The sequence below is a fragment of the Azospirillum largimobile genome, from assembly GCF_977007025.2.
This window is the reverse complement of sequence record NZ_CDRMUA020000003.1, coordinates 630,587-686,683: the sequence shown is the minus strand read 5'-3', so window position 1 is coordinate 686,683 and position 56,097 is coordinate 630,587. Positions and strand designations below refer to the sequence as shown.

Genomic DNA, 56,097 nt, shown 5'->3' with positions numbered 1-56,097 from the left:
CACAGCCCGCTCACGCCGGAGACGCGCGGCATGATCGCCATGCCCGAGTTCCGCCAAATGAAGCGCAAGCCCCTGATCATCAACACCGCGCGCGGCGGTCTGGTGGTCGAGGAGGATCTGGTGACGGCCCTGGACGAAGGGCTGGTCGGCGGCGCCGGCTTCGACGTGACGATGCCCGAGCCGCCTCCGGCCGACAGCCCGCTGATGCGGATCGCCGGGCGGCCCAACGTGATCGTCACGCCGCATCTGGGCTGGGCGTCGGACGAGGCGCAGCAGGCATTGGCCGACCAATTGATCGACAACATCGAAAATTTCGTCGCCGGCTCGCCCAGCAACCTCGTGATGGGTGCCTACTGACGAACGCCGATGCCGGCGGGGTGGTCGGAAACCGACCGGCCATCCTTCCCGGAAACCGTACCTGCCTCATTGCCCTGCCGCAAGGTGCGCAGGACCGCATCGGCGGTGCGGCGGCTATGGTCGGCCAGCAGGGCTGCGGTGGCGGTGGCATCGCGGCGTTTCAGGGCTTCCATGACCGCCTCATGCTCCGCCAGCGATTCTTGCCAACGGTCGGCATCGTAATTCGCCAGCGAGCGCGCCCGGTTCAGCTGGGCGGCGAAACCCTTGTAGGTCGCCTCCAGCACCGGATTGCCGGCCATGGCGACGATCCAGCCATGGATGCGGCGGTTGGTGGTAGAATAGGCCGCACGCTCCCCCGCCTGGAACTGGGCGACGAGCTCGCCGTGCAGCCGGTCCAACTCCGCGAACTCCTCGGCCGAACCGTTGTCGCAGGCGAGTCGGCCGGCGAGGCTTTCCAGCGCCTCCATCACCTGGAAGATCGCGGCGATCTCCTTGGGATCGACGGGGGTCACCACGGCACCACGGTGTGGGCGCAGTTCCACCAGCCCTTCGGCCGCCAGCACGCGCAGCGCCTCGCGCAACGGCGTGCGGGAGACGCCCAGCTGTTCGCACAACTCCATTTCCGGCACGCGGCGGCCGGGCGGCAGCTCCCCCTCAAGGATCATCGCCCGCAATTCCGCCACCGCGGAGTGATGCAGCGTTTCGCGGCGCAGGGGGCCGGTGGCGGTCTTTGCGGGGCTGTCCATGGTCGATCCGGCGGGCCTGTTCTGCTGCATACTTGGGCATTCTTGCTCAAACGATGCCATGCGCTTAAAAATAAGGCAAGCAACCTCGTTGATGATCCTCCGCTCAATAATATATCTAAGATACTGATATGTAATTATAATTACAGAATAGAGATTTTGTATACAATCTGGCACGGTGCTTGCGACAGAGGTGGAAACGCAACCGCATCTGGAGCCGAAGCCTCATGTCGATCCGGTCCCTCACCCTGAACGCCGTCACCGCCACCGCGCTGGCCCTTTCCGCACTGGCGGCGGCCGCACCGACGGCGCAGGCCGCCGATGTGGAAGCGGTGAAGCTCGGCTTCGCCAAATGCGCCCACTGCCTGCCGATGGCGCTGACGCCCGATCTGGCGAAGGGCGTTGCGATCGAGGCGATCAACTTCAATTCCGGCAACGACGTGCTGACCGCGCTGGTGTCCAAGAGCATCGACGTGGCGCAGGTCACCTACCTCCACTACGTCACCGCGCTGGACAAGGGCTTCGACGTCGTCGCCATCTCCGGCCAAGTCAATGGCGGGTCGGAGATCGTCACCGCCAAGGGCATCGACCTGAAGGCCGGCGACTGGGCCGGGCTGAAGGCGCTGGCGGCTGCCCGCAAGGCGAAGGGCGAGCCGCTGCGCGTCGCGGCGTCGCGCGGGAACGCGCAGGACATCCACATGCGCGGCGCCCTGCAGAAGCACGGCATCGACGCCAACAAGGACGTCCAGTTCATCAACATCCCCAATCCGTCCGACCATGCCGCCGCCCTGCAGCGCGGCGAGGTCGACGTGATCTGCACGGTGGAGCCCTTCGCCTCGCAAATCCGCAGCACCGGCGTCGGCGCGCATTTCGCGCTGCCCTATGACCAGGCGGCCGGCAACCTGACCAACCTGATCGTCACGCGGTCCGACGTGATCAAGGAGCATCCGAAGGCGGTCGAGGCCACCGTCGCCTCCGTCGTGGCGCTGGTCGACAAGCTGAAGACCGACCGTACGGTGTGGGTCGACACCATCAACAAATACACCGGGCTCAACAAGGACATCGCGGCGGCGTCGCTGGAAAACGCCTTCCCCGACTACGCCATCCACAAGGACAGCACCGTCGCCATCGCCACGATGATGCGGGAACTGAAATACATCAGCAAAGACGTGTCGGACGTGGCGGTGAAGAACATCGACTACCGGTTTCTGGAAGCGGTGACGAAGAAGCCGAAGAGCGAGCTGGGGGGCTGAGGGGGCGTCAGCCTCCGGCCCCCACCCTAACCCTCCCCCGCTGGGCGGGGGAGGGAACTGCCGCCGCTTCCGCGACAAACTCCCTCCCCCGCCCAGCGGGGGAGGGTCGGGGTGGGGGCAATTGCGCCTCTCCCATCTCAGATACCCCACCGACGACCATCGAAAGGCCGGTCCATGACCGCATTGTCGAAATCCTGGGAGCGCGCGGTCGTTCCCGTCCTGATCCTCGCGGCCTGGGAGATCGTGTCGCGGTCCGGCCTGTTGCCGGCGGCGCTGCTGCCGGCGCCCTCGATCGTGCTGCACAGTTGGGCCGACTGGGTGTTCGGCTTCGACGAGACGGCGCAGGCCAACAGCGGGCGCTGGCTGGCCGACGCGCTGTCCAGCGCAGTGCGCGTCGCCGCCGGCTATGGCATCGCGGTGGCGAGCGGCGTGCTGCTGGGCATCGCCATCGGCTGGTGGAGTTGGGTGGAGCGCGCCATCGAGCCGACCATCCAGATGCTGCGCCCGGTGCCGCCGGTGTCCTGGATCCCGGTGGCGATCATCTGGTTCGGCATCGCCAACAAGCCGGCGATCTTCCTGGTCTTCCTCGGCGCCTTCTTCCCGATCCTGATGAACACCATCCACGGCGTGAAGACCGCCGACCGCAACCTGATCCGCGCCGCCTCGATGATGGGCGCCACCGAACAGCAGCTGTTGCGCCATGTGGTGTTCCCGGCGGCGCTGCCCAGCATCTTCGCCGGCCTGCGCATCGGCATCGGCGCCGCCTGGATGCTGACCGTCACCGCCGAGATGGTCGCGGTCAAGAGCGGGCTGGGGTACGTGCTGTGGGACAGCTATTACTTCCTGCGCTACGACCTCGTCCTTGCCGCGATGGCCAGCATCGGGCTGCTGGGCTATGCCACCGACGCGCTGATCAAGCTGCTGATGTCCGCGGCGCTGCACTGGCAGCACGCCTCCACGCTCCAGAGCCGGGAGGGCTGACCCCATGGCTTCCATCGAACTTCGGAACATCACCAAGATCTACGGCGACGCCAAGCGCAAGCGCGACCTGCTGGCCATCGACGACGTCAGCCTGACGGTGGAGCGCAACGAGTTCCTCTGCCTGCTCGGCTCGTCCGGCTGCGGCAAGTCCACCCTGCTGAACATGATCGCCGGCTTCGAAAAGCCGACTAAGGGCACCGTCACCGTTGGCGGCAAGCCGGTGGAGGGGCCCGGCGCCGACCGCGGCATGGTGTTCCAGCAGGCCAACCTGATGCCCTGGCTGCCGGTGTGGGAGAACATCGCCTTCCACCTGCGCCTGAAGGGCTGGCGCAAGGCCGACCGCCGCGCCGCGGCACAGGAATACATCGACCTCGTCGGGCTGCAGGGCTTCGAGAACCATTACCCGGCCGAACTGTCGGGCGGCATGAGCCAGCGCGTCGGCATCGCCCGCGCCCTGCTGCTGAACCCGCAGGTCATCCTGATGGACGAGCCCTTCGCCGCGCTCGACGCCCAGACCAAGATGGACATGCAGGAGGAACTGGTCGCCATCTGGCAGAAGCAGCGCTGCACCATCGTCTTCGTCACCCACAGCGTCGACGAGGCGCTGGTGCTGGGCACCCAGGTGGCGGTGCTGACCAGCCGGCCGGGCCGCCTGCGCGAACGCATCGAACTGGACCTGCCGCGGCCGCGCGACATCACCAGCCCGCGCTTCAACGACCACAAGCGCCACATCCTGAACCTGATCCGGGAGGAGGGCCTGCAGAAGCGGCAGGTCGCCGCGGCATGACCGGCGCCACTGAACCGCAACCACTCGACCTGCTGCTGACCGGCGTGACCGTCATCACCGGCGATGAGGCCGGGGTGATGGAGGATGCGGCGCTCGGCATCCGCGATGGGCGGATCGTCCATCTGGCGCCTGCTGCGCAGCCGGTCCCGCCGGCCCGGCGGACGCTGGCGCTGCCGGGGCGGCTGGTGACGCCGGGCTTCGTCAACGCCCATCTGCATGCGGTGCTGGTGATGGTGCGCGGTGTCGCCGCCGACCTGGGCTTCGCGCCGTCCTACACGCCGGGCGTGCCCAAGGGCACCGACGCGACGCCGGAGGAAGCCCGCGCGCTGGCCCGGCTGGGTGCGGTGGAGGCGCTGCTCGCCGGCTCCACCCTGGTCTGCGACCATTTCGTCCATGCCGACGCGACGTTGGAGGCGATGGCGGAGCTGGGCTTGCGCATCCATGCCGGCTGGCGGGTGCATGACGTCGATTTCGCCCGCGTGCCCAAGGGCGAATGGAGTTTCGATGCCGCACTCGGCGAGGATCTGCTGCGGCGGACTCTCGACCTGCACGACCGCTGGGATGGTGCGCGTGGCGGGCGCATCCGGGTGCAGATGGCGGCCCATGCGCCCGACACCTGCTCCCCCGCCTTCCTGCGTACGCTGGGCGAGGTGGCGGCGGAGCGGGGCATGCGCGTCAACACCCATCTGGCGCAAAGCCGGGTGGAGGTGGAGCGGGTGAAGGCCGCCACCGGCATGACTCCGGCCGCGCTGCTGGAGGAGACCGGGCTGCTGAACGACCGGCTGCTCGCCACCCATTGCCTCTATGTGGATGAGAACGACATCGCCCGGCTGGCGCGGGCAGGCGCCCATGCCGTCCATGTGCCGAAATGCAACGCGGCGTCGGGCCGGCTGGCGCCGACCCCGGCGCTGAAGGCGGCAGGCGTCAATCTGGCGCTCTGCACCGACACCCAGCATGGCGACATGGTGGAGGCGATGCGCTGGGCGCTCGCCACCGGACGCATCGGCCAGGGCGGCGTCACCGCCGACTGGCAGCCCGCCGACGTCTTCCGCATGGCGACGCTGGGCGGAGCCCGCGCCGTCGGGATGGCCGACGAGATCGGCACGCTGGCGGTCGGCAAGGTGGCCGACCTCGTGGTGTTCGACGCCCGCCGGCCGCACCTGCGCCCACTGATCAACCCGCTGGGAACGCTGGTTCACACCGGCCGCGGCGGCGATGTGGAGATGGTGCTGGTGGACGGCGAAACGCTGGTCGACGGCGGCCGCCCCGTCCACGCCGACCTGGAAGAGATTTGTACCGAGGCCGACAAGGCCGCCCGCGCCCTGTGGGCGCGTGCCTGACCCAACTCCTGAAGAAAGACCGACCCCGAGATGACCAAGCGCGTTCTTCTGGGCATGCTGACCCCGTCCTCCAACACGGTGCTCGAACCGGTGACCGCCGCCATGCTGAGCGGCTTGGCGGAGGTGAGCGCCCATTTCGGCCGCTTCACCGTCAAGGAGATCTCGTTGCGCGCCGCGGCGCTCGACCAGTTCACCGATGCGCCCTTCCTCGATGCAGCCCGGCTGCTGGCCGATGCGCAGCTGAACGTGATCGGCTGGAACGGCACCTCGGCCGGCTGGCTTGGCTTCGATGCCGACGTGAAGCTGTGCAAGGCGATCGAGGATGAGACGGGGATTCCCGCCTGCACCTCGATGCTGGCGCTGAACGAAATCCTGGAGACGACGGGGCGCAAGCGCTTGGCCATCGTCAGCCCCTATCTGGACGAGATCCAGCAGACGATGGTCGCCAATTACAACGCTGCCGGGTTCGAGGTGGTGGCGGAGCGGCACCTGAACGACCGCGGCAACTTCTCCTTCTCCGAGATCAGCGAGGAGCGGATCGAGCGCATGTGCATGGAGGTGGCGGAGGCCAAGCCGGAGGCCATCGCCATCATCTGCACCAACATGCGTGGCGCCCCGGTGGCGGAGCGGGTGGAAAAGGCGCTGGGCATCCCCGTCTACGACACGGTGTCCACCGTCCTGTGGAAGGCGCTGCGCATGACCGGCGTCGACACCCGCCGGGTCCAGGGCTGGGGCAGCCTGTTCCGGGAATTGCACGGCTGAGGCGACAACAAGGGGAGGGGAGCATGGACTTCGATCTGGTCATCCGCAACGGCACGGTCGCCACCGCGTCGGACGTGTTCAAGGCCGATGTCGGCGTGCGGGACGGCAAGGTGGCGGCGCTCGGCAGCGGGCTCGCCGCCGGGCGGGAGGAGATCGATGCCGACGGACTGCTGGTCCTGCCGGGCGGGGTCGACGGCCATGTCCATTTCGACCAGCCGACCGGTGACGAGTCGGTGATGGCCGACGATTTCCTGTCGGGCACCCGCTCGGCGGCGTTCGGCGGCACCACCACGGTGCTGCCCTTCGCCTGCCAGCAGAAGGGCCAGTCCCTGCGCGCCGCGGTGGAGGATTATCACCGCCGGGCCGCGGGCAAGCCGGTGATCGACTATGCCTTCCACCTGATCGTCACCGACCCGACGGAGCAGGTCCTGGGGCAGGAGTTGCCGGCGCTGATCCGCGACGGCTACACCTCCTTCAAGATCTACATGACCTACGACGCGCTGAAGCTGAACGACCGCCAGATTCTGGAGGTGCTGGACATCGCGCGGTCCGAGGGCGCCATGGTGATGATGCATGCGGAGAATGCCGACTGCATCGCCTGGCTGACCGAGAAGCTGGAGCGCGCCGGCCAGACCGCGCCCTTCTTCCATGGCGTCTCCCGCCCCCGTGTGGCGGAGCGCGAGGCGACCCACCGCGCCATCTCGTTGGCCGAGCTGGTGGACGTGCCGATCCTGATCGTCCATGTCTCCGGCGCCGACGCGGTGGAGCAGATCCGCTGGGCCCAGGGCCGGGGCTTGCGCATCTATGCGGAAACCTGCCCGCAATACCTGTTCCTGACCGCCGACGATCTGGGCGGGGAGGGATTCGAGGGCGCGAAATGCATCTGTTCGCCGCCGCCGCGCGACGCCGCCAACCAGCAGGTGATCTGGGACGGGCTGACCGGCGGCACCTTCCAGATCTTCTCCTCCGACCATGCGCCGTTCCGCTTCGACGGGCCGGGCGGCAAGAAGGTGAACGGCGAGAAGGCCCCCTTCCGCTGCGTACCCAACGGCATTCCGGGGGTGGAGACGCGACTGCCTCTGCTGTTCTCCGAGGGCGTGATGAAAGGCCGCATGGAGCTGACGAAGTTCGTCGAGCTGACCGCCGCCAACCCTGCCCGCATGTATGGCCTGCACCCGCGCAAGGGCACCATCGCCGTCGGGTCGGACGCCGACATCGCGATCTGGGATCCGGCACGCAAGGTGACGATCACCAACGACATCCTGCATCACGAGGTCGACTACACCCCCTACGAGGGAATCGAGGTCACCGGCTGGCCGGTGGTCACGCTGTCGCGCGGAGACGTCGTGTGCCGCGACGGCGAACTGCTGGCGTCGCCCGGCCGCGGCGCCTTCTTGCCCTGCGGCCTGCCGGCCCCGGCCCGGCCGAAGGGATCGCCGGCGCCGGCATTGTCCTTCTAAGGGTTACACCGGATTGCGAAGCCCAAATCTATGACGAAAGGCAAGGTATCGCGCAACAGGAGGCCGGCTGCGCGGTAAGATTGATCTGCGTCCCCTGCGAACTGTTCTCATAAGCGGAAAATTAACTGGAAGGAGGGCACAATAATTGTGACATTCGAAACTCGGTAACTTTCGCGATGATCTCTCCCCGCACTCCAGAAATCTTCGATCGGGCCACGGGCGATGCCCGCCGGCTCAACGTGATCGGGCTGATTTTTATCGCCATGGTTGTGCTGACCATCGCGTTCGTGATGTTCATGGCGCTGGAGACGGCGCGGCGAATCGACACGGCGATGGCTGAGCGGACGAAGGCGGAGATCGTCGATGCGGTGGCCGATCTGGGCGCCGCGATGGGGAAGAAAGCCGAGGAATACAGCTTGTGGAACGACGCCGTCGACCATCTGGTGGTTCGATTCGACGGCGTCTGGGCCAATGCCAATGTCGGTCCCTATGCGGAACGCCTGTGGGGGCTGGACCGCTCCTATGCCTGGAACGGCCGTGACGGGCTGATCTATGCGTCGAAGGACGGCGCCCTGCGCGGCGACCTGGATGCGGCCGCCCGGGAGGCCGCGGATTTGCGGCCGGTTCTGACGGCGGCGCGGACCGCCGGCCGGGCGATCAGCGGCATCGTCCATATCGGGCAGACTCCCTTCGTCTTCGGCGCCCGCGTGATCGAGTATGAGGAGGGGCGCGCCGCCCTGCCGCCCGACCCGCAACAGCCCGTCCAGGTCTTCCTGACCACGCTGGAAGGCGAGTTGGCGAAGCTCGCCGAGTCGCGGCGGATCGCCGAATTGCGCGTGGTCCCGATCGACACGCCGGCTCTTCCGGCCCTGGCCAGCCTGTCCCTGGAGGCCATCGCGGATCAGCCGGTCGGCATCCTGACCTGGAAGCCGGAACAACCCGGCGGCACTCTGGTCCGCCGGATCGCGCCCTATGCCGCCGGCTTCGCATTGGCCCTGCTGGCGTTGCTTTTCCTGTTCCAGCGCCTGTTGCACCGGCTGAAGCGGCAGGAGCCGCTGCGCCTCAGCGAGGCGCGGCTGGCCCAGGCGCAACGGGTCGCCCGGCTGGCCTACACCGTCCATCTGCCGGAGGAACGGCTGGAGGTCTCCGCCAATTTCCGCGAGCTGATCGGTCTGCCGGGCGATTCCAGCCTGCTCACCATCGGCCTTTACCTTGACCGGGTGATGCCGGAGCACCGCCTGGACGTGCAGGAGGCCTACCGCCGGGCCTGGGCGGAGAACAGCCGCTTCGACATCGAATACCGCATCACCCGCTCCGACGACGGCCATCTCGACCTTCAGGAGGTGGGGGAGCCGTTCCACGATTCCGATGGCCTCGTGCTGGGCCTGATCACCGCCATCCAGGACGTCACCGCCCGCCGCCGCGCGGAGGAGACCATCCGGCACCAGGCCAATTACGATGCGCTGACCGGTCTTCCCAACCGGCCGCTGTTCTACGACCGGCTGCGGCAGGCACTGCGGCGGGCGTCGCGGCTGCGCAACCGGATGGCCCTGCTGTTCATCGACCTGAACCGCTTCAAATGGGTCAACGATACGCTGGGCCACCAGACCGGCGACGTGCTGCTGCGCGAGGCGGCGCAGCGGATGGCCGGCTGCCTGCGCGATTCCGAAACCATCGCCCGGATCGGCGGCGACGAGTTCACGGTGATCCTGTCCGACATCGGCGACCGCGAGGACGCCGAGCGGGTGGCCCGCCGCCTGCTCGACTGCCTGTCGGAGCCGTTCCGCATCGCCGGCCAGACCCTGCACATCTCCGCCAGCATCGGCGTCACCGTCGCCCCCGACCAGGGGACCGATCCCGAGCTTCTGGTGAAGAACGCCGATGTCGCGATGTACCATGCCAAGCGCATGGGCACGGCCAACTCGACCTTCTACGATCCGGCGATGGATGCCGACGCCCTGGCGCATCTGCAGCTTGAGAACGAACTGCACGAGGCGGTGGCGAAGGGCCAGCTCGCGCTGTTCCTCCAGCCGGTGGTGGATGTCGCCAGCGGCCTGCTGGCGGGTGCCGAGGCGGAAGTGCGCTGGAATCATCCCGACCGCGGCCTGCTTTCCGCCGGTGAATTCCTGCATCTCGCCGAGGCGAACGGACTGATCTTGGCGCTCGGCGGCTGGCTGCTGGATGCCGCCTGCCGGCAACTGGCGGACTGGCGCGACCGTGGCGCCACCGCCCTGCGTCTGACCGTCCCGGTGTCCTCCCTGCAGCTCCGCCATTTCGGCTTCGAGGAGCAGGTCGCCGGCAGCCTCGCCCGCCATGGCGTCCCGCCCGACCGGCTGATCCTGGAGCTTCCGGAAGCCGCCATGCTGTCGCCGTCGGATGAGACGACACGGACGATGCAGACGTTGCGGACGTTGGGGATCGCCTTCTCCATCAGCGGCTTCGGCACCGGCTATGCGTCGCTGGGCCATCTGCGGCGGCTGCCGGTGGAGTTCCTGAAGATCGATCAGGTCATCCTGCAGGACATGGCGCGGAACCCCGGCAACCAGGAGATGGTGCGCGCCATCGTGGCGCTGGCCCGCAGCATGAACCTGACGGTGATCGCGGAAGGAATCGAGACGGGGGAACAGCAGGCACTGGCCGGCGAGGTGCGCTGCGTCTATGCCCAGGGTCGCTATCTCGGCCATCCGGTTCCTGCCGAGTCCTTCGACCTGACACTGACCGCCGCGGGGAGCGGGCCGCTTTGTCCGGCAGACGTCTGCCCGGCGGACGGCGAAGTTCGTCTCTGACGCGCGCTCGGCGGCGGGGCCCCTCCCCCCGCACTGGAGAGGGCCCCCGCCGCTGTCACGCCCGTCGTCACGCCACCCGCTTCTCGCGGAAGGCCTCGATGGTCCGCATCACGCCCCGCAGCTCGGCGAGGCCCTTCAGCCGGCCGACGAAGGAGTAGCCGGGGTTCATCGTCTGGCCGATGTCGTCACCCAGCAGATGGCCATGGTCGGGACGCATCGGGATCTGGGCGTCGGCGCGGCCTGCCTGCCGGCGGCGGGCCTCCTCGTCGATCAGCGCCGCGGCCACGCCGATCAGGTCGGTGTCGCCGCCGAGATGGTCGGCCTCGTAGAAGGACCCGTCCGGCTCGTGCGTGGTGTTGCGCAGATGGACGAAGTGGATGCGCGGAGCGAACTCCTTCGCCATCGCCACCAGATCGTTCTTCGGGTTGGAACCGAAGGATCCCGTGCACAGGGTCAACCCGCAGGCCTCCTGCGGCACCGCATCGAACATCGCCCGCACGTCGTCGGCGGTGGACATCACGCGCGGCAGGCCGAAGATGGGGAAGGACGGATCGTCGGGGTGGATGCACAGCCGCACCCCTTCCTCTTCCGCGACCGGCGTGATCTCGCGCAGGAACTCGACCAGATTGGCGCGCAGATCCTCGACGCCGATTTCCTGGTACAGCTCCAGCATGCCGCGGAAGCTGTCGCGGTCATAGGCGAAGTCGCGCGCCGGCAGCCAGTCGATCAGGTTGCGTTCAAGCTCGGCCACCTGCTCTACGGTCATCGCATCGAACCGCGCCTTGGCGGCGGCGATGTGGGCGGGATCGTAGCTGGCCTCCGCGTTGCGGCGCTTCAGCACGAACAGGTCGTAGGCGGCGAAATCGACGCTGTCGTAGCGCAGGGCATAGCCGCCGTTCGGCAGCCGGTGCATCAGGTTGGTCCGGCTCCAGTCGGTGATGACCATGAAGTTGTAGCAGATCACCGGGATGCCGGCGCGGGCCACATTGCGGATCGACTGCTTGTAATTGTCGATCTTGGTGCGGAAATCGCCGGTGCGGGTCTTGATCTCCTCGCCGACGCCGATGCTTTCCACCACCGACCAGGTCAGGCCGGCGGCCTCGACCATGGCGCGGCGCTTCATGATCTCTTCGGTGGTCCAGACGCTGCCCTGATTCATGTGGTGCAGCGCCGTGACGATGCCGGTGGCACCGGCCTGACGGGCCTTCTCCAGGGTGACGGGATCGTCCGGGCCGAACCAGCGCCAGGTTTCCTGCATGATATGGTCCTTTCAAGAAGCGGGTTTGCTTGCGGCGGTCGTGACCGCTGCGATTTCACGAATTGGCGAGGAAGGCGGCCAGCGTCTTGGCGACGCCGACGGTCATCAGGCTGTCGAGATGGCGGACCACCGCGTCGCGGAAGCCGGCTTCGGCGACCAGTTCCGGCGCGAAGATGTCCTCGATGGCGAACAGGGCCGCCGCCAGCGCGCCGGGATCGCCGGCATGGACGCGGGCGATGCGGGTCAGCGCCGCCGCCATCGGGTCGGCCACCGCATAGGCGTTGCCGGCCTCGTCCTTTTCCAGCAGGAAGCGCATCCAGGCGGCGACGGCCAGTGGGATCACCCTAGGTGCCTTGCCGGCGGCGAACAGTTCGCGTGCCGGTTCCAACAGGCGCGGCGGCAGCTTCTGCGATCCGTCCGACGAGATCTGGATGGTGCGGTGGCGGATGCCGGGGTTGCGGAAGCGCGCCTCCAGCGCCGCGGTATAGGCGGGGATGTCGGTTCCGGGCACCGGCGGCAGGGTCGGGATCAGGTCGGATGCCCACATGCGGCGCATGACGGCGGGCAGCTGCGGATCGGCCATGGCGTCGGCGATGGTCTCGATCCCGGAGATCACCGACAGGTAGGCCAGCAGCGAATGGGCGCCGTTCAGGCAGCGCAGCTTCATCAGCTCGAACGGGTGGACGTCGTCGACCAGGATGGCGCCGGCCTTTTCCCAGGCCGGCCGGCCGAGCGGGAAGCGGTCCTCGATCACCCATTGCTTGAATGGCTCCGTCACCACCGGCCAGGCGTCGGCGCAGCCCAGCGCCGTTTCCACCGTCGTGCGGTCGGCGTCCTGGGTGGCCGGCGTGATGCGGTCGACCATGGTGCAGGGGAAGCTGACCTGTTCCGCGATGTAGGCGGCAAGCTCGGGATCGCGCAGTTCGGCGTAGCGGACGACGATGCCCTTAACCTTGATGCCGTTCTGGGCGAGGTTGTCGCAGACCAGCACCGTGAAGGGCGCCACTCCGGCGGCGCGGCGGCGGCTGATGGCTTCGCACAGCAGTCCGGGAACGCTGCGCGGTGCCGTGGGATCGGCAAGGTCGGCACGGATCAGCGGGTGCGCCTCGTCCAGGGAGCCGGTGGCGGCGTCCTGGCAATAGCCCTTCTCCGTGACCGTCAGGGTGACGATACGGATCTCCGGCTTCGCCGTCAGGGCCAGCACCGCTTCCAGCTGGTCGGCGGTCGCCATGGCGTCGAGGAAGGACCCGACCACGCGCAGGCTATCGCGGTTCTCCTCGCGCACCAGCAGCGTGTAGAGGCAGTCCTGCGGCTTCAGCGCGTCGCGGATGGCCGGCGACAGCGGATCGACGCCGACGATGCCCCAATCCTTCGCTCCGGTCGCCAGCACGTCGTCGGTGTAGGTGGCGAGATGGGCGCGGCAGAAGGCACCGAGGCCGACATGGACGATACCGGGCGTCACCGCGGCGCGGTCGTAGGCGGGGCGTTCGACGGCCTGGGGAAGGCGGCGGAGGGTGTCGGGGGAAAGGCGGGTTTGGGAAGGACGGGCCGCCAGCAGGGCGGTGTTCGCGTCGGGCATGATGGGCTCCGGTTCGCGGCGGTCGCTGCGGTCACCCAGTTTTTCCGCTGTCGCGGAGTGTCGCGGGGGGCCGGTGCACCGTCATTCGGTAAGGCTTGAATGGTTCGGAAGGTCTCCGGGGCAGGGCGCCCCGGAGCGTGGGGTGGCGTGTCAGACCTCGATGCCGGCGGGCGTCCGGCCCGAACCGGTCTTCGGCAGCACGAAGTGCATGATCGCCAGACCGACGAGGTAGAGGACGGAGGCGATGCCGAACAGCACCTGATAGTTGCCGTTGGTGGCGTCCAGCAGGCGGCCGACGCCCATCGACACGAACATGCCGACGAAGTAAGCGCAGAAGCCGCCGATGCCGACCACCGAGCCAACCGCGTTGCGCGGCATGGTGTCGGACACGATGGTGTAGACGTTGGCCGAATAGCCCTGGTGGGCGGAGGCGGCGATGCCGATCAGCAGCACGGCCAGCCACATGTTGGACACGGTGGAGGCGAAGAAGACCGGCAGCACGCACAGGCCGCAGATCAGGAAGGTCAGCTTGCGGGCGCGCAGCGGCTTCATGCCGCGCTTGATCAGGTGGGAGGAGAACCAGCCGCCGCCGACGCTGCCGAAATCGGCCATGGTGTAGATGATGATCAGCGGCAGCATCGCCCCGAACAGGTTGACGCCATACTGCTTGTTCAGGAAGCCCGGGACCCAGTTCAGGTAGAACCACCACACCGGAGCCGAGAAGCAGGTGCCGACGATGTTCGCCCAGGTGCCGCGATAGCTCAGCAGCTTGATCCAGGGGATGTTTTCCTGCGGCATCACGGGATCGCTGCGGATATAGGCCAGTTCCTCGGCCGTCAGCTTCGGATGCTCTTCCGGCTTGCGGTAGATCAGCAGCCAGGCGATGACCCAGAAGAAGCCGATGCCGCCGGTGACCAGGAACGCCGCCTGCCAGCCGAAGGCGACCAGCAGGATCGGCACCAGGATCGGCGCCACGACCGCGCCGACGTTGGAGCCGGCGTTGAAGATGCCGGTGGCGAGCGCCCGTTCCTTGGCCGGGAACCACTCCGACACCGCCTTGATCGAGGCCGGGAAGTTGCCGCCCTCGGTCAGGCCGAGGCCGGCACGCGCCACCTTGAAGCCGAAGACGCTGCCCATGAAGGCGTGGATGCAGGCGAAGAAGCTCCAGCCGGCGACGGCGGCCGGCAGGCCGATGCGGATGCCGATCTTGTCCATCAGACGGCCGCAGCCGATGTAGCCGAAGGCGTAGGCCAGCGAGAAGGCGGCGACGATGTCGCCATAGTCGGACTCGGTCCAGCCCATGTCGCCCATCAACGTGGACTTCAGCAGGCCCAGAACCTGACGGTCCATGTAGTTGATGGTGGTCGAGAAGAAGAGCAGGGCGCAGATGGTCCAGCGGTAGCGGCCGATGGCCTTGCTTACCGTGATCGCGGCCTTGCCGATGCCGCCGGCCCTGCCGGCCGGCTCCGCCGACTGCGCGGGGGCGGCGTCGGCAATGATCTGTTCGCTCATGATTTGGCGTCTCCAGCCAGGACGCGGTTCACCGCCGCCGGTCTTCGATCCCGCACCCATGGCCGATCCTGCATCGGACATGGGCACGCCGAAGAGCATGCGCGGAAGCCGGCATTCCGGGCTCCCACGCTGCTTCGGGCGGTGGTTTCTCGCGTTTCAGCACTGTCTCCTGGAGCAGTCCGGCCATCGTCGGGAGCGGTGCCGCTTCGGTACCGTTCGTGGCGTTGCATACTACCATTCCAGTTGCTGGTATGGTAGTTGCGCTCGGGGCCGGTGGTCAATCGAACCATCTGCGGCATTTCGTCAGGCTTCCGTCCGCCCCTCTTTCTGACGGGTGTCCAGCGGTGGCGCCTTTCCTGATCGGGGTAGGCGGATGGCAGATGGGGCAGTGGCTGACCGCGCTCTTCGGGAAAACAACCAAAGAATGTAGATTCCGTCCGCCTTGCTGATGCGATTGAAGGGGGCGGTCATGGAACGGAATCACGCGCAGGATCACGGCGCGTCCGGGCGGACGATCACCGGTGGCAGGCGTCGCGACCTTCTGTTCGGCGGGGATGGAAATGACACCATCATCGGAAATCGAGGCAACGACTACATGGAGGGTGGTGGCGGCAGCGACCGCTTTGTCCTCAAGCCCGGCGACGGATGGGACTGCATCGGCGATTTCCAGGGCGGGACCGGCGGCGACCTGCTGGACCTGCGGAGTTGGAGCGGGATCGGCAGCCTGGAGGATGTGCTGTCCCGCTCCCACCAGGACAGTGATGGGCTGGTTCTGGATTTTGGGCCGCGCGACGGCGTGAAGCTGATGGGCCTGTCGCAGGCGGATCTCACCGCCGACAATCTGCGGCTGAAAAGCGAGCGGGTGAAGGCCAGCGCCGTCTTCGCGGCGACGGACGGCACGCATGGCAACGAGTTGTGGGGGACGGACGGGCGCCGGGCCTTCCTTCTGCGCGACCTCGCGCCGGGAGCGGCCTCTTCCGAACCGGGAGACTTTGTGGAACTGGGTGGGCGCGTGCTTTTCAGCGCCGACGATGGTATCCATGGCCGCGAATTGTGGTCCACCGACGGGACCCCGGCAGGAACCCGCATGGTGACGGACATCAATCCGGGCGAGGTGGGCTCGTCGCCCACGTCACTGACCGAAGTGGACGGTCAGGTGTTCTTCCAGGCGAATGACGGCCAGCATGGCGCGGAACTGTGGGTCAGCGACGGGACCGCCGCCGGCACGCACATGGTGAAGGACATCGGCGGCGCCATGGCCGGAGTCTATCCATACAATCTGACGGCGGTGGAAGACGAGCTGTTCTTCTCGGCCAGCGACAGCGAGCATGGCAGGGCGCTGTGGCGGTCGGACGGTACCGAGGCCGGAACGATGCTGGTCAAGGACTTCTATCCCGGACCGTTCGATCCGCCGGTCCCGCTCCCCATCTTTCCGGCGCATTTCACGGCGGTCGACGATCGGTTGTTCCTGACGGCGTGGGATGGCACCGGCTTTTATAGCCAGCTGTGGGTCACGGATGGAACCGAAGAGGGCACGACCAAGCTGTACGACGGGCTTGGCGACAACCCGAGGGTCGGGCGTCCGGTGGTCCTGACCGCGGTGGAGGACACGCTGTTCTTCAACCTCGGAGAGGATCTGTGGAAGAGCGACGGCACTCCGGAAGGCACTGTCCAGGTGAAGGATTTTCCATCGATCGGCCTCTCCCTGCCCAGCCGGTTCAGCGCCTTCGACGACCGGCTCGCCTTCGTCGCCGGCGACGCGGAGCATGGCGAGGAACTGTGGATATCGGACGGAACGGAGCAGGGAACGCGCATGGTGAAGGACATCGCGCCGGGCAGTGCCGGCTCCGGCATCGGTGACTTCGCCGTGGTGGACGATACGCTGTTCTTCACCGCCGATGACGGCATCCACGGACGGGGGCTTTGGATGAGCGACGGGACCGAAGCCGGCACGCACATGGTGACGGACAGGTCGCATGACACGACTTGGACGCAGCCCACGACTCTGCGCGCTGTCGGCGACAGCCTCTATTTCAGTGCGACGGATGCCAACCAGGCCGGTGCGCTGTTCCACCTCGACCCCGACAGGAGCGAGGTGACGCAGCTCGCCTCCACGCAGCCGATCAGCCTGCTGTACGGCACGCTGCAGATCGCAGGTGTCTGAGCCCGCGCGTCACCCCGCCTGCCGGGCGCGGGGGGAGGCGCAGGCGGCGGCGACCACCTCGCCGGTGCGGCCGACATGGTGGACGAACAGATGCTCCGCCGTCTTGCCGTCGCGGGCCTCCAGCGCCGCCAGGATCTCGCGGTGTTCCAGCACCGACTCCTTCCACCGTCCTTGGGCGCCCAACGCGAAGTAGCGCGCCCGCGCCAACCGGCCGAGCAGCCGGTCATGCGCCTCCACCAGCGCGGGGTTCTTGGCGCTCGACACGATCAGCCGGTGGACCTTCTGGTTGATCGCGAAATATTCCTCCAGCGCGCCCGCCCCCTGCAAAGCCTCGATCTTTTCCTGGAAGCCGCGCAGGCGGCGCAGGTCGGCGGCGGTCATCCGTTCGGCGGCGAGCCGGGCGGCGAAGCTCTCGATGCAGCCTTCCGCCTCGAACAGGTGGGTCAGTTCGGCGGCGTCGAGCGGGGCGACGATGGCGTTGCGGTTGGGACGCAGCATCACCAGCCCGTCCGCCGCCAGCAGCTTCAGCGCCTCGCGCAACGGCGTGCGGGAGATGCCGAGCTTCTCGCTCAACTCCGGTTCGATCAGGCGGGCGGACGGCGCCAGTTCGCCATAGATGATCATGTCGCGCAGCCGGTCCACCGCCATGTCCGCCAAGGGCGGCGGCGGCACCGCGCGGCGTCGGCGCGGCGGTGCGGTGCCTGGGGCGGCGTCCGGCGTATCGTCCGGCCGGTCATCGTCGAAGGTCATGGTCGGGCTCATGGCTGGGAATCCGGCACGCCTGCGGCGAGCGTTTCCTCTGCGAAAGCGGCGAAGCGCAGCACCCGGCGGTCCATGCCGCGCGGTGCCACGATCTGCAAGCCCACCGGCAGCCCGCCGCGCCCGGTCCCGCAGGGCAGGCTGAGCGCCGGGACCTTGGCGTGGTTGAACAGCGGGGTGAAAACCGCGTGTGCTCGTGGCGGCACCGGCTGTCCGCCGATGGTTTCCGGTCCCAGCCGGTCCAGCGGCCAGGCGACGCAGGGGGTGGTCGGCCCGACGATCAGGTCCGCCCCTGCGAACTGCGCGGCCAGCGCGCGGCCGACCTCGACGCCGAGCAGTTGCGCCGCCGCGACCTCCGCCCCGCTCAAGGACAGGCCGCGTTCGATCTGCACCGCGATGTCGGGATCGAACAGGCCTGGATCACGGCGGAACGCCTCGCCATAAAGTGCCGCAAGCCCGGCATGCTGCAGCGGCATCAGCGCGGTTTCGGTGACGCCGGCCGGCCAGCGCGGGAACCGGCCTTCGGGACGGACGATGCGGGCACCGGCGCGGGCCAGAGCCTTCACCGCCCGCTCCACCGCGTCGCGCACGTCGTCGTCAACCGGGGCGTCCATGCCGAATGTCGGGCTGTAGGCGATGGTGAGGGACGAAACCGGCCGCTCCTCCGCCGGGGCGATCGCGGCGCTGTCGGGGTCGCGCGGGTCGGGGCCGGCCAGCGCCTCGAACATCAGGGCGGTGTCGGCGACATCGGCGGCGATGGGCGCCAACACGGCGATGCCGACGAAGGGCTCGGCGAAGCCGGGGCCGTAGGGGATGGCGCCGAAGCTGGGCTTGAAGCCGACCACGCCGACATGGGCCGGCGGGCGGCGGCTCGACCCGCCGGCATCGGTGCCGAGCGCCAGCGGAACCAGCCCGGCGGCAACGGCAGCCGCCGGCCCGCCGCTGGAGCCGCCGGGGGTCAGATTCGGGTCCATCGGGTGGCGCGTCTGGCCGAACAGCGGGTTGGTGGTGACGCCCTTGCAGGCGAATTCGGAGCTGTTGGCCATGCCGACGACGACCGCACCGGCGCGGCGCAGCCGTTCCACCGCCATGGCGTCGGCGGGGGCGTGGAAATCGGCGAACAGGCGCGACCCCTGGGTGACGCGGCGGCCGGCGACCCAGATGGTGTCCTTGACCGCCACCGGCACGCCGGCCAGCGGCAAATCCTCCAACTGCACATTCTCTCTGGCGGCAAGGCGGCGATCCACCGCGTCGGCGTCCAGCAGCGCCTGTTCGGCATGAATGGCGACCAGGGCGTTCAGGGTGGGATTGCCGGCGGCGATGCGGGCGAGCGCCGCTTCGGTCACGGCGCGGGCGCTGCTGCGTCCGCCGCGCACGGCATCGGCCTGGGCCACGGCGCGAAGGGGAAGGGTCATCGCTTGTCTCCGAGAAGGCTCAGTCCCGCCAGCGCGGCCAGCAGGCTGACCACGAGATAGCCGGTGGCCAGCGTGCTGACCGCGGCGGCGGCCACCAGCACGACCGGGCCGGCGATCAGCCCGGCGAAGCCGCCGACCATCACCGCCCCCGTCGCCTCGCCGATGCGCCCCGCCGGAGCCAGCCGCGCCACCTCCGCCAGGAAGACCCCGTTCCAGCCGCTGGCGGTCAGCCCGAACAGGAAGGTCGCCGCCGCCAGCGCCGGGAAGGGCAGGGCGGCGCCGGCCAGCGCGACCAGCGCCGATGCCGCCGCCATGCCCAGCCCCAGCAGCCCGACCAGACGGCGCGGCGCCACCCAGCGCGAGGCGACCACCCCCCAGCCGAGCCGCCCGGCGAGCCCGCCCGCCTGCCCGGCAGCCAGCGCCACCCCGGCGGAGACATGCTCCAGCCCCAGCTCCGCCACGGCGAAGACGACGAAGAATCCGTTCAGCGTCAGTTGGCTCGCCGAATAGGGAAAGGAGGCCAATGCCAGCCGTCGCAGCGCCGGGTCGCTGCGCAGCAACCGGATGGCCGCGCCCAGCCCGAAAGCGGTCGTGGCGGATCGGGTCAGCGGATCATAGGCCGTCCGCAGCCGTTCGAAGGGCAGGACGCAAACCAGCGCCAGCGCGGCGATGGCCGCATAGCCGGCGCGCGGATCGGTGACGGCGGCCAGCAGCGGCAGGGCCAGCGATCCGGCCATCGCGCCGATCTGGTTGCCGGTCTGCCGGACAGAGAACACCATCGGCCGGTCGGCCTCCCGCACCAGCCGGCCGAGGATGGCGGCGCTGGCCGGCGTCTCCGGCCCGCAGGCCAGCCCGATGGCAACCCCGGCCGCCAGCAGCGCCAAGGCGCCGCTCCCCGTCATCGCGCACAGCATGGCGGCGGCCACCGCCACCGCGCAGAAGCTGGCCACCCGGAAGGAGCCCAGCCGCCCGGCCAGCACCCCGCCGCAGAGCGACGCCGCCATCCCCACGGCAAAGCCGGTGGTGGTGAACAGGCCGAGCCCCGCCGGGTCGATCCCCATGCGCGGTGCTAGAACTCCCGGGGCGAACAGGGCGAGAGCCACCAGGGCCTGCAGGCCGGTCATTCCGATCAGCGCCGGCAGAAGCGGCGGCATCGCCGGAGGCTTGGTCGGCGCTGGCGCGACCGTCGCCGTCTCGGCTACCATCGCGGAAACCCGGAACTGGAGGCGGCATGGCTGGCGGTATTTCGATTCACGGTGTGGACGTGGCGCGCGGCGTCGCCGCCGAAGGGCTGCGGGTGGAGCTTTACGCCCTGACGCCCGACCGCCGCCTGCTGGCGGACGGCCGGCTGGGCGCCAACGGGCAGCTCGACCACCCCACGGTTCGCGGCGAGGGCATCGCCCCCGGCCCGCACGAGGTGCTGTTCCATGTCGGCGACTGGCTGCGCGCGGCGGGCTATCCGGAGGAGCAGACCCGCTTCCTCGACATCATGCCGTTCCGCTTCAAAGTGACCGACCTGGAGCGCCATCTGCATCTGCCCTTCAAATTCACCCCCTTCGGGGTTTCTCTCTTTCTGGGTGTGTAGGCCGGGTCAGGTCAACCGCTTCGAAAGGCCGGCCACGCGCTCCATCACCATCATCAGCGCGATGGTCGCGACGATCAGCACGCCGGACAACGCCGCGACCGTCACGTCGAGCTTGCCTTCAAGATCCTGCCACATGCGGATCGGCAGCATGTCGGTCGCGGCGTCCCGCAGGAACAGCGACACCGGCACATTGTCGAAGGAGGCCATGAAGGCGATGAATCCGCCGGCCATGATGCCCGGCCGGATCAGCGGCAGGGTGATGCGGCGAAAGGTGAACCAGCGGGTGGCGCCCAGGCTGGCCGACGCCTCCAGCAGGGTCGGGTTCATCTGCGCCAGCGAGGCCACGGTGTTGCGCACGACGAAGGGCACCGACACCACGGTGTGGCCGATGATCAGCGTCAGCGGCGATACCGGCACGCCGACCAGCGAGAAGAACATCAGCGACGACAACCCGAAGGCCAGCGCCGGCAGCACCAGCGGCGACAGGAACAGGCTGTCCAGCACCCGCGCCTTCAGGCTGGCCGAGCGCGCGATGCCCAGCGAGGCGGCGACGCCCAGCAGGATCGACAACGCGGTCGCCCAGGCCGCCACCTTCAGGCTGTTCATCAGCGCGAACTGAAGCTGCCATGCGTTCCACAGCTCGACATACCAGCGCAGCGAATAGCCGGGCGGCGGGAATTTCAGCGAATAGCCGCTGGTGAAGGACACCCAGATCACCACGACCGTCGGTGCCGCCAGCAGCAGCAGGGCCAGCAGCGCCACCCCCGTCATGACGATGCGGAAGCTGAGCGCGTCGAAATCGAAACGGCGGTTGCTCATGTCCGGTTCCCTGCGGGTCAGGCGTTGGTGTAGCCGCGCGACAGGCGGCCCAGCACGTTGAAGATCGACACCACCACCAGCACCGCGACCAGGAAAATGACGGAGATCGCGGCGGCGAAGGGCCAGTTCTGCAGGGTGGAGGCCTGCTGGTAGATGTACATCGGCATGAACAGCATCTGCCCGCCGCCGATCAGGCTTTGCGTGATGAAGGCGGTGATGGCTGCGGCATAGGTCAGCAGGCAGCCGGCGATGATCCCCGGCAGCGACAGCGGCAGGATCACCTTGCGGAAGGTCCGCCAATGCCCGGCCCCCAGCACCGATGAGGCGTCGGCGAGGTTCGGGTCGATGCGGCTCAGCGCGGTGATCAGCGGCAGCACCATCAGCGGCATCTGCACCTGGGCCAGGGCCATCACCACGCCGCCTTCGGTGTAGAGCAGCTTCAGCGGCGTGTCGATCAGCCCCAGCCCGAGCAGCGAGGCGTTGACGATCCCCTGCCGCCCCAGGATGACCACCCAGGCGAAGGTGCGCACCACCACGCTGGTCAGCAGCGGCAGCAGCACCAGCAGCATGATGATACCCCTGGCCCAGCCGGGGGAGCGCTGGTGCAGCCATGCCACCGGATAGCCCAGCAGCAGCGTCAGCGCCGTGACCTTCACCCCCAGCCACAGCGTCGATCCCAGCACGCCGAGGCTGAAGCTGTCGCCGAGGAAATTGACGTACTGGGTCAGCCCGAACCGGCCGCCCTGCGGATCGGTCTGGAAGCTCAGCGCCAGCAGGATGACCAGCGGCGTGACGAAGAAGACGACGAACCCCGCCGCGAGCGGCGCCGCCAGTTTCAGGTCGTATGTGGTGACGTTGCGCAGCGTCGCGGCCATGGTTTCGGTTCCTCTTAAGTAACCTCTCCCCGACGACCATCCCCTCTCCCCCCCGGGGAGAGGGTTAGGGTGAGGGGGACGCGGAGCGATAAGCTGATCAGGAGCGGGGGCGTGGCGGTTTTTCTGACAGATCACGCAACGCATCCCCCTCACCCCGACCCTCTCCCCAGGGGGGAGAGGGGGGAGCTCTACAGCCTCACACCCTGATCTCGCGGTTGAAGCGTTCGATCCAGGCGCTGCGCTGCTCGTTGATCTTGGCCCAGTCCTGGAACACGAACTTCTTCGCGATCTCGGCATGGTCCTTCGCCAGCGTCTTGGCGAGTTCGCCCTTGATCGCGACCTTGGTGTTGGTCGGCACGATCAGGAACGGCTCTTCCATCAGTTGGGCCTGCACCTCCGGCGACAGGGCGGCTTCGATCAGCTTGAAGGCCAGCTCCTTGTTGGGGGAGTTCTTGACGATGTGGATGGTCGTCTTGAAGGCTATGGCGCCTTCCTTGGGGATGACGAACTCAACCGGCACGCCGCGCGCCTTCAGGATCTGGATGGCGTTGAAATTGCCGGGGGAGATGTCGATCTGGCCCTGCTGGAACAGGGTGGCGAGCTGGCCGGGGTTGGCGGCGACGGCGGCGAGGCTGGGGCGCAGCGAGTCCAGCGCCTTGAAGGCAGGGTCGATGTTGGATTCCGACCCGCCATGCATCTTGGCCAGTTCCACCATGAAGCCGGTGCCGAGCGTGGAGTTCAGGTTGGTGATGCCGACGCGGCCCTTGAATTCCGGCTTCCACAGATCGGCCCAGGAGGTCGGCGGCGTCTTCACCGTTTCCGGGTTGTAGGTGATGCCCACCACCTGGAAGAAGGGCGACGGCCCCATCGGCACCTGGGCCTCCGGGATCAGATCCTTGTAATAGGCGCTCTTTTCCACCGGATAGGGTTCGACCAGATCCTGGGCGATGGCCTGCAGCGCGGGTCCCGGATCATGCAGCATGACGTCGATCGGCGGGTTGTTCTTCGCCGCGTTCACCTTGGCGATCTGGTCGACGGACAGCATGGGGTCGAGCACCATGTCGGCGTTGCCGGTCGCCTTGCGGAAGGCGGGGACGAGCACGGCCTTGTGCGCCTCCTCCCAGCTGCCGGTGAAGGTCGCGAAGACCAGCGGGCGCGCCTGCGCCCAGGTCAGGCCGGGGAAGGCGTGCATGGCACCCAGCGTCAGGGCCGTCTGCATCAGGGAGCGGCGGGTCAGCAGCATGGATCACTCCTGTCGGGTGGGGAAGGCGATAGGGGGAAGGAAAGGCGGATCAGGCCGCGGCAAAGACCGAGGCGAGGCGAGGCGCGACCGGCGCGAGGCGAACCGGGGTGCCGGGGGCGAACAGCGCGGCGCGGTCGATGCGCGGTTCGGAGACCTTCACGGCCGACCCGTCGGCGACGCGCACCTCGTGGACGATTGTAGCGCCCAGCGGCAGCCCCATCTCCACGACGCCGTTCAGCGTGTCGGCGCCGTTTGCGGCGGGATCGACGCGCAGATGCTCCGGCCGCAGGCAGACGGTGACGCGGCCGCCGGGGCGGACGTCGCCCTTGGGTGGGCGCGTCTCGATGGTGCCGCCGGCATCCAGCCGCACCGTGCCGCCGCTGCGGTCGGAACCGAGCAGAACGCCGCCCAGCAGGTTGGCGGAGCCGACGAAGGTGTTGACGAACAGGCTGTCCGGCGCGTCGTAGATGTCGGTCGGCGGGGAGAATTGCTCCAGCCGGCCCTGGCTCAGCACCGCGACGCGGTCGGCCATCGACAGCGCCTCCTCCTGGTCGTGGGTGACGAGGATGGTGGTGATGCCGGACAGGCGCTGGATGCGCTTCACCTCGATCTGCATGTCCAGGCGCAGGTTCTTGTCCAGCGCCGCGAAAGGTTCGTCGAGCAGAAGGATCGACGGATTCACCGCCAGCGCGCGGGCCAGGGCGACGCGCTGCTGCTGCCCGCCGGACAGCTGGCGCGGCATGCGGTCGCCGAGATGGCCCAGCTTCACCAGATCCAGCATGCGCTGGGCCTCGCTGCGCTGGGTGGCACGGTCGACGCCGCGGGCGTCCAGCCCATAGGCGACGTTCTCCGCCACCGTCATGTGCGGAAACAGCGCGTAATTCTGGAAGACGATGCCGACGGAGCGGCGGTTGGGCGGCAGCCCGTCGATGGCCTCGCCGCCGACGATGACGTGGCCCTTGGTCTGGGCCATGAAGCCGGCGATGATCCGCAGCAGGGTCGTCTTGCCGCAGCCCGACGGCCCGAGCAGGGCCACCAGTTCGCCGCCCTTGATGTCGAGCGTCACGTCGTTGACGGCCAGCGTGTTGCCGTAGCGCTGGGTGATCCCGTCGAGAAGAAGCGTCTGTCCACGCTGGGCCGACTGGCTGCTTTGCGAGGCTCCGACCATGGCTGTACCGTCCGTTTCGCGTTGCGCTTTGCAGATCGTTAGATAGCAAAGCGCATGCCGTTTCCGGACTTATTGCTTTTTGTCAGTGGCTTACGCGTATTATTGGTCGCTTGATGAACGGGTAGCGGCGCCCTGATGATGCTGAAATAAGCGGCAGACGCAGGCAAATGCCGCATTTGGCGCCAACGATGCTAAGCATTTGCCCCTGCCCTAACCCTCCCCCGCTGGGCGGGGGAGGGAACTGCCGCCACTCTCCTGAACACTCACTTGCTCCCTCCCCTGCGAGAGCGGGGGAGGGTTGGGGTGGGGGCAATGAAGTGGGGAGCCCCTCACACCAGCGGCAGATCGCTGCCGCCATTCACGATGTCCACCGTGCCGGAGATCAGGTTTTCTGCATACAGCGCCTCCAGATCGATGCCCCCGGCCGGTCGCACCGGGCGGATGGCGCGGATCCAGCCAGATATCGCCTGTTCCTGCCGGCGGCGGATCGCTTCGGCCTCGTCCACCGTTACCGCCTGGAAGGACAGGCGGTCGCCGGGGCGCAGGCGGCCGGCGCGGGGCAGGTCGGCGGAGATCACCGTGGCGATCTTGGCATAGCCCCCGGCGGTCTGGTGGTCGTTCAGCAGCAGGATCGGCTGTCCGTTGCCCGGCACCTGGATGGAGCCGGTGACGAGCCCGTCCGACGGGATGTCGGCCGACCCGCGATGTTTCAGCGCCGGCCCTTCCAGACGCAGGCCCATGCGGTCGGCCTGCTTGCCGACATGGTAGGCCGCCGACAGGAAGGTTGCCAAAGCCTGCTCGGTGAAGCGGTCGTCCTGCGGCCCGAGCACGACACGCAACGGTCCTCCACCGTAATCCGGCGGCTGCGGCAGTTCCACGTCCGGCCCATCGGGCGCGCTGTCGCGGACAAGCGGCAACCGGTCATCCTGGCCCAGAGGGCGCCCGCCGAGCGGACCGATGCCGGCCCGGACATAGGTGGACAGGCTGCCCATCACCGGTGCCAGCGCGAAGCCGCCGGCCACCGCCAGATAGGCCACCGACGCTCCATCCACCGCCCCCAGCCGGAGCAGGTCGCCCTGGCGCAGGGTGTGGCTGCGGTGGGGCTCCAGCGGCCGGGCGACCTCCCCCTCGCGCTCCAGCGTCATCGCCAGCGGACCGACTGCGGCGAGGCGGATGGCGGGAGACTCCACCCGCAGGACGGGGCCGAGCAGCGCGATCTCCAGCCCCGCCATGCCCGGCGGATTGCCGACCAGCGCATTGGCGAGCCGCAGCGCCACCGGGTCGAGCGCGCCGGCCACCGGCATGCCCAACTCCTGGAAGCCGAAGCGGCCCAGATCCTGGATCGTCGCGAACAGGCCCGGCCGCACCACCGTCAGAAAGGCGCTCATGATGCGGCCCTCAGGCTGGCGGGATCGAAGCGGCCGGCGGCCACCGCCTGCGCAATGCCGTCGAAGGCAGCGCGGTCCACCGCCTCGAATCGCACCCGGTCGCCGGCCGCCAGCAGGACGGGATCGGCCCGTCCGGCGTCATAGAGCGGAACCGGACAGCGGCCGATCAGGTGCCAGCCGCCGGGACTCTCCCACGGATAGACGGTGGTCAGCCGCCCGGCGACGGCAACGGAGCCGGCAGGCACCCGCACCCGCGGCTCCGTCCGGCGCGGCCGCTCCAGCTCCGCCGGCAGGTCGCCCATGTAGCCGAAGCCCGGCATGAAGCCCAGCATGTAGACGAAATACTCGGCCGAGCCGTGCAACTCCGCCACGCGCTCCGTGGTCAGCCCCAGTCCATTGGCCAGTTCGGCCAAATCGGGGCCGAGGTCGGGAGCGTAGCAGACCGGCAGGCGCCACAGCCGCCCCTCCGCCGTGGCGGCGTCGCTGCCGGCTAGCGCCGCCTCCACCGCCGCCTGCATCTCCCACCGTCCGGTGGCGACGGGATCGTAGACCACCAGCAGCGAGCGGAAGGTCGGCACCGTTTCCACCAGTCCCGGCGGCGGTTCGGCTTTCAGCCGGGCGTGCAGGGCCATGACGCGGGCGTTGGTCGCCCGGTCGATGGCCTCGCCGAACTCGACGTTGAAGGCGGTGTCGCCTGCGGTGGTGAAGCGGATCTCCACGCCCACGCTCCTTACCCGATCATCATCGACGGCAGCCACGTCACCATGCCGGGGAACAGCCACAACAGGGCCACCATCAGCACCATCAGCAGGAAGAAGGGCAGGCTGGCCTTGCCGATGGTGAAGATGTTCCTGCCGGTCATCGCCTGCAGCACGAACAGGTTGAAGCCGACCGGCGGCGTGATCTGCGCCATCTCCACCACGATGATGATGTAGATGCCGAACCACAGCAGGTCGATGCCCGCCTGCTGCACCATCGGCAGGATCACCGAGGTGGTCAGCACCACCATGGAGATACCGTCGAGGAAGCAGCCCATCACGATGAAGAAGGCGGTCAGCGCCACCAGCAGCGCCGCCGGCGACAGCTGCATCGTGGTGATCCACTCCGCCAGCAGGCGCGGGATGCCGGTATAGCCCATCGCCACCGTCAGGAAGGCCGCACCCGCCAGGATGAAGCCGATCATGCAGGAGGTGTGGGCGGCGCCGAACAGGCTGTCGCGGAAGGTCGTCCAGTTCAGCGTCCCGGTCGCCAGCGCCAGCACCAGCGACCCCAGCACGCCGATGCCGGCGGCCTCGGTCGGGGTGGCGATGCCGACATAGATGGAGCCCAGAACCGCGGCGATCAGCAGCATCACCGGGATCAGCGCGCCGGTGTCGCGGATCTTCTCAGGCAGACTCTGCGACGGTTCGGGCGGCGGCACCCGGCCGGGGTTCAGCAGCGACCAGCCGCCGACATAGGCCATGAACAGCCCGGTCAGCACGATGCCGGGAATGACGCCGGCGATGAACAGCCGGGCGATGGACACGTCCGCCGCCACGCCATAGACGATCATGATGATCGAAGGTGGGATCAGCAGCCCCAGCGTGCCGGCCCCGGCCAGCGATCCCAGAGTCATCATCTGGTCGTAGCCGCGCCGATTCAGCTCCGGGATGGTCATGCGGCCGATGGTGGCGGCGGTGGCGGCCGAGGACCCGGACACGGCGGCGAAGATCGAGCAGCCGATGACGTTCACATGCATCAGGCGGCCGGGCAGCCAGCCGGTCCAGGGTGCCAGCCCCTTGAACATGTCGGACGAGATGCGGGTGCGGAACAGGATCTCGCCCATCCAGATGAACAGCGGCAAGGCCGTCAGCGTCCATGAGGTGCTGGCGCCCCAGATGTTGGTCGCCATCACCATTCCCACCGGCCGCGCGGTGAACAGCGCCATGGCGACGAAGCCGACGCCGGCCAGCGCCAGCGCCACCCACACGCCGGCCCCCAGCATCAGGAACATCGTCACCACGACGACGATGGATGCGGTCGTCTGATCCATCGTTCAGCCCTCGCTCTGCATGCCGGCATGCTGGTAGGACGCGTCCCCGCCCCGCAGCACGGCCACAAGGTCGTCGATCAGGGCGATCACCAGCACGACCAGCCCGGCCGCCATCAGCGCCTGCGGTATCCACAAGGGGATCGGCAGCACGCCCTGGCTGAGGTCGCCGAAATCATAGGAATCGTAGGTCATGCGCAGCCAGTACCAGGCGAAATAGGCGCTGAGCGCCGTGCCGAAGGTGAGGCAGGCCAGTTCGAAGGCGCGGCGGGGCGCGCCGTGCAGCCGCTCCACCAACACGTTAACGCGGATGTGGGAGCCGCGGCGCAGCGCCGGCCCCAGCATCAGGAAGAAGGACGCGGCCATGCAATAGCCGGCAAGCTCGTCGGCCCCCGGCACCATGCGGCCGACGAGGCGGCTTCCCACCTGCGTGATGATCAGCACGGCGATGGCGGCGAGCGCGACCGCGCCCAGGATCTCGGCGGTTCGATAAAGAATGGACAGTGCGGTGCGCATGGCGCAACCACCTCCTGCGGTCGGTCGAAGCGAAGGGGCGTCATGGACCGGTGGTGATCCGGCCGGCCGCCATGCTGCGGCGCGCCGGCCGGATCACCCCAAGGTCCCTGCGGACGGTTACTTGCGGAAGGCGGAGATGATCGCCTCGCCGTCGGCACCGGCGGCCTTGGTCCATTCCTCGGTCATGGTCTTGCCGATGGCGGACAGGCCTTCCTTCAGCTTGTCGGACGGCGGCAGGACCTTCATGCCGTTGCCGGCCATGGTCTTGTTCAGCTCGGCCGTCTTCTTTTCCCACTCGGCCCAGCCGGCGGCCTCGGCCTTGGCGGCGGCGTCCTGGACCGCCTTCTGCGTGTTGGCGTCCAGACCCTTCCACACCTCGGCGTTGACGAAGACCATGTTGCGCGGCAGCCAGGCTTGGACGTCGTAATAGACCTTCACGAAGTCCCAGGCCTTGGTGTCGACGCCGGTGGCGGCCGAGGTGATCATCGCGGTGACGATGCCGGTGCCGAAGGCCTGCGCGACTTCCGCCGCCTCGATCTTCACCGGGACCGCGCCGCTCAGCTCGGCGATGCGGGTGGTGGCCGGGTTGTAGGCGCGGAACTTCTGCCCCTTCAGCGCTTCGACCGATTGGATCTCGTCCTTCACGTAGAGGCCCTGCGGCGGCCACGGAATCGAGTAGAGCAGCTTCAGGCGCTGGCGCTCCAGCTTCTTCTCGAGATACGGCTTGGAGACGTCGTAGAGCTTGCGCGACGCCTGGAAGTCGGTGGCGAGGAAGGGCACCGAATCGAGGCCGAACAACGGGTCCTCGTTCGCCCAGGAGCTGATCAGCACCTCGCCCAGCTGCGCCTGTCCGGACTGGACCGCGCGCTTGATCTCCGGATGGCGGATCAGCGAGCCGTTGGAATGGACGGTGATCTGGATCTTGCCGCCGGTGGCCGCCTTCACGTCCTCCGCGAACTGCTTCACCACGACGGTGTGCAGGTTCGTGTCGGGATAGGGGGTCGGCATGTCCCAGGTCTCGGCGAGTGCTGCCAGCGGCCCGGCGGCGACGCCCAGCCCCAGCAGGCCGGCGACGATCGGGCCGGCCATCCGGGCGACGAGACGGGATTGCAGCATGTCAGCGGTCATGATGTTCGGAAGCTCCCTGATTGTTGGCCGAAGCGCCGCCCGCTGGCCTTATGGCCGGTCGGACGGTGGGCAGAAGCCGGATGTCCGGCCCGGCCGGAGCCTGCGCGAGCAGCCCGTAGCCAAGGCATCGTGACAGCGGCCTCCCTGATCCTGCCCATTCGGTCCCCAAGGGTTCACCGTTCCGAGCGTTCCGTCAAACCTCCAATGTTACAGCCGGGGAAAAAATCAGCGGTGCCCGTCCCTTATGGCCCCGCGGCCAGGGGGTGGGGCCAGTGGACGCGCTCAGTAGATCAACTCGTTCTCGCCGCTGCCCTCGGCCAGGACCAGTTCGCCGCGGGCGGCGAGGTCCTTGGCCAGCTGGACCATGTACATCTGCGCCTCGTCCACGTCGCGGACGCGGACCGGACCCATGGCGGCCATGTCCTCGCGCAGGATCTTGGCGGCGCGCTCGGACATGTTGGAGAAGAACAGATCCTTCAGCGACTCCGACGCGCCCTTCAGCGCGGTGCCCAGCTTCTGCTTGTCCACCGTCCGCAGGACGGTCTGGACGCCGCCGGGGTCGAGCTTCGACAGATCCTCGAAGGTGAACATCAGCGACTTGATGCGCTCGGCACTGTCGCGGTTGCGCTCCTCCAGCGCCGCCATGAAGCGGTGCTCGGTGGTGCGGTCCAGACCGTTGAAGATCTCCGCCAGCATCTCGTGGCTGTCGCGGCGGCTGGTGCGGGCGAGGTTGGTCATGAACTCGGTGCGCAGCGTGCGCTCCACGTCATCCAGAACCTCCTTCTGCACCGCCTCCATGCGCAGCATGCGCATGATGACCTCCATCGCGAAGCTTTCCGGAAGCTGGGCAAGGACGCGGCCGGCATGGTCGGAGCGGATCTTGGAAAGCACCACCGCGACGGTCTGCGGGTACTCGTTCTTCAGGTAGTTGGAGAGCACCGATTCGTTGACGTTGGTCAGCTTGTCCCACATGGTGCGGCCGGCCGGACCACGGATGTCCTCCATGATCTGGTCGACCTTGTCCTTCGGCAGGGTCTTCAGCAGCAGCCGCTCGGTCGAATCGAAGGAGCCGACGACGGTGCCGCTCGACGACATCTGCTCGGCGAATTCGACGAACAGGCGCTCGATCAGGTTGGCCGACACCGTGCCCAGGTTCGCCATCACCTGGGACAGCTCCTTGATCTCCTCGTCGTCCATCAGCGAGAACAGCTTGGACGAATGCTCCTCGCCCAGCGCGAGCATCATGATGGCGGCCTTTTCCGGGCCGGTGAGGGTCCGGTAGTCCTCACGAACCTTCTGAGCCATTGCTACCCTTCATGATTGCGCGTGTTCACAGAGCCCGATCATTGCGGCAAACATCGTTAACAAACGATAAGGAAACCGGTCAGGAATAGCGAAACCGGTGGTCGCACTTGCCTTCCGCCGGTGTTCCGGAACCGAATCCGGCCACGGCGGTTGGGGGTTGCATCATTCCCCTGCACAAGAATGGGAGGCGTTCATGCCTGCCCCGTCGGGCCTTCCCCGCCGCCCTGCCGCCCCCACCATCCGGGCGTTGATGATCCGTGCCGGACTTCGCGGCGCAGCGACCGCCCTGTCCCTTCCCGGCTTGATGGTCGCCCTGCCGGGGTCGGCCCTGGCGGAGCAGGCGGTGACGCTGGAAGGCTCCGACTGCCGCTATCGCGACCAGTATCCCGACCGGCGCAAGACCATCCGCTGGTCCGGTGCCTGTGTGGACGGCTGGGCGAGCGGACCCGGCGTGCTGACCTGGTTCCATGACGGACGCTATGAGGGACGGGCGGACGCGACCCTCGTCGATGGACGGATCGAGGGCCGGGCCCGCATCGCATGGCGGGACGGCCGCCGCCTCGACGGCAATTTCAAGGACGGGCTGGTTTCGGGAGAGGCGACCCATGTCTGGGCGGACGGGCGCACCTATGAGGGTGAATGGCGGGACGACCGCCGCACCGGATTCGGCACGCTCATTTTCCCAAGTGGAAACAAGTATGTCGGCGAGTTCCACCGCAATCGCCCCACCGGTCCCGGCGAGTTCGTCACCGCCGACGGCCGCCGCTTCCAGGCGCAGATCGACGGCCGCGGCACGATTAGGGCCGGTACGCCGCTCGACCGCACGCCCCAGTCCGCAGCGGTTCCGACGCCGTCTCCGCCCTCGCCCGCATCGCGGCCTGCCGATGCCGCCGGGCCGCAGCGGCTGGAAGAATGGTTGACGGAACCCGATCAGGTACTGCGCGCCCCGCCGCAGTAGCCGACGCTTCTCCACTGTCCGGCCCGGGCTTCTCATGGGCGGCTTCTCATGGGCGGCTTCTCATGGACGGCTCCTCCTGGGCGGCGCCCGCGGCGCGTCGCCATTTGGCATACGCCATTATGTGAAAATGAATTTACAGGAATGTGGAAAACCTGTAACTCTGTGCTCACGCAAGCCACGCTTGGGCTTTCCGGAGGAGCATCGAGGGAATGGAGCCACCCATTCAGACGGGATCGCTGCTGATCCGGATGCAGAACTGCCAGGCGCAGCTGCCGGCGGCGCTCGCCAAGGTGGGGGAATGGGCCCTGGCCTATCCGTTCCGCACCGCGACGCTGAAGATCGGCGAGCTGGCGGCGGCGGCCGAGGTGTCGGTGGCGTCCGTCAACCGCTATGCCCGCTTCCTCGGCTATGAGGGCTATCCGGAGTTCCGCGAGGATCTGCTGCGCGCCTTCGAATCCACCTTCGCGCCGGTGGAAAAGCTGCGCGTGGCCGTGCAGCGCGACACCTCGAATGCCGAGATCATGCGGGAATCGCTGGCCAGCGACGCCGGCAACATCACCCGCACCATGGATCTGCTGCAGCCCGAACAGTGCGAGGCGGCGATCCGCCTGATCCGCGACTCCAAACGCGTCGTGGCGCTGGGGTTGGGCGACAGCGCCTATCTCGCCCTGTTCCTGGCCGACGTGCTGGAGCCCTATGTCGACCATGTCCGCGAAGCCATCGAGTTCGCGGGCACCGAGCGCACCATCCGCCGGCTGATGACGGTCAAGCCCGGCGATCTGGTCATCGCCATCACCTCGCCGCGCTATTCGCGCCGGACCATTGAGCATCTGCAGCTGTGCCGGGAACGCGGGGCGAAGGCCATCGCGCTGACCGACGCGCCGGACAGCCCGATCGTCCCGCTTGCCGATGTCACCCTGCTGGCCGGGGCCGACCATGGCGTGCGCCACAGCTCCCCCACCGGGCTGATGGCGCTGATCGTGGCGCTGGGCACCGCGCTGTCCCGCTCCGGTCCGGACAGCGTCGGACAGGCCGCCGACGTCGCCGAACGCATCCTGCCCTACCTCCACGTCGTGCCGAAGAGCAAGCGGCCGACGGAGTGAGCGGGGCTTTCCTTTCCACGCGCCAAAGAAGCTGAAAAGCGATGACGATCTCCTATTGGAACGGGCGTTACCTGCCGCTGGACGAGGTCCATGTGTCGCCGCTGGACCGCGGTTTCCTGTTCGCCGACGGCCTCTATGAGGTGACCGCCGCCTACAACGGCCGCCTGTTCGAGCCGGAGGCGCACATCGCCCGCCTGCAGCGCGGGATGTCCGAACTGCGCATCGACTGCGCCCTGTCGGCCGGCGACTGGATGGGCATCATGGAACGGCTGGCCGCCGGATCCGGCATCGACGGCGACCTGACCGTCTATCTCCAGGTCACCCGCGGCGCCGCCGCCAGCCGCGGCCACGCCTTCCCGGCCGGCGTCACCCCGTCGGTGTTCGGCATGGCCAGCCCGCTGAAGCGCCCGCCCGCGGCATGGCGCGACCAGGGCGTCGCCGCCATCACCATCCCCGACATCCGCTGGGGCCGCTGCGACCTGAAGACGGTTGCGCTGCTCGGCAGCGTGCTGGCGCAGCAGGCGGCGACCGACGCCGGCGTGGTCGATGCGCTTCAGCTGCGCGACGGTCTGGTGACGGAGGGCGCGGCGACCAACATCTTCGTGGTCAAGGACGGCGTCATCGCCACCCCGCTCAACGACAACCGCATTCTCGAGGGCATCACCCGCACCGTCATCCTGCGGCTGGCCGTCGAGGCCGGCCTGCGGCTGGAGGAACGCGACATTCCGGCGGCGGAACTGGACTCCGCCGACGAGATCTGGATCGCCAGCACCACCAAGGAAATCACTCCCGTCACCAGCCTGAACGGCAAGCCGGTCGGCACCGGCGCGCCGGGCATGGTGTGGCGCCGCATGTTCGCGCTGTTCGCCGAGAGGCTGGGACGAGAAGGGACTGGCCGATGAGCGTTGCCGCTGCCGCAAAGTCGGTCGAGACCGCGCCGGCGCTGCTTTCCGTAGAGGGCCTGAGCGTCGCCTTCGACGGCGAGCATGGTCCCGTGCGCGTGGTCGACGATGTCAGCTTCACCGTGGCACCGGGCGAGACGGTCGCCATCGTCGGCGAATCCGGCTCCGGCAAATCGGTGACCTCGCTGTCGCTGATGCGTCTGGTCGATTATGCCGGCGGCCGCATCGTTGGCGGGCGCATCCGCTTCAAGGGGCGCGACGGGCGCGAACGCGACCTCGCCACGCCGCCGGCCGAAGCGCTGACGGACATGCGCGGCAACGACATCGCCATGGTCTTCCAGGAGCCGATGACGTCGCTGAACCCGGTCTTCACCATCGGCGACCAGATCGCCGAGGCGGTGATGCTGCACCAGGGTCTCGACCGCAAGGCGGCGCGGGCGGAGGCGTTGCGCATGCTGGAGAAGGTTCGGATTCCCGAACCGGCCCGGCTGCTCGACCGCCACCCGCACCAGCTGTCGGGCGGCATGCGCCAGCGCGTGATGATCGCCATGGCGCTGTCCTGCCGGCCCTCCCTGCTGATCGCCGACGAGCCGACCACCGCGCTCGACGTCACCATCCAGGCCCAGATCCTGCGGCTGATCCGCCTGCTGCAGGACGAGATGGGGATGGGCGTCATCTTCATCACCCATGACATGGGCGTGGTGGCGGAGGTGGCCGACCGCGTCGTCGTGATGTGGCGTGGCCGCAAGGTGGAGGAGGGCACGGTCGAGCGCATCTTCCAGGCGCCGCAGCACCCCTACACCAAGGCGCTGCTGTCCGCCGTGCCGAAGCTGGGCGCGCTGCGCGGCCATGATCTGCCGATGCGCTTCCCGCTTCTGGTGGTGGACGACGCGAAGGCCGAGGCTGCGCCGCCGGCCCCGCCGCCGGTGCAGGACACCGTGCGCGCGGCCGACGCCCCGCTTCTGGAGGTGCGCGACCTCACCACCCGCTTCGGCGTGCGCAAGGGCATCTTCGGATCGCTGAAGGCCCGCGTCCATGCGGTGGAAAAGGTCAGCTTCGCCGTCCGTCCGGGCGAGACGCTGGCGCTGGTCGGTGAATCCGGCTGCGGCAAGTCGACCACCGGCCGCACCATCATGGGGCTTCAGTCCGCCACCTCCGGCAGCATCCGCTTCGACGGCCTCGACACCGCGGCGCTGGATTCCAACGGCCAGGCGAAGCTGAAGGAGAAGATCCAGTACATCTTCCAGGATCCCTTCGCCTCGCTGAACCCGCGCATGACCGTCGGTTTCAGCGTCGCCGAACCGATGCTGGTCCACAATTACGTGCCCACATCCAGGCCGGGCGTGTCGCGCCGCCGCGCCATCGAGGAACGGGTTGCGGAGCTGCTGACCCAGGTGGGCCTGAAGCCGGAGCACGCGCGCCGCTACCCGCATGAATTCTCCGGCGGACAGCGCCAGCGCATCTGCATCGCCCGCGCGATCGCCTGCGATCCCAAGCTGATCATCGCCGACGAGGCGGTGGCGGCGCTCGACGTGTCGATCCAGGCGCAGATCGTCAATCTGCTGATGGAGCTGCAGGCCAGGCGCGGCCTGTCCTACCTGTTCATCAGCCATGACATGGCGGTGGTGGAGCGGGTCAGCCACCGCGTCGCCGTCATGTATCTGGGCCAGATCGTCGAACTCGGGCCCCGCCGCGCGGTGTTCGAGAACCCGCAGCACCCCTACACCCGCCGCCTGATGGCGGCCGTGCCGATCGCCGATCCCAGCCGGCGCACCCGCGACCTGCGGCTGCTGACCGGCGAGATCCCAAGCCCGATCCGCAACATCGGCGACGAGCCGGTGGTGCAGCCGCTGGTGCCGGTTGGCGACGACCATTTCGTCGCGCGCCACGCCGTCGGCGGCGACTTCTGAATCAAGAAAAGGGAGACATCACGTGACGCGCTTCGCTCTTCCCCTGCTGGCCGGCCTGCTCGCCGGCACCGCGCTGGCCGGTCCGGCCTTCGCCGCCAAGAATCTGGTCGTCGGCATCCCCGACAACATCACCACGCTGGACCCGGCCGACATCAACGACACCCTGTCGCAGTCGGCCAGCCGCACGATGATGCAGGGCCTGTTCGGCTTCGACAAGGAGATGAAGCTGGTCCCGCTGCTGGCGGAGAGCTTCACGGTCAACGACACCGCCACCGAATACACCTACCGCCTGCGCAAGGGCGTCACCTTCCATGACGGTTCGCCCTTCAACGCCCAGGCGGTGAAGACCAACTTCGACCGCCTGTCGAACCCTGCCAACCGGCTGAAGCGCCAGAGCCTGCTGGCGATGCTGGCCGAGACGGTGGTGGTCGACGACCACACCATCACGCTCAAGCTGTCGCAGCCCTTCGGCGCGCTGAACAACAACCTCGCCCACCCCGGCGCCATGATCCACAGCCCGAAGGCGCTGGAAACCTTCGGCAAGGAGATCGGCCGCCACCCCGTCGGCACCGGCCCCTACAAGTTCGTCAGCTGGGAAGCGGACACGCTGAAGGTCGAGAAGAACGCCAACTACTGGAAGCCCGGCCTGCCGAAGGTTGACAGCGTGACGCTGAAGAGCGTGCCGGAGAACGGCAGCCGCATCGCCATGCTGCAGACCAACGAGGCGCAGTTCATCTATCCGCTGCCGCCGGAAATGGTGAAGATGGTGGAAGCCAACCAGGCGCTGGAGATCATCGACGCCCCGTCGATCATCGCCCGCTATGTGGCGATGAACACCATGAAGAAGCCGTTCAACGACCCGCGCGTCCGTCAGGCGCTGAACTACGCCATCGACAAGAGCGCCTACGCGAAGGTGGTCTATCGCGGCTATGCCGGCCCGCTGGATTCGGCCATCCCGTCCAAGCTGGGCTTCCACGTCTCGCAGCCGAACCAGTACACCTACGACCTCGCCAAGGCGAAGGCGCTGCTGGCCGAGGCCGGCTATCCGAACGGCTTCGAGGCCGAGATGATCGGCCGCAACAGCACCAACTTCATCCGCGGCATGCAGTTCGTGCAGCAGCAGCTGGCGCAGGTCGGCGTCAAGCTGACCGTCACCCCGCTCGAAGCCGGTGTCGAGGCATCCCGCGTCTGGAGCGTCGAGAAGCCGGAGGATGCCACGGTGCAGATGCAGTACAGCGGCTGGTCGGCTTCGACCGGCGATGCCGACTGGGGCCTGCGTCCGCTGCTGTGGGGCAAGGGCTTCCCGCCGAAGTTCTTCAACGTCGCTTACTATAAGAACGAGACGGTCGACACCGCGATCGAGACCGGCATCGGCACCGCCGACAACGCCAAGCGCGCCGACGCCTACCGCGTCGCCCAGGAGCAGATCTGGAAGGACGCGCCGTGGATCTTCCTCGGCGTCGAGAACCTGCTGGCCGGCAAGTCGAAGAAGCTGACCGGCTTCTACTACGTCGCCGACGGCGGCCTGCAGATGGAAGAGGCCGATCTGCAGTGATGTGAGTGTGGGGTGGGGGGTTAGACCCCCACCCTAACCCTCCCCCGCTCTCAGCGGACCTACGGTCCGCCTGCCGCGTCAGCACAAAGCGAAGCTTTGTGCGAGAGCTGGGCGGGGGAGGGGACAAGTACTTTGGCGGGAGAGTGGCGGCAGTCCCTCCCCCGCCCAGCGGGGGAGGCTAGGTGGGGGTCTAACGCCACCGCCGGCCGACACCCCACCCAGGCCCTCCACCAGGACCTCTGCCCCATGCTGAAATATCTCGTCGGCCGTGTCGCCGGCATCCTGCCGGTTCTGCTGGTGATTTCCGTCTTCGTCTTCGGCTTCGTCCATCTGCTGCCGGGCGATCCGGCGCGGCTGGTCGCGGGGCCGGATGCGACCCAGCGCGACGTCGAACTGGTGCGCCAGGATCTCGGCCTCGACCAGCCGCTGTGGGTGCAGTATGGCCGCTTCCTCGGCAACGCGGTGCAGGGCGAATTCGGGCGCTCGATGAAGACCAAGCGGCCGGTGTCGCAGGAGATCGGCGAACGCTTCATGCCCACGCTCTACCTCACCGTCGCCGCCATGGCGTGGGCGACGCTGGCCGGGCTGCTGATCGGCGTGGCGTCGGCAACGAAGCGCGGGCGCTGGCAGGACCATGCCGGCATGATCGTCGCGGTGTCGGGCATCGCCTTCCCGTCCTTCTGGCTCGGCCTGCTGATGATCGACCTGTTCTCGGTCAAGCTCGGCTGGCTGCCGACCAGCGGCTATGGCACGTGGCAGCATTTCGTCATGCCGTCGCTGACGCTCGGCCTCGGCGTCGCCGCGGTGATGGCGCGCTTCACCCGCTCCGCCTTCATCGAGATCGCGCGCGAGGATTATGTCCGCACCGCCAGGGCCAAGGGCGTGCCCGCCCGGCTGGTGGTGTGGAAGCACACGCTGCGCAACGCGCTGATCCCGATCATCACCATGGTCGGCCTGCAGTTCGGCTTCCTGCTCGGCGGATCCATCGTGGTGGAGACGGTGTTCTCCTGGCCGGGGCTGGGCCGGCTGCTGGTCGATAGCGTCAATTACCGCGACTACACCGTCATCCAGGCGGAGATCCTGCTGTTCTCGCTGGAGTTCATCATCATCAACCTGCTGGTCGATGTGCTGTACGCCTTCGCCAACCCCGAGATTCGCTACTCATGACCACGACAGACGCAACCGGCGTGGCCGCCGGCCAAAATACGGGCCACGAAGCCGTCCGTTCGCCGCTGCGCGAGTTCTGGCGCAAGTTCCGGCGCAACCGCACCGCCATGGCGGCCGGCATCTGTCTGCTGGCGCTGGCTTTGGCCGCTGCCGCTGCACCCTGGATCGCGCCGTTCGATCCCGCGGCCTTCGATTACGACCGCATCCTGGAAGGCCCGTCGGCCGCTCATTGGGCCGGCACCGACGCCTATGGCCGCGACATCTTCAGCCGCATCCTGTGGGGCGCCCGCATCTCGCTGTCGGTCGGGCTGCTGTCGGTCCTGCTCGGCGGGGTGGCCGGCGTGGCGCTGGGGCTGATCGCGGGCTTCCGCGGCGGCTGGATCGACAGCCTCATCATGCGCATCTGCGACGTGCTGCTGGCCTTCCCCGGCATCCTGCTGGCCATCGGCATCGTCGCCATCCTGGGGCCGGGCATCGAGAACGTCATCTATGCGGTCGCGATCTTCAGCATCCCCGTTTTCGCCCGTCTCGTGCGCGGCAGCACGCTGTCGCTGAAGCGCGCGGTCTATGTCGACGCCGCCCGCGCCATCGGCGTGCGCGACCGGCTGCTGATGGTCCGCCACATCCTGCCCGGCACGCTGCCCAGCGTGATCGTCTATGTCTCCATGCGCATCGGCACCTCGATCCTGACGGCGGCCAGCCTCAGCTTCATCGGCCTCGGCGCCCAGCCGCCCAGCCCGGAATGGGGCGCCATGCTGGCCGATGGGCGCAGCTACATCGGCGTCGCAAGCCACGTCACCTTCTATCCCGGCCTCGCCATCTTCCTGACGGTGCTGGCCTTCAACCTGCTCGGCGACGGACTGCGCGATGCCCTCGACCCGAAACTCCGTTGAACCGGTAAAGCGAGCGCGGGCCTTGGGGCTCGCCTGCGGCCGGCTGACGCCGGGGCCGCGCAACGCCATCACCGACGTTCCGGGCGTGCGCGTCGGCCATTGCACGCTCGACGAGAACACATTCCAAGGGGGCGCCATCCAGACCGGCGTCACCGCCATCCTGCCCCATGCCGGCAACCTCTACCGCGACAAGCCCATAGCCGCGGCGGAGGTGCTGAACGGCTTCGGCAAGAGCGTCGGCCTGATGCAGGTGGAGGAACTCGGCGCGCTGGAAACCCCGATCCTGCTGACCAACACGCTGTCGGTTGGCACGGCGTCCACCGCTTTGGTCCGCCATGCCATCGCCGCCAACCCCGACATCGGCCGCACCACCGCCACCGTCAACCCGGTGGTGATGGAGTGCAACGACGGTCCGCTGAACGACATCCAGGCGCTGGCGGTGACGGAAGCCCATGCCGCCGCCGCGCTGTCCGCCGCGCTCGCCGAACCGGACGGCGCCGAGGTCGCGGTCGGATCGGTGGGTGCCGGGCGCGGCATGTCCTGCTTCGGCTTCAAGGGCGGCATCGGGACATCCTCGCGCCGCCTCAAGCTGGACGGCAAACGTTATCACTTGGGCGTGCTGGTGTTGGCGAATTTCGGCCGGCCGGGGGAACTGCGACTGCCCGATGGCCGCCGCGTCGCCCTGCCCGTGAAGGACGACGCGCCGGAGAAGGGCTCCGTCATCGTCATCGCCGCCACCGACGTGCCGCTCGATCACCGCCAGCTGCGCCGGGTGATCCGCCGCGCCGGGGTAGGGCTGGCGCGGGTGGGGTCCTTCTGGGGCCATGGCAGCGGCGACATCGCGCTGGGCTTCACCACCGCCAACCGCATCGGCCATGACGAAACCGCCGACATCCTGGCCCTGCGCATGTTGAACGAACGCCGCATCGACGCCCTGTTCGAAGCGATGGCCGATGCCACGCAGGAAGCCGTTCTCGACGCGCTGGCCGCCGCCACGCCGGTGGTCGGCCGCGACGGCGCCAGCCGGCCTTGCCTATCCGACACGCTCACCTCCGGGAGCACTCCGTGAAGATCTACATCTCCGCCGACATCGAAGGCGTGGCCGGCGTCGTCTCCCAGCAGCAGGTGACGCAGGGCAACCCAGAGTATGAGCGCGCCCGCCGCCTGATGACCGCTGAGGTCAACGCCGCCATCGAAGGCGCGCTTGAAGCCGGTGCGACCGAGATCCTGGTGAACGACAGCCACGGCCCGATGGTCAACCTGCTGCCGGACGAGCTGCATCCGGCCGCCGAATTGATCCTCGGCCGTCCCAAGCCCATCGGCATGTTCGCCGGGCTGGAGCCGGACGCGGCGGGCGTCATGTGCGTCGGCTTCCACACCTCGGCCCGACAATACGGCATCCTCGCCCACACCACCAACAGCTTCGCCTTCGGCCGCGTCCGGGTGAACGGGCAGGAGCTGGGGGAGGCTGGCAATTACGGCGCCTATGCCGGAGAGATCGGCGTGCCGGTGATCCTGCTGAGCGGCGACGACCGCTTCGCCGCCGAGATGGCGCCGCTGTTCCCGGAGTCCGAGCGCGTGGTGGTCAAGCAGGCGCTCGGCCAGCGCGCCGCTCGCTCCGTTGCGCCCACGGTCGCCCGCGACCGCATCCGCGAGGCCGCGGCCCGTGCCGTCCGCCGGTCCGCGAGCATCCCGCCCTTCCGCGTCCCCCCGCAAGCCGACGGCGCGCCCTACCGGCTGGAGATCGAGATGACCAGCCCGGCGCTGGCCGATCTGGCGTCGCTGATCCCGGTGTCCGAACGCCTCGACCCCGTGACCATCCGCCTGCCGGCTGCCAGCATGGCCGCCGCTCTCGGCTGGATCAACACCCTGTCGGCCATGTCGGCCGCCCTGCGCTGAGACCCGCAACCATGACCTTCACCCAACCGCAGCCCTTCGCGCTGGCCATCCATGGCGGCGCCGGCACCATCAAGCGCAACGCCCTGACGCCCATCCTGACCGAGGGCTACCATGCCGGCCTGCGCCGGGCGCTCGCCGCCGGGCACGAGGTGCTGGCCGACGGCGGCAGCGCGCTCGCCGCCGTCACCGCCGCCGTCATGGCGCTGGAGGACGAGCCGCTGTTCAACGCCGGCCGCGGCGCCGTCTTCACCGCCGAGGGCGTGCAGGAGATGGACGCCGCCATCATGGACGGCCGTGACCGCTCCGCCGGTGCGGTGGCCGGCCTGTTCGGCCCGCGCAATCCCATCCTCGCCGCCCGCGCGGTGATGGAGCACAGCGAGCATGTCCTGCTGATCGGCGAGGGCGCGCTGGATCTCTGCCGCCGCCAGGGACTGGCGATGGAGGAAGCCCCCTATTTCTTCACCCAGCCGCGCTGGGACGCCCTGCAGGCCGAGCTTGAGCGCCGGCGCTCCGGCGCCGCAGATGACGGCGACGACCAGCGCCGCCACGGCACCGTCGGTGCCGTCGCCCGCGACCGCGACGGCAACCTCGCCGCCGCCACCTCCACCGGTGGGATGACCGCCAAGGCCAAGGGCCGCGTCGGCGACAGCCCGGTGATCGGCGCCGGCACCTTCGCCGACAACATCACCTGCGCCGTCTCCGCCACCGGCCATGGCGAGCATTTCATCCGCCGCTGCGCCGCCCACGAGATCGACGCCCGCATGCGCTGGGCCGGCCAGACCCTGGAGCGTGCCGCCGGCGACGTGGTGGACGAGCTGGGCGTGATCGGCGGTTCCGGCGGTCTCGTCGCCATCGACCGCGACGGCCGGGTGGCGCTGCCCTTCAACTGCTCCGGCATGTATCGCGGCGCCATCGGGCCGGAAGGGCTGGCGATGACCGCAATCTACCGCGAGGAGTTCCGGATCGGCTGACGGTTCCCTCTCCCCCAGGAAAGTCCCCTCTCCCCCCCGGGGAGAGGGTTAGGGTGAGGGGGACGCGTGGCGAGGATTCTCGAGAATCCACCCATGTGCATCCCCCTCACCCCGACCCTCTCCCCGGGGGGGAGAGGGGGAATTTTTGCAAGTCGGGAAGATGACTCACCCCCACCCCTCTCGACCGCTGTCGTCCGGCTCTGCCCCGTTTCCCCGGCTGGACAGGCGGGGGACGGTTTGCAACGCTGCGGCTTCAACGGTGCAATTCCCGAGACGGAGGATGACGGCATGCGTGCGATGGTGATTTCGCGGTTCGGCGGTCCCGACGTGTTCGAGTTGCAGGACCGGCCGCGCCCGGTCGCTGGGCCGGGAGAACTGCTGGTTCGGGTGGTGGCATCCGGTACCAACCCCGTGGACGCCAAGATCCGGCAGGCCGGCAGTTGGGCTGGCATCCCCTTTCCGGCGGTGCTGGGTTATGACGTGTCCGGCGTGGTCGAGGAGGTCGGCCCCGGCGTGATCGGCTTCAAGGCCGGCGACGAAGTGTTCTACACGCCGGAGATCTTCGGCAATCCCAACGGCAGCTACGCCGAATACACCGTCGCCGCCGCGTCCATCGTCGCGCACAAGCCGCCCGGCCTTGCCCATGTCGAGGCGGCGGGCATCCCGCTGGCCGGCGGCACGGCATGGGAGGCCATCGTCCGCCGTCTGGCGGTGCGGCCGGGCGAGACGGTGCTGATCCATGGCGGGGCCGGCGGCGTCGGCAGCTTCGCCATCCAGTTCGCCAAGGCGGCGGGCGCCCGCGTGCTGGCCACCGCCAGCAAAGCCAACCACGAGGCGATGCGCGATCTCGGCGCCGACGTGACGCTCGACTACCGCGACACCGACGTGGTGGACCAGATCCTGCGCGAGGCGGGCGGGGCAGGGGTGGACGCCGCCTTCGACACCGCCGGCAGCAATGTGCCGATGAGCACGCAGGTGACGCGCTCCTTCGGCCGCATCGCCACCATCCTGCCGCCGACCGGCGACCTCGACGCGCTCTATGTGAAGAACCAGACCCTCTATGGCACCTTCCTGACCCGCGAGGGCGCCCGCCTGCGCGAGATGGCGCCGCTGTTCGAACGCGGGCAAGCCAAGGTGATCGTCGACGCCGTCCTGCCGCTGGAGCAGGTGGGCAAGGCGCATGAACGGCTCGATTCCGGCCACGGTCGCGGTAAGATCATCCTGCAAGTGGGCGCCTGACGGTCAGGCGAGGCTCTTGAGGGACGGTCCTTGGATTACATCTGGCTTATCGGGCTGCACGTCGCCGCGGTGACGGTGTGGATCGCGGGGATGTCCGTCGCCGCCATCCTGATCAGCGCCCTGGATGCCACGACCGCCGCCGAGGAGGGACCGGCCCGCATCCTGCGCGCGGCATCCCGCTGGGACCGCCGCGTGACCTCCCCGGCGATAGGTCTCGCCTGGATTCTCGGCATCACGCTCGTGGTGTGGGGCGGCTGGGGCCTGGAGCCGTGGCTGGTGGCGAAGGTCGCCATCGTCATCGCCCTGTCCGCCCTGCACGGCAAGCTCGCCGCCGGGCTGCGCCGGCTGGGCGAACCGGCCCCCGCATCGGGTGTCCGCCCGGTCTCGCCGCTGCTGCGCTTCTCCCCTCTGGCGGTGATCGCCGGGGTCATCGTCATCGTCACGCTGGTTGTGGTGAAGCCCTATTGAGCCGAAGCCCAACGGACAGACCTCGGCTGCGGTCGGTCAGTCATCGGCAGGGAGCAGATGGGGGTTCCAGACGACCTCCCACAGATGCCCGTCCGGATCCCGGAAATATCCGGCATAGCCGCCATAGAAGGTGTCCTGCGCGGTCTTGACGATTTCGGCGCCGGCGCGTCCTGCGGCCTCCATCACCTCGTCCACCTCGCTCTTGCGCGCGACATTGTGCCCGATGGTGACGGCGGTGGAACTGACGGGAGTTTTGGCCAAGCCGGTGTCGTGGCAGATGTCGTCCTGCGCCCAGATCGCCAGCTTCAGTCCGCCGGACAGATCGAAGAAGGCGACCGCGCCATGGTCGAACTCGCGGCCGATGATGCCGTCGCTGGGCAGCCCGAGGCCGTCACGATAGAAGGCAAGCGCCCGGTCGAGGTCGGCGACGCCCAGCGTCAGAACGGAAATTCTCGGCTTCATGTCCATACCCCTGCTATCGGCGCCCGCATCATGCACGCACCCTGATAGTCTTGGGCCGTTGCCGTTGGGTCGTTACCCTGGCAACGGAAGGACCCGCATGGCGGGGGCCGGGCCAACCGTCCCGAGCCTAACCTGTTTCAGACGGTCCAACGCTATCCTCCGGGCCGGGGGCGGTCAAGTCCGGCGCCCTTCGCCGCCATCGCCGGGGCTATCGCCATCGTGACATGTATGGTGGTAAAAGCTGAGTGAGCAGCACGCGGCCCCAAGCCGGGGAGTCGGTTTCAGCGCGAAAGGACAAGCCATGGCCGTCGCCAAGACTACGATCTGCCTCCGGTTCGACAAGGACGCCGAGTCCGCCGCCCGCTTCTACGCCGCGACCTTCCCCGACAGCGCCGTGCACGCCGTCCACCGCGCCCCCGCCGACTACCCGTCCGGCAAGGCGGGCGACGTTCTGACGGTCGAGTTCACCGTCGCCGGCATCCCCTGCCTCGGCCTGAACGGCGGCCCGGCCTTCACCCACAGCGAGGCCTTCTCGTTCCAGATCGCCACCGACGACCAGGAGGAGACCGACCGCTATTGGACCGCCATCGTCGGCAACGGCGGCCAGGAGAGCGCCTGCGGCTGGTGCAAGGACCGCTGGGGGATCTCCTGGCAGATTACGCCGCGCGTGCTGACCGATGCGTTGGCGGCGGGTGGAGAGGAGGCCAAGCGGGCGTTCGAGGCGATGATGGGGATGACGAAGATCGACGTGGCGGCGATTGAGGCGGCGCGTAGGGGGTGAGGGAAATTGGGAGGGAATGTGGAGGAGGTGTGTCGGCTGGTGACCCAAAGCGGACCATCATTTTCGACCGCTTTGCGCCAGAGCAGCCAGTGCCGTTCAGCGCAAGCTGGCCCTATACGTGACCCTGATGCCTTCCGCCAGTCAGGGGCGCGGCACGATTTCCGAATGCCCGGCGCTGTGCCTCACTCATAAACGGCGTCGCGCGGGCCGGTATCTCCCAACGCCATTTTGACGAAGGCGTCAGCCGTCAGGTCTGCGTCGAGCAGCGCGCCATGGTGGGCGAAGCGATCACTCCGGTCGAGCCAAAGCCGATCACACAGCGCATCGAGCGAGCCGGAAGCACCGGGGAAGACCGCGTGCGACATCTCCTTGGTACAGATGAACCGGTCCGCCGAGAACGTGTCGGCACCCCATGCGGCGCGTCCGCAGCGCGCGAACTCGTAGTTCAGGAAGTCCATCTCATTCTCATAGGCATGCGCCACCAGAAGATCCTCGCCCAGAAAGGCGAGAAGCGCGTCGGCCACCTCGGGGAAGCGGGGCGCCGCCTTCAGGTCGGCGGGCTTGATGCCGTGCACCTTGATGGCGTCGGGATGGAGAGGGGCGTCGGGGTTGACCCGCGTCTCCCAGCTGCGCACTTTCCTCCAGGCTTCGCCCTCTCGGATGATCTCAAGACACCCGATTTCGATGATGATGCCGGGCTGACGCAGGCCCTTGGGCGCCTTACGGATGTCCTGGAGGCTCGGCAGGCGTCGTCCGGTCGTCTCGATGTCGATCGCGACCAGCCGGTCACGTCCTTCCCATGGCTGCATGCTCATTGAGATCCAATCTTTCATTGGTGGAGCCACCTGTGGCACGGATGTGAAACAAGGACAACGCTCTGTCACACCGTCCAGAGTAGCATGGCGAAAGCGCCGGCCGCCGATCAGCGACACCACGGTCACAAGCGGCCGGCCCATGCCACCGAAGCTCTTGATTCTGATAGGTCAGGATCTAGAGTCGTTAGTATAAGACATGATGGGCGCGACCACTGGCGAGCAAGGAGTATCGCTGTGAAATTTCCCGGCCCCGAGCATCCCATCACGATCATCCCCAACCCGAATCGGATCCGTGTCGTCTTCGCCGGCCGGGTCGTTGCCGAAACGGCACGCGCCCTGACGCTGACGGAGGCGAAGTTGCCCGTGGTCCAATATATTCCCCGGGCGGATGCCGACATGACGGCCTTCGAGCGCACGGCGCACGCAACGCATTGCTCTTACAAGGGCGATGCCACTTACTACAGCCTGCGCGTGGGTGATCGAATGGCGATCAACGCTGTCTGGACCTACGAGACTCCCTATCCCGCCGTGGCCGCCATCCGCGAACATTTGGCGTTTTATCCGGAACGCGTCGATTGCATCGAAGAGCACGCGGCCACATAGCGGCATCCGGCGGAAGGCTCCACATGCGGTGTGGTTCTCATCGCAATGCCAGCTGCGTCTGCTCCTGACCCAAAGCGGACCGTTGTGTTAGCTGCGCCGAGGCAGCTTTCGTTTTTCCTTCAAGTGCACAGCCAACCAATGTACGGTAGGAATTTCATCTAACAATGGTAAAAGTGCCAATCTTGAGTTAATGTTGCGCTCTTCCACTTCGCTGTATGCAGCCATGCCTATTGAATGTTGCATTAGATAAACTGGAGATATCATGTATACTTTTCTTGAAATTGCGGGGAAGAAAGTTTATTCGTTTGAAGATCACGCAACCGCGTTGCTGCCCTGGGCTGAATTGTCGTGTGTGTCATCGACAAAACCTTATTTGATTACCTTGGATTTCCATACTGATACTCATCCCGCGTTTTTAAATCACTGCTTCTGGAATGTAAGTCAAGATCCCGACAAGGCAGGTCCGGAAAGGGATAGGCTGTGCAAAAATTTAAATAAACATGATACGATCAGCATTAATAACGCAATCAGCTTGCTAAAGCATGATGAACATATAGATGCAGCAATAAAATCAGACATTATAAACCACTCATTTACCATACAACGAGAATCTTCGTCAACTCTTTCGAGGGAAGAGGAAGATTTTTTCGAAATGGATTTTATGTATACTTTTCAAAATCCTCGGCCCAGACCCCCTTTTACCTATTCCGTCCCAGAAGACCGGATGTTTGTCATCGGACAAACTTGTGCAATAGGGTGTCCGAGAGGTCCGCATGACGATCAATGTATTATAGATCATATCAATCAGGCAATTGAGGATATTTATCTTCAAGCTTGTCTTAACGAAATGACAACAATGAGTGTGACATCCGGCCTTGGCGCTCTCACTGAAAGACCATATATTTTGGATATCGACCTTGATTATTTCCAAACTTTCAGATCGGTTAATCCAATTAGCTCTACTGTATTCCACGATTTAATCCGTGGAGCATTAGGTATTACCATAGCAAAAGAAAGTGTGTGCGTTGAGATGGGAAGAAAAGAAGAAACTTTAGACAGTTCATATCTGCTTAATAAAGTTCTAGATCACATCCAGGTCGCATTATGCGCGCGGCAACCGTTCTCCAAAGACGTTTTCAGCAATTAATGGTAAACATATAATAAAAATAAGGGCGATAGTTATGACGCGCGGCCGTCAATAGTAATTTACTTCGGCCCCTTCCACTAGAGATCCAAATCGGCAGTCCAAACGTCTGCTTCCGGCTGGACGCTCTAACAGTTGGATCAAGAGATGGCCGTTTGCCGAATGTCCGCTCCTGGCGCAGAACAGACCCTCACCCCACCCCCACATCATCCCGGATGCACGCCACCGAATGCCCCGGCGCCACTTCCCGCAGCGCCCTAGCCTCCGGCTCCGCACAAGCCGGCAGCGCGAAGGGGCAGCGGGTGCGGAAGACGCAGCCGGACGGCGGGTTCATCGGGCTCGGCACGTCGCCGTCCAGCAGCATGCGGGTCTTCGGCGCGTCGGGGTCCGGGTCGGGGGCGGCGGACAGCAGGGCCATGGTGTAGGGGTGGCGCGGGCGCTCGTAGAGGGAGTCGCTCGGCGCGATCTCCATCAGGCGGCCGAGATACATCACCGCCACCCGGTCGCTGATGTAGCGCACCACCGCCAGATCATGGGCGATGAACAGCACCGCCAGCCCCAACTCGCGCTGCAGGTCGCCCAGCAAATTCACCACCTGCGCCTGCACCGAGACGTCAAGCGCCGACACTGGTTCGTCCGCGACGATGAAGTCGGGTTCCACCGCCAGCGCGCGGGCGATGCCGATGCGCTGGCGCTGGCCGCCGGAGAATTCGTGCGGGAAGCGGTCCATGGCGTCGGCGCTTAGGCCCACCTTCTCCAGCAATGCGGCCACGCGGTCGCGGCGGTCGGCGCGGGTGCCGATGTTGTGGATCGTCAGAGCCTCGCCGATCACGTCGCGCACGCGCTGGCGCGGGTCGAGGCTGGCATAGGGGTCCTGGAAAACGATCTGCATGCGGCGGCGCTGCGCCCGCATCTCTGCTGTCGGCAGGCCGGTGATCTCCTGCCCGTTGAAGCGGATGGAGCCGCCGGTCGGCTCGATCAGCCGCAGGATGCTGCGCCCGGCGGTGGTCTTGCCAGAGCCTGATTCACCGACCAGCCCCAGCACCTCGCCGCGATTGAGGTCGAAGGACAAATCGTCTACCGCCTTCACCCAGCCGACCGGCCGTTGCAGCAGCCCGCCACGCACAGGAAAGCGCTTTTCCAGATTGCGGACGCTCAGCAGGGGCTGTTCGGTCATGATTTCGGCGGTCCCAATAGCGGTGCTCATTGCACGTCTCTCCAGCGGCGGCAGCGGGCGGAATGGTCGGGGCCGACCGGCTCCAGCACGGGTTCGGCGGCGGTGCAGGCGGGTTCGGCCAGCGGGCAGCGCGGGGCGAAGGTGCAGCCGGCCGGGCGGTTCACCGGGCTCGGCACGCTGCCGGGGATGGCGTGCAGCCGGCCGCCGTCGCCGCGGCGCTGGCCGAGATGCGGCATGCAGGCCAGAAGCCCGCGGGTGTAGGGGTGCTTGGGCGATTTCAGCAGGGAGCGCACATCGCCTTCCTCGACGATGCGGCCGGCATACATCACCACCACCCGGTGCGCCACCTCCGCCACCACGCCCAGATTGTGGGTGATGAACAGGATCGAGGTGCCGGTTTCCTCCTGCAGCCGCCGCATCAGGTCGAGGATCTGCGCCTGGATGGTCACGTCCAGCGCGGTGGTCGGCTCGTCGGCGATCAGCAGGGTGGGGCGGCAGGCCAGCGCCATGGCGATCATCACGCGCTGGCGCATACCGCCCGACATCTGGTGCGGATATTCGTCCAGCCGCCGCTCCGCCGCCGGGATGCCGACCTTCTTCAGCATGGCGAGCGCCTCCGCCCGCGCCGCCCGGCGGTCGAGGCCCTGGTGGTAGCGCAACGCCTCGCCGATCTGGTCGCCGACGGTGTAGACCGGGTTCAGCGAGGTCATCGGCTCCTGGAAGATCATGCCGATCTCGTTGCCGCGGACGCTGCGCATGGCGCGCTCGCTGAGGCGGGCGAGGTCGCGCACCTGCCCGTCGCGGCCCCGGAACAGGATCTCGCCGCCGGCGATGATGCCCGGCGGCGACGGGATCAGCCGCATCGCCGACAGGCTGGTCACCGACTTGCCGCTGCCGGATTCGCCGACGACGGCCAGCGTCTCGTTGCGGCGCACGGCGAAGGAAACGCCGTCCACCGCCTTCGACACGCCGGGATCGGCGGTGAAGTGGGTTTGCAGGTTGCGGATGTCGAGCGTGAGGTCAGCGTCCATGACGGGATCCCGGTAAAGGGGAAGCGGAGGGTGGGTTCAGCTTTGTCGAACTTGGAGTGAAATCGTGAACTCACCCATTTCGGATACCCTTCTCCCCTTGCGGGAGAAGGGTTGGGATGAGGGGTGCAGTAGGCCGCAGGCCTAGGAAACAGAGGTTTGCGTCCCCTCACCCCAACCCCTCTCCCGCAAGGGGAGAGGGGCTTTGTCTATGCACGAGCCTTGGATGCAATTGCCCAGATCGCCGGTTCAGCGGGTGCAGCCGCGGGCCGGCACCGGCCAGTCGCCGGCGACCTCGCCGTTGCGGCTGATCGCCATGCGGTCGTGCAGGTTGGTCACCACGCAGACATGGTTGGGCAGGATGCGCACGCGATCGCCGATCTCCGGCTTCGCCTCGCTGTTGGTAAGGTCGACCACCGCATGCTCCTCGTTGACGCGGACGATCACCGCGTCGGGGTAATCGAGGATCAGGCCGTAACCCTCACCCACCGACGGGGCGACGCGGTCGCTCGACAGCGTCTTGCTGCCGCAATCCAGAACGGCGCGGTCGGGGGTGGGGCGGCTGACCACGGTGGCGTGGACATGCACGGCGCACTCGTCCAGAGTCGCCACCCCGGCGCCGACGGTGGCGCGGTCGTGATAGATGTAGGTGCCGACGCGCAGCTCGGTCACGCCGGGAAGCTCGTGGGTGTCCCAGCAGCCGGGGGTGCCGCCGACCGACACGGTGGTCACGGGAATGCCGGCATTCTCCAGCAACGCGCGCGTCTCGGCGACGAAGGGCACGGTGCGGGGGCCGCGCGGGTAGGTCATCAGGCCGCGGAAGCGGGTCAGTCCATTGCCGGCGGCGCGGCGGGCCAACTCCAGCACCTCCGCCGGGGTCTGCACGCCGCAGCGGCCGTCGCCGCTGTCGAACTCCACCAGGATGCCGATCTCGACGCCGGCCTCGGCCGCGGCGGCGGCCACGGTGTCGAGCGCGACGGCGTTGTCGAGCGCCACCGTCAGCCTGGTCTTGCCGGCCAGCTCGGCCAGCGGCTTCACCTTGGCGGCGCCGACGATGGGGTAGGTCAGCAGGATGTCGGCACAGCCGGCCTCGGCCATCACCAGCGCCTCGCTGATCTTCTGGCAGGTGATGCCGACGGCGCCCAGCTCGATCTGGCGGAGCGCGAATTGGGGAAGCTTGTGGGTCTTGATGTGCGGGCGCAGCGCCAACCCGTGCCGGTCGCAATAGGCCTGCATCTTGGTCAGGTTATGCTCGACCCGGTCGAGGTCGATGACGGGGACGGGGGTGTCGAGATCGTCGACGCGCATGGGACCGCTCCGGAACGCGAAATGAGGGAAGGGGCCGATCCCGCCGGTAAAGCCGGCGGGATCGGCCATGCACAAAAGATGTTACGCTGCAGACGGCAGGACTGCGATGCAGTCGATTTCGACCTGGATGTTGTTCAGCTGGCAGCCGATGGTGGTGCGGGCCGGCGGCTCGGTCGGGAAGAACTCCGAATAGAGCGCGTTGTATTCCTGGAAGCGGCCGAGGTCGCTGAGGTAGCTGTTGACCTTCACCACATGGGCAAGGTCGGTGCCGGCGGCCTTCAGGATGATCTCCAGGTTGCGCAGGGTCTGGCGCACCTCGCCGGCGAAATCCTCGGGCAGCGCGCCGGTCTCCGGATGGTGCGGCCCCTGGCCCGACACATAGACGAAGCCGTTCGCGACGATCGCGTGGCTGTACTGGCCGGCGGGCTTCGCACCCTTTTCGGCGAAGATCGGCTTGCGGTTGGTCATTCGGTCCTCACAGGTTTTGCAAATATGTTCTTGATGGATCAGGCGCGGGCCAGGGCCTTGCCCGGACGCGCGCCGGTGTGCCCGCCGTCGCGCAGGACGAACTGTCCGGCGACGAGCACGTCGGTGATGCCGTGGGGCGGGCGCGTCGGATCCTGGAAGGTCGCGCGGTCCGCCACGTCGGCGGTGAACAGGGTCAGGTCGGCCGCCATGCCCGGCCGGATCAGCCCGCGGTCGGACAGGCCGAAACGCTGGGCCGGGACGGCGGTCATGTGGCGCACGGCATCCTCCAGCCCCAGCCGCCCCTCGCCCTTGATCGCGCAGGCGAGATAGCGCGGGAAGCTGCCGAAGGCGCGGGGGTGCGGCTTGCCGGTCTCGCGCGGCAAGCCGTCGGACCCCAGCATGTGCAGCGGGTGCGACAGCGCGGTTTCCAGATCGGCTTCGTCCAGCTGGAACATGACGATGTTGGTCCGGCCGCGGTCGATGGCGATCAGCCGGACCAGCGTGTCGAAGGGCTGCTCCCACCGCGTCTCGGCGATTTCCGCCAGCGACATCCCCTCAAGATCGCGCAGATCCTCCGCCGAGACGCCGCCGATGCGGACATTCTCCCAGCCGATCAGGCGGATCTTGGATTCCCAGCCGGCGTCAAGCGGCGCCTCGCCGTCTTCCACGGCGCGGCGCAGGGCCGCCAGACCGTCGGGATCGGCCATGCGCGCCAGCAGCCCCTCCACCCCGCCGGCCAGGGCCGAGGGGGGCAGAAGCTGCAGGATGGTGCTGGAACCGGCCGGGTAGGGGTACATGTCGAAGCTGACGTCGGTGCCGTCGTGCCGCGCGATCTCCAGCCGCTCCACCGCCCGTGGCAGGCTGCCCCAATAAGGCCTCCCGGCGGCTTGCAGATGGGAGAGCAGGCCGCTCGCCCCGCCGGCTTTCAGCAGGTCGAGGAACTCGTCCACCGAGGCGATCAGCCCGCCTTCATAGGAGCGGACATGGGCGGTCAGCAGCGCGCCATGCTCGGCCACCACCTCCGCCAGCCGCACCAGTTCCGCCCGGTCTGCCCAGGCGCTCGGCGGATAGACGAGGCCGAGCGACAGGCCATGCGCGCCCTGGCGAAGCTGCTCGGCCAGCAGGGCTGCCATCGCTTCGCGCTCTGTGGCCGTGGCGGCGCGGTTCTGCCAGCCCATGACGGCGAGGCGCAGCGCGGCGTGACCGACCAGCGAGACGAGGTTGATGGCGGTGCCGCGCCCGTCGAGTGCCGCGCGGTAGCCGGCGAAATCGGCGAAGGTCTCCTGATCGGACACCGTGCCCAGAAGATTGCCGAAATGCTCGCGCAGGGGGGCGCTGCTGTCCGTGTTCTGCGGGTACAGCCCGAAAGAGCAGTTGCCGACCACCACGGTGGTGACGCCCTGTGCCACCTTTTCCGGCCGGCCGGGCTGGCGCAACTGGATCAGGTCGTCGTGGCAATGGGCGTCGATGAAGCCGGGGGCGAGGAAGCGGCCCTGCGCCTCCAGCTTTTCGGCGTGCGGCGCGTCCAGCATCGGGCCGACCGCGGCGATGCGTCCGCGCTCCACCAGCACATCCGCCGGAAACCAGGGGGCGCCGGTGCCGTCGATGACGCGGGCGCTCTTGATGAGGAAAGTGGCACTCATCTCATTTCGCCTTCTGGAGCCGGGGGTCGAGCGCGTCGCGCAGCCCGTCGCCGACGATCTGCAACGACAGAACGGTCAGGACGATGGCGCAGCCGGGGAACAGGATCAGCCAGTCGGCCTGCTGGAAATACTGCTGGGCGCCGGCGATCATGTTGCCCCAGGTCGGGGTGGTCGGCGGCACCCCGACGCCGAGGAAGGACAGCGCCGCCTCCGTCAGGATCGCGTAGGCGAAGATGAAGGTGGCCTGCACCAGGATCGGCGAGATCAGGTTGGGCAGGATGTGCAGGAAGACGATGCGCGGCGTGGAGGCGCCGAGCGCCGTCGCCGCCTCGATGAACGGCATCTCGCGGACCACGAGGCAAGCGGCACGCACCACGCGGGCGACGCGCGGGGTGTAGACGATGCCGAGCGCCAGCACGACGTTGTAGAGCGACGGCCCCAGCGCCGCCATGAAGGCGATGGCCAGCAGGATGTCGGGAAAGGCCATCAGCGCGTCGGTCAGCCGCATTAGCACGCCGTCCAGCGGCCGGATATAGCCGGCGGCGAGCCCCAGCAGCGTACCCATCAGCGTCGCCACCACCACCACCAGCAGCCCGACCAGCAGCGACAGCCGGGCGCCCAGCATCACGCGGGACAGCACGTCGCGGCCATATTCGTCAGTGCCGAACCAGTGGGCGGCGGATGGCGCTTTCAGCCGGCCGAGGATGTCCATCTTCATCGGGTTGAAGGGGGTGATCCACGGCGCCAGCAATGCCACCGCCAGGATCGCTGCCATGATCAGGAAGGACAGCACCACCAGCCTGCGCCGGAACAACTGGCGCATCAGCAGGGCTGCCGGCGAGCGGCTGCGCGGCGGCTTGGCGGAGGAGGGAAGGGTGACGCTGCCGTGACCGGCGGGGACGCTTGCCATGGAAACCCTCCCTCTCAATAACGGACCCGCGGATCGACCACGGCATAGAGCAGGTCGACCGTCAGGTTGATCAGCACATAGATGGCGGACACCACCAGCAGGGCGCCCTGGATCACCGGATAGTCGCGGCGCAGCACGGCCGAGACGATCAGGTTGCCGACGCCGGGCAGGCCGAACACGGTTTCCGTCACGATGGCGCCGGCGATCATCACCGCGGTGGTCAAGCCGATCACCGTCAGGATCGGGATCATCGCGTTGCGCAACGCATGCTTCAGCACGACGACCAGCGGCGGCAACCCCTTGGCCCGCGCGGTGCGGACGTAATCGTTGCTCATCACGTCCAGCATGCTGGTGCGGGTGAAGCGCAGGATCAGCGCCGAGTTCGGAATGCCGAGCGCGATGGCCGGCAGCACCAGATGGCGCATCCGCTCCATCAGGTCGGCTTCGGGCGGGCCATAGCCGGCGACCGGGAACCAGGCATGGTCGACCGCCAGATACTTGATGAGCGTCAGCCCGATCCAGAAGCTGGGAATGCTCGCCGCCAGCATGGCCAGCCCGACCGCGGTCTGGTCGATCAGCCCACCGCGCTTGGCCGCCGACAGGATGCCGATGGGCACGCCGATCAGCATGGCGATCCCCACCGACATCATCGTCAGCAGCGCCGTCAGCTCCGACCGTTCGGCCAGCGCCTGCGCCACCGGACGGTTGAGGAAGATGGACTCGCCAAGGTCGAAGCGGACGATCTGCCCGAGATAGAGCAGGAACTGCGTCAGCAGCGGCTCGTCGAGCCCCAGCCGGCCGCGCAGCGCCGCGATGTCCTCCGGCGTGGCGGAAGACCCCAGCATGACGGCGGCGGGATCGCCCGGCACCACGCGGGCGATCACGAAGACCACCATGGCGACGAGCAGCATGACGATCATCATGCCGGCGAACCGGCGGACGAAGTAAACGAGCATGGTTGCGGTCCCGGACTGAGGGGAGACATCCAATCGCCCTCTCCCGTCCCGGGAGAGGGAGGGGACCCGCCGAAGGCGGGGAGGGTGAGGGGGAATCCAAGAAGCCGAAAGCGCATGGTTCCTTGCGCCACCCCTCACCCTTCCCACCGCTTCGCGGCGGGCCCCTTCCCTCTCCCGGGGCGGGAGAGGGAGCTTTCAGCCCCCCTCAGCCCTTCAGTTCGGTGTTCCAGAAGAAGGGCCAGGGCGTCGGCGTGTAGCCGGTCAGCTTGTCGCTGCTGGCGGCGAGGTTGTAGAACTCGCCGACCTTAACGCTGGGCACCTCGCTGTAGAACAGTGTCTGCAATGCCACCCACTTCGTCTTGCGGGCCGCCGGGTCCATCTCGCGGTTGAAGGCGGCAAGCGCCTCGCGCTTGGCGGGGCTGTCCCACCAGCCGGGATAGCTGGGGTTCAGCACCGTGATCAGCGACGGTTCCGGCACGAAGGTGTGATAGGTGAAGAAGGCATCCCACCCCTTGTCGTCGCCGC

Annotated in this window: 52 protein-coding genes (2 of these 52 only partly in view); 25 read left to right on the top strand and 27 right to left on the bottom strand. The window is 67.7% G+C overall.

Annotated features, from left to right (window positions below; genetic code table 11):
• Positions 1-357, top strand: the final stretch of a protein-coding gene (locus tag ACWPKK_RS20685; protein ID WP_452007784.1) for a D-2-hydroxyacid dehydrogenase. It extends 609 nt beyond the left edge of the window; only the last 357 of its 966 coding nucleotides appear in the window; its start codon lies beyond the left edge, outside the window; its stop codon occupies positions 355-357.
• On the opposite strand, the gene ACWPKK_RS20680 is transcribed toward ACWPKK_RS20685, so the two are convergent.
• Complete coding sequence (locus ACWPKK_RS20680) at positions 351-1,103, bottom strand: GntR family transcriptional regulator (RefSeq protein ID WP_452007782.1); 753 nt, start codon at positions 1,101-1,103, stop codon at positions 351-353. The two genes, ACWPKK_RS20685 and ACWPKK_RS20680, sit on opposite strands and share 7 nt — an antisense overlap.
• A gap of 224 nt (positions 1,104-1,327) precedes the next feature.
• On the opposite strand from ACWPKK_RS20680, the gene ACWPKK_RS20675 reads away from it, so the two are divergent.
• The 7 genes from ACWPKK_RS20675 (at position 1,328) to ACWPKK_RS20645 (ending at position 10,469) form a co-directional block, all read left to right on the top strand.
• Positions 1,328-2,353: an ABC transporter substrate-binding protein gene (locus tag ACWPKK_RS20675; protein ID WP_452007780.1), complete on the top strand. Its 1,026-nt coding sequence runs from the start codon at positions 1,328-1,330 to the stop codon at positions 2,351-2,353.
• Between the two features lie 174 nt (positions 2,354-2,527).
• Positions 2,528-3,334: an ABC transporter permease gene (locus ACWPKK_RS20670; RefSeq protein WP_452007778.1), complete on the top strand. Its 807-nt coding sequence runs from the start codon at positions 2,528-2,530 to the stop codon at positions 3,332-3,334.
• Positions 3,335-3,338: 4 nt separating this feature from the next.
• Positions 3,339-4,121: an ABC transporter ATP-binding protein gene (locus tag ACWPKK_RS20665; RefSeq protein WP_452007776.1), complete on the top strand. Its 783-nt coding sequence runs from the start codon at positions 3,339-3,341 to the stop codon at positions 4,119-4,121.
• Entirely contained in the window at positions 4,118-5,461 is a 1,344-nt protein-coding gene (locus ACWPKK_RS20660; protein WP_452007774.1) for an amidohydrolase family protein, read from the top strand. Before ACWPKK_RS20665 ends, ACWPKK_RS20660 begins: the two co-directional genes overlap by 4 nt.
• Before the next feature lie 30 nt (positions 5,462-5,491).
• Positions 5,492-6,223 carry a maleate cis-trans isomerase family protein gene (locus ACWPKK_RS20655; RefSeq protein WP_452007772.1) on the top strand — a complete coding sequence of 244 codons (732 nt, stop codon included), beginning with the start codon at positions 5,492-5,494 and terminating at the stop codon, positions 6,221-6,223.
• Between the two features lie 23 nt (positions 6,224-6,246).
• Positions 6,247-7,683 carry a dihydropyrimidinase gene (gene hydA / locus ACWPKK_RS20650; protein ID WP_452007770.1) on the top strand — a complete coding sequence of 479 codons (1,437 nt, stop codon included), beginning with the start codon at positions 6,247-6,249 and terminating at the stop codon, positions 7,681-7,683.
• A 176-nt stretch (positions 7,684-7,859) separates the two neighbouring features.
• Positions 7,860-10,469: an EAL domain-containing protein gene (locus ACWPKK_RS20645; protein WP_452007768.1), complete on the top strand. Its 2,610-nt coding sequence runs from the start codon at positions 7,860-7,862 to the stop codon at positions 10,467-10,469.
• Positions 10,470-10,536: 67 nt separating this feature from the next.
• Here ACWPKK_RS20645 and uxuA read toward each other — a convergent pair whose 3' ends face one another.
• The 3 genes from uxuA to ACWPKK_RS20630 all read right to left on the bottom strand — a co-directional run bounded on the left by uxuA (position 10,537) and on the right by ACWPKK_RS20630 (position 14,818).
• Entirely contained in the window at positions 10,537-11,727 is a 1,191-nt protein-coding gene (gene uxuA / locus ACWPKK_RS20640; protein WP_324870803.1) for a mannonate dehydratase, read from the bottom strand.
• 55 nt (positions 11,728-11,782) lie between these two features.
• Positions 11,783-13,306 carry a mannitol dehydrogenase family protein gene (locus ACWPKK_RS20635; RefSeq protein ID WP_452007766.1) on the bottom strand — a complete coding sequence of 508 codons (1,524 nt, stop codon included), beginning with the start codon at positions 13,304-13,306 and terminating at the stop codon, positions 11,783-11,785.
• A gap of 150 nt (positions 13,307-13,456) precedes the next feature.
• Complete coding sequence (locus ACWPKK_RS20630; protein ID WP_452007764.1) at positions 13,457-14,818, bottom strand: MFS transporter; 1,362 nt, start codon at positions 14,816-14,818, stop codon at positions 13,457-13,459.
• 469 nt (positions 14,819-15,287) lie between these two features.
• Here ACWPKK_RS20630 and ACWPKK_RS20625 point away from each other — a divergent pair, with 469 nt between their 5' ends.
• Entirely contained in the window at positions 15,288-16,982 is a 1,695-nt protein-coding gene (locus tag ACWPKK_RS20625) for an ELWxxDGT repeat protein (protein ID WP_452007762.1), read from the top strand.
• Positions 16,983-16,991: 9 nt separating this feature from the next.
• Here the strand turns inward: ACWPKK_RS20625 and ACWPKK_RS20620 are convergent, their stop codons facing one another.
• The 3 genes from ACWPKK_RS20620 to ACWPKK_RS20610 are packed head-to-tail and all read right to left on the bottom strand — an operon-like array spanning position 16,992 to position 20,361.
• Positions 16,992-17,744, bottom strand: coding sequence for a GntR family transcriptional regulator (locus tag ACWPKK_RS20620; protein ID WP_452007760.1), 753 nt, complete (start codon positions 17,742-17,744; stop codon positions 16,992-16,994).
• Entirely contained in the window at positions 17,741-19,156 is a 1,416-nt protein-coding gene (locus ACWPKK_RS20615; RefSeq protein ID WP_452007758.1) for an amidase, read from the bottom strand. Before ACWPKK_RS20615 ends, ACWPKK_RS20620 begins: the two co-directional genes overlap by 4 nt.
• Positions 19,153-20,361, bottom strand: coding sequence for an MFS transporter (locus ACWPKK_RS20610; protein WP_452007756.1), 1,209 nt, complete (start codon positions 20,359-20,361; stop codon positions 19,153-19,155). Before ACWPKK_RS20610 ends, ACWPKK_RS20615 begins: the two co-directional genes overlap by 4 nt.
• A 26-nt stretch (positions 20,362-20,387) precedes the next feature.
• On the opposite strand from ACWPKK_RS20610, the gene ACWPKK_RS20605 reads away from it, so the two are divergent.
• Positions 20,388-20,741: a hydroxyisourate hydrolase gene (locus ACWPKK_RS20605; RefSeq protein ID WP_452007754.1), complete on the top strand. Its 354-nt coding sequence runs from the start codon at positions 20,388-20,390 to the stop codon at positions 20,739-20,741.
• 6 nt (positions 20,742-20,747) lie between these two features.
• Here the strand turns inward: ACWPKK_RS20605 and ACWPKK_RS20600 are convergent, their stop codons facing one another.
• The 10 genes from ACWPKK_RS20600 to fliG all read right to left on the bottom strand — a co-directional run bounded on the left by ACWPKK_RS20600 (position 20,748) and on the right by fliG (position 31,212).
• Entirely contained in the window at positions 20,748-21,560 is an 813-nt protein-coding gene (locus tag ACWPKK_RS20600) for an ABC transporter permease (RefSeq protein ID WP_452007752.1), read from the bottom strand.
• A 17-nt stretch (positions 21,561-21,577) separates the two neighbouring features.
• On the bottom strand, positions 21,578-22,435 hold the full coding sequence (locus ACWPKK_RS20595) for an ABC transporter permease (RefSeq protein WP_452007750.1): 858 nt from the start codon (positions 22,433-22,435) through the stop codon (positions 21,578-21,580).
• Positions 22,436-22,631: 196 nt separating this feature from the next.
• Entirely contained in the window at positions 22,632-23,678 is a 1,047-nt protein-coding gene (locus ACWPKK_RS20590; protein ID WP_452007748.1) for an ABC transporter substrate-binding protein, read from the bottom strand.
• Positions 23,679-23,727: 49 nt separating this feature from the next.
• Positions 23,728-24,846, bottom strand: a complete 1,119-nt coding sequence (locus ACWPKK_RS20585) for an ABC transporter ATP-binding protein (RefSeq protein WP_452007746.1) — start codon at positions 24,844-24,846, stop codon at positions 23,728-23,730.
• A 329-nt stretch (positions 24,847-25,175) separates the two neighbouring features.
• Positions 25,176-26,234 (bottom strand): 5-oxoprolinase subunit C family protein, encoded by a 1,059-nt coding sequence (locus ACWPKK_RS20580; RefSeq protein ID WP_452007744.1) that lies wholly within the window; start codon positions 26,232-26,234, stop codon positions 25,176-25,178.
• A complete protein-coding gene (gene pxpB / locus ACWPKK_RS20575) occupies positions 26,231-26,959 on the bottom strand; it encodes a 5-oxoprolinase subunit PxpB (RefSeq protein ID WP_452007742.1) in 729 nt (242 codons plus the stop codon). The genes ACWPKK_RS20580 and pxpB overlap by 4 nt, the downstream gene beginning before the upstream one ends.
• A 5-nt stretch (positions 26,960-26,964) precedes the next feature.
• Complete coding sequence (locus ACWPKK_RS20570) at positions 26,965-28,266, bottom strand: TRAP transporter large permease (protein ID WP_452007740.1); 1,302 nt, start codon at positions 28,264-28,266, stop codon at positions 26,965-26,967.
• A 3-nt stretch (positions 28,267-28,269) separates the two neighbouring features.
• Complete coding sequence (locus ACWPKK_RS20565; RefSeq protein WP_452007738.1) at positions 28,270-28,779, bottom strand: TRAP transporter small permease; 510 nt, start codon at positions 28,777-28,779, stop codon at positions 28,270-28,272.
• Positions 28,780-28,896: 117 nt separating this feature from the next.
• Positions 28,897-29,907, bottom strand: a complete 1,011-nt coding sequence (locus tag ACWPKK_RS20560) for a TRAP transporter substrate-binding protein (RefSeq protein ID WP_324870820.1) — start codon at positions 29,905-29,907, stop codon at positions 28,897-28,899.
• Between the two features lie 282 nt (positions 29,908-30,189).
• A complete protein-coding gene (gene fliG / locus ACWPKK_RS20555; protein WP_014188857.1) occupies positions 30,190-31,212 on the bottom strand; it encodes a flagellar motor switch protein FliG in 1,023 nt (340 codons plus the stop codon).
• A gap of 193 nt (positions 31,213-31,405) precedes the next feature.
• On the opposite strand from fliG, the gene ACWPKK_RS20550 reads away from it, so the two are divergent.
• The 12 genes from ACWPKK_RS20550 to ACWPKK_RS20495 all read left to right on the top strand — a co-directional run bounded on the left by ACWPKK_RS20550 (position 31,406) and on the right by ACWPKK_RS20495 (position 44,277).
• On the top strand, positions 31,406-32,170 hold the full coding sequence (locus tag ACWPKK_RS20550; RefSeq protein ID WP_452007735.1) for an MORN repeat-containing protein: 765 nt from the start codon (positions 31,406-31,408) through the stop codon (positions 32,168-32,170).
• A gap of 209 nt (positions 32,171-32,379) precedes the next feature.
• A complete protein-coding gene (locus tag ACWPKK_RS20545) occupies positions 32,380-33,273 on the top strand; it encodes a MurR/RpiR family transcriptional regulator (RefSeq protein WP_452007733.1) in 894 nt (297 codons plus the stop codon).
• 41 nt (positions 33,274-33,314) lie between these two features.
• A complete protein-coding gene (locus ACWPKK_RS20540) occupies positions 33,315-34,175 on the top strand; it encodes a D-amino acid aminotransferase (RefSeq protein WP_452007731.1) in 861 nt (286 codons plus the stop codon).
• Positions 34,172-36,085: an ABC transporter ATP-binding protein gene (locus ACWPKK_RS20535; protein ID WP_452007729.1), complete on the top strand. Its 1,914-nt coding sequence runs from the start codon at positions 34,172-34,174 to the stop codon at positions 36,083-36,085. The genes ACWPKK_RS20540 and ACWPKK_RS20535 overlap by 4 nt, the downstream gene beginning before the upstream one ends.
• Before the next feature lie 22 nt (positions 36,086-36,107).
• On the top strand, positions 36,108-37,640 hold the full coding sequence (locus tag ACWPKK_RS20530) for a glutathione ABC transporter substrate-binding protein (RefSeq protein ID WP_452007727.1): 1,533 nt from the start codon (positions 36,108-36,110) through the stop codon (positions 37,638-37,640).
• A 246-nt stretch (positions 37,641-37,886) separates the two neighbouring features.
• A complete protein-coding gene (gene gsiC, locus ACWPKK_RS20525) occupies positions 37,887-38,807 on the top strand; it encodes a glutathione ABC transporter permease GsiC (protein ID WP_014188862.1) in 921 nt (306 codons plus the stop codon).
• Positions 38,804-39,700 (top strand): ABC transporter permease subunit, encoded by an 897-nt coding sequence (locus ACWPKK_RS20520; RefSeq protein ID WP_452007725.1) that lies wholly within the window; start codon positions 38,804-38,806, stop codon positions 39,698-39,700. Before gsiC ends, ACWPKK_RS20520 begins: the two co-directional genes overlap by 4 nt.
• Positions 39,675-40,769, top strand: a complete 1,095-nt coding sequence (locus ACWPKK_RS20515) for a DmpA family aminopeptidase (RefSeq protein WP_452007723.1) — start codon at positions 39,675-39,677, stop codon at positions 40,767-40,769. The genes ACWPKK_RS20520 and ACWPKK_RS20515 overlap by 26 nt, the downstream gene beginning before the upstream one ends.
• Positions 40,766-41,599 (top strand): M55 family metallopeptidase, encoded by an 834-nt coding sequence (locus ACWPKK_RS20510; RefSeq protein WP_452007721.1) that lies wholly within the window; start codon positions 40,766-40,768, stop codon positions 41,597-41,599. The genes ACWPKK_RS20515 and ACWPKK_RS20510 overlap by 4 nt, the downstream gene beginning before the upstream one ends.
• Positions 41,600-41,610: 11 nt before the next feature.
• Positions 41,611-42,570 carry an isoaspartyl peptidase/L-asparaginase family protein gene (locus tag ACWPKK_RS20505; protein ID WP_452007719.1) on the top strand — a complete coding sequence of 320 codons (960 nt, stop codon included), beginning with the start codon at positions 41,611-41,613 and terminating at the stop codon, positions 42,568-42,570.
• A 288-nt stretch (positions 42,571-42,858) separates the two neighbouring features.
• A complete protein-coding gene (locus ACWPKK_RS20500) occupies positions 42,859-43,809 on the top strand; it encodes a zinc-dependent alcohol dehydrogenase family protein (RefSeq protein ID WP_452007717.1) in 951 nt (316 codons plus the stop codon).
• Between the two features lie 30 nt (positions 43,810-43,839).
• A complete protein-coding gene (locus ACWPKK_RS20495) occupies positions 43,840-44,277 on the top strand; it encodes a CopD family protein (RefSeq protein ID WP_452007715.1) in 438 nt (145 codons plus the stop codon).
• Between the two features lie 36 nt (positions 44,278-44,313).
• Here the strand turns inward: ACWPKK_RS20495 and ACWPKK_RS20490 are convergent, their stop codons facing one another.
• Positions 44,314-44,739: a VOC family protein gene (locus ACWPKK_RS20490; protein ID WP_452007713.1), complete on the bottom strand. Its 426-nt coding sequence runs from the start codon at positions 44,737-44,739 to the stop codon at positions 44,314-44,316.
• Between the two features lie 301 nt (positions 44,740-45,040).
• Between ACWPKK_RS20490 and ACWPKK_RS20485 the strand changes: the two genes are divergently transcribed.
• Positions 45,041-45,520 (top strand): VOC family protein, encoded by a 480-nt coding sequence (locus tag ACWPKK_RS20485; RefSeq protein ID WP_452007711.1) that lies wholly within the window; start codon positions 45,041-45,043, stop codon positions 45,518-45,520.
• A 182-nt stretch (positions 45,521-45,702) separates the two neighbouring features.
• Here ACWPKK_RS20485 and ACWPKK_RS20480 read toward each other — a convergent pair whose 3' ends face one another.
• Positions 45,703-46,335: a 3'-5' exonuclease gene (locus tag ACWPKK_RS20480; protein WP_452007709.1), complete on the bottom strand. Its 633-nt coding sequence runs from the start codon at positions 46,333-46,335 to the stop codon at positions 45,703-45,705.
• A 234-nt stretch (positions 46,336-46,569) separates the two neighbouring features.
• Between ACWPKK_RS20480 and ACWPKK_RS20475 the strand changes: the two genes are divergently transcribed.
• Positions 46,570-46,938, top strand: coding sequence for a DUF427 domain-containing protein (locus ACWPKK_RS20475; protein WP_452007707.1), 369 nt, complete (start codon positions 46,570-46,572; stop codon positions 46,936-46,938).
• 262 nt (positions 46,939-47,200) lie between these two features.
• Entirely contained in the window at positions 47,201-48,085 is an 885-nt protein-coding gene (locus tag ACWPKK_RS20470) for a hypothetical protein (protein ID WP_452007705.1), read from the top strand.
• 187 nt (positions 48,086-48,272) lie between these two features.
• Here ACWPKK_RS20470 and ACWPKK_RS20465 read toward each other — a convergent pair whose 3' ends face one another.
• The 8 genes from ACWPKK_RS20465 to ACWPKK_RS20430 all read right to left on the bottom strand — a co-directional run.
• Positions 48,273-49,259: an ABC transporter ATP-binding protein gene (locus tag ACWPKK_RS20465; RefSeq protein WP_452007704.1), complete on the bottom strand. Its 987-nt coding sequence runs from the start codon at positions 49,257-49,259 to the stop codon at positions 48,273-48,275.
• Positions 49,260-49,285: 26 nt separating this feature from the next.
• Positions 49,286-50,290, bottom strand: coding sequence for an ABC transporter ATP-binding protein (locus ACWPKK_RS20460; protein ID WP_324869140.1), 1,005 nt, complete (start codon positions 50,288-50,290; stop codon positions 49,286-49,288).
• Between the two features lie 246 nt (positions 50,291-50,536).
• The gene (locus ACWPKK_RS20455; RefSeq protein WP_452007701.1) at positions 50,537-51,595 is read right to left on the bottom strand and encodes an alanine racemase; all 1,059 of its coding nucleotides are present in this window, start codon (positions 51,593-51,595) and stop codon (positions 50,537-50,539) included.
• A gap of 81 nt (positions 51,596-51,676) precedes the next feature.
• Complete coding sequence (locus ACWPKK_RS20450) at positions 51,677-52,063, bottom strand: RidA family protein (RefSeq protein WP_452007699.1); 387 nt, start codon at positions 52,061-52,063, stop codon at positions 51,677-51,679.
• A gap of 38 nt (positions 52,064-52,101) precedes the next feature.
• A complete protein-coding gene (locus ACWPKK_RS20445) occupies positions 52,102-53,706 on the bottom strand; it encodes an N-acyl-D-amino-acid deacylase family protein (protein ID WP_452007697.1) in 1,605 nt (534 codons plus the stop codon).
• Position 53,707: 1 nt separating this feature from the next.
• Complete coding sequence (locus tag ACWPKK_RS20440; protein ID WP_452007695.1) at positions 53,708-54,616, bottom strand: ABC transporter permease; 909 nt, start codon at positions 54,614-54,616, stop codon at positions 53,708-53,710.
• 14 nt (positions 54,617-54,630) lie between these two features.
• The gene (locus tag ACWPKK_RS20435; RefSeq protein WP_452007693.1) at positions 54,631-55,572 is read right to left on the bottom strand and encodes an ABC transporter permease; all 942 of its coding nucleotides are present in this window, start codon (positions 55,570-55,572) and stop codon (positions 54,631-54,633) included.
• A gap of 205 nt (positions 55,573-55,777) precedes the next feature.
• Positions 55,778-56,097, bottom strand: the 3' end of a protein-coding gene (locus ACWPKK_RS20430; RefSeq protein ID WP_452007691.1) for an ABC transporter substrate-binding protein. Its footprint extends 1,255 nt past the window's final position; 320 of the gene's 1,575 nt are visible here — the last part of the coding sequence; its start codon lies off the right edge, out of view; its stop codon occupies positions 55,778-55,780.

Excerpts from the sequence above, each read along its gene's own strand:
- ACWPKK_RS20680 (WP_452007782.1), bottom strand. The coding sequence starts at position 1,103 with ATGGACAGCCCCGCAAAGACCGCCACCGGCCCCCTGCGCCGCGAAACG.
- ACWPKK_RS20675 (WP_452007780.1), top strand. The coding sequence starts at position 1,328 with ATGTCGATCCGGTCCCTCACCCTGAACGCCGTCACCGCCACCGCGCTG.
- ACWPKK_RS20670 (WP_452007778.1), top strand. The coding sequence starts at position 2,528 with ATGACCGCATTGTCGAAATCCTGGGAGCGCGCGGTCGTTCCCGTCCTG.
- ACWPKK_RS20665 (WP_452007776.1), top strand. The coding sequence starts at position 3,339 with ATGGCTTCCATCGAACTTCGGAACATCACCAAGATCTACGGCGACGCC.
- ACWPKK_RS20660 (WP_452007774.1), top strand. The coding sequence starts at position 4,118 with ATGACCGGCGCCACTGAACCGCAACCACTCGACCTGCTGCTGACCGGC.
- ACWPKK_RS20655 (WP_452007772.1), top strand. The coding sequence starts at position 5,492 with ATGACCAAGCGCGTTCTTCTGGGCATGCTGACCCCGTCCTCCAACACG.
- hydA (WP_452007770.1), top strand. The coding sequence starts at position 6,247 with ATGGACTTCGATCTGGTCATCCGCAACGGCACGGTCGCCACCGCGTCG.
- ACWPKK_RS20645 (WP_452007768.1), top strand. The coding sequence starts at position 7,860 with ATGATCTCTCCCCGCACTCCAGAAATCTTCGATCGGGCCACGGGCGAT.
- uxuA (WP_324870803.1), bottom strand. The coding sequence starts at position 11,727 with ATGCAGGAAACCTGGCGCTGGTTCGGCCCGGACGATCCCGTCACCCTG.
- ACWPKK_RS20635 (WP_452007766.1), bottom strand. The coding sequence starts at position 13,306 with ATGCCCGACGCGAACACCGCCCTGCTGGCGGCCCGTCCTTCCCAAACC.
- ACWPKK_RS20630 (WP_452007764.1), bottom strand. The coding sequence starts at position 14,818 with ATGAGCGAACAGATCATTGCCGACGCCGCCCCCGCGCAGTCGGCGGAG.
- ACWPKK_RS20625 (WP_452007762.1), top strand. The coding sequence starts at position 15,288 with ATGGAACGGAATCACGCGCAGGATCACGGCGCGTCCGGGCGGACGATC.
- ACWPKK_RS20620 (WP_452007760.1), bottom strand. The coding sequence starts at position 17,744 with ATGAGCCCGACCATGACCTTCGACGATGACCGGCCGGACGATACGCCG.
- ACWPKK_RS20615 (WP_452007758.1), bottom strand. The coding sequence starts at position 19,156 with ATGACCCTTCCCCTTCGCGCCGTGGCCCAGGCCGATGCCGTGCGCGGC.
- ACWPKK_RS20610 (WP_452007756.1), bottom strand. The coding sequence starts at position 20,361 with ATGGTAGCCGAGACGGCGACGGTCGCGCCAGCGCCGACCAAGCCTCCG.
- ACWPKK_RS20605 (WP_452007754.1), top strand. The coding sequence starts at position 20,388 with ATGGCTGGCGGTATTTCGATTCACGGTGTGGACGTGGCGCGCGGCGTC.
- ACWPKK_RS20600 (WP_452007752.1), bottom strand. The coding sequence starts at position 21,560 with ATGAGCAACCGCCGTTTCGATTTCGACGCGCTCAGCTTCCGCATCGTC.
- ACWPKK_RS20595 (WP_452007750.1), bottom strand. The coding sequence starts at position 22,435 with ATGGCCGCGACGCTGCGCAACGTCACCACATACGACCTGAAACTGGCG.
- ACWPKK_RS20590 (WP_452007748.1), bottom strand. The coding sequence starts at position 23,678 with ATGCTGCTGACCCGCCGCTCCCTGATGCAGACGGCCCTGACGCTGGGT.
- ACWPKK_RS20585 (WP_452007746.1), bottom strand. The coding sequence starts at position 24,846 with ATGGTCGGAGCCTCGCAAAGCAGCCAGTCGGCCCAGCGTGGACAGACG.
- ACWPKK_RS20580 (WP_452007744.1), bottom strand. The coding sequence starts at position 26,234 with ATGAGCGCCTTTCTGACGGTGGTGCGGCCGGGCCTGTTCGCGACGATC.
- ACWPKK_RS20570 (WP_452007740.1), bottom strand. The coding sequence starts at position 28,266 with ATGGATCAGACGACCGCATCCATCGTCGTCGTGGTGACGATGTTCCTG.
- ACWPKK_RS20565 (WP_452007738.1), bottom strand. The coding sequence starts at position 28,779 with ATGCGCACCGCACTGTCCATTCTTTATCGAACCGCCGAGATCCTGGGC.
- ACWPKK_RS20560 (WP_324870820.1), bottom strand. The coding sequence starts at position 29,907 with ATGACCGCTGACATGCTGCAATCCCGTCTCGTCGCCCGGATGGCCGGC.
- fliG (WP_014188857.1), bottom strand. The coding sequence starts at position 31,212 with ATGGCTCAGAAGGTTCGTGAGGACTACCGGACCCTCACCGGCCCGGAA.
- ACWPKK_RS20550 (WP_452007735.1), top strand. The coding sequence starts at position 31,406 with ATGCCTGCCCCGTCGGGCCTTCCCCGCCGCCCTGCCGCCCCCACCATC.
- ACWPKK_RS20545 (WP_452007733.1), top strand. The coding sequence starts at position 32,380 with ATGGAGCCACCCATTCAGACGGGATCGCTGCTGATCCGGATGCAGAAC.
- ACWPKK_RS20540 (WP_452007731.1), top strand. The coding sequence starts at position 33,315 with ATGACGATCTCCTATTGGAACGGGCGTTACCTGCCGCTGGACGAGGTC.
- ACWPKK_RS20535 (WP_452007729.1), top strand. The coding sequence starts at position 34,172 with ATGAGCGTTGCCGCTGCCGCAAAGTCGGTCGAGACCGCGCCGGCGCTG.
- gsiC (WP_014188862.1), top strand. The coding sequence starts at position 37,887 with ATGCTGAAATATCTCGTCGGCCGTGTCGCCGGCATCCTGCCGGTTCTG.
- ACWPKK_RS20520 (WP_452007725.1), top strand. The coding sequence starts at position 38,804 with ATGACCACGACAGACGCAACCGGCGTGGCCGCCGGCCAAAATACGGGC.
- ACWPKK_RS20515 (WP_452007723.1), top strand. The coding sequence starts at position 39,675 with ATGCCCTCGACCCGAAACTCCGTTGAACCGGTAAAGCGAGCGCGGGCC.
- ACWPKK_RS20505 (WP_452007719.1), top strand. The coding sequence starts at position 41,611 with ATGACCTTCACCCAACCGCAGCCCTTCGCGCTGGCCATCCATGGCGGC.
- ACWPKK_RS20500 (WP_452007717.1), top strand. The coding sequence starts at position 42,859 with ATGCGTGCGATGGTGATTTCGCGGTTCGGCGGTCCCGACGTGTTCGAG.
- ACWPKK_RS20490 (WP_452007713.1), bottom strand. The coding sequence starts at position 44,739 with ATGAAGCCGAGAATTTCCGTTCTGACGCTGGGCGTCGCCGACCTCGAC.
- ACWPKK_RS20485 (WP_452007711.1), top strand. The coding sequence starts at position 45,041 with ATGGCCGTCGCCAAGACTACGATCTGCCTCCGGTTCGACAAGGACGCC.
- ACWPKK_RS20480 (WP_452007709.1), bottom strand. The coding sequence starts at position 46,335 with ATGAGCATGCAGCCATGGGAAGGACGTGACCGGCTGGTCGCGATCGAC.
- ACWPKK_RS20470 (WP_452007705.1), top strand. The coding sequence starts at position 47,201 with ATGTATACTTTTCTTGAAATTGCGGGGAAGAAAGTTTATTCGTTTGAA.
- ACWPKK_RS20465 (WP_452007704.1), bottom strand. The coding sequence starts at position 49,259 with ATGACCGAACAGCCCCTGCTGAGCGTCCGCAATCTGGAAAAGCGCTTT.
- ACWPKK_RS20460 (WP_324869140.1), bottom strand. The coding sequence starts at position 50,290 with ATGGACGCTGACCTCACGCTCGACATCCGCAACCTGCAAACCCACTTC.
- ACWPKK_RS20455 (WP_452007701.1), bottom strand. The coding sequence starts at position 51,595 with ATGCGCGTCGACGATCTCGACACCCCCGTCCCCGTCATCGACCTCGAC.
- ACWPKK_RS20450 (WP_452007699.1), bottom strand. The coding sequence starts at position 52,063 with ATGACCAACCGCAAGCCGATCTTCGCCGAAAAGGGTGCGAAGCCCGCC.
- ACWPKK_RS20445 (WP_452007697.1), bottom strand. The coding sequence starts at position 53,706 with ATGAGTGCCACTTTCCTCATCAAGAGCGCCCGCGTCATCGACGGCACC.
- ACWPKK_RS20440 (WP_452007695.1), bottom strand. The coding sequence starts at position 54,616 with ATGGCAAGCGTCCCCGCCGGTCACGGCAGCGTCACCCTTCCCTCCTCC.
- ACWPKK_RS20435 (WP_452007693.1), bottom strand. The coding sequence starts at position 55,572 with ATGCTCGTTTACTTCGTCCGCCGGTTCGCCGGCATGATGATCGTCATG.